Genomic DNA, 57,671 nt, shown 5'->3' with positions numbered 1-57,671 from the left:
GTTTCATAGTGCGCACCAATATTTTCGGCTAACACCGCAGCATCATCTTTGGAACCATCCGACGAATACATACTTGGCATAGAAATACCCCATACGTTTTCGCCACCGCAAGCATCTGCCGCCATAGCAGCCACTAAGGCGGAGTCAATACCGCCCGACAAACCGAGCACTACCCCACTAAAACCTGTTTTGCGCATATAGTCACGCAAACCCAACACACAAGCACGATACATTTTCTCGTCAGAGTCCATCTGTTCTGCCATGCTATCGCAACTGCTTGAACCATCAGCGCGCAGAGTCCACACAGCAAAATCCTCATCGAATTGCTGCAGACGCGCTAAAACTTCCCCAGACTCGTTGACAACAAAACTTCCACCATCAAAAACCAAGTCATCTTGCCCACCCACTTGATTGACGTACATAACCGGTGCATGCACCTCGCGAGCGCGCTGAACACACAAGTCATAGCGTGTGTGATCTTTATTTTCTTCGAATGGTGAGCCATTAATGGTGATGAGCACATCAAGGCGAGCATCCTTTAATTGCGATGCGGGACCGTTGTCTTGCCAAATATCCTCACAGATTGCGAAGCCCGCGCGGTATCCATCGATATCGATGACGAGATTATTGTGTCCTGGTGTGAAAATACGGAATTCGTCGAAAACTCCGTAATTTGGCAGGAACTGTTTATCGTAGGAGTAGGCAATGCGCCCCTTGTGAAGAACGAGCAGGCTGTTAGTTGGGTGTTCGCCTATTGGAGATGCGCCTGGCTCTGTTGGAGATGTGCTCGTTGGGTGTTTGTCTGTGTCTGCTGTCTCTGTGGCACCGCTCTGCGCGTTAGTTGGGCGTACATTGGTTGAAGATGTGCCTGTTGGGCGCGCGATTGTCGTAGGCTCACTTGTCCTAGGCTCGCCTGTCGGAGACGCGCTTGTGTCCACCAGCTTGTAAGCACCTCGCTCTTCCTTGTGAACGCTTCCCACCGTTCCTATAACCACGTATAGGTCGCCATAACCGCTTTCCTCTAAACGCTTAGCGAGCGCGTTTACTGCATTGTCTGATGCTCGGCGGAATGTGGCACGTAAAGCGAGATCTTCAATAGGGTAACCAGTAATCGTCATTTCTGGGAATACAACAACACGCGCTCCCTGTTCATATGCACGCTGAGCACCGTGCATAATTTTCTCGCAGTTTGACTGTATATCGCCTACGCTTGTATTGATTTGTGCCATAGCAATAGGTAATTGTGCTGTTTGTGTCATTGTTCTTCTTCCTGTCTGAGTTGGGTGGTTGTGTAGGTTTGATTTTATTGCGTCGGTTTACGATTTAAGATACCACTAAGAGAGCTCTAAAAGTCCGCTAAGAGCTGTAAGAGAGCTACTTGTTTGTTTCAGCTTGATTGTTTGTACTCTTGTTATTACTCTGATTGGTCTCCGATACGGTTTTTTCGTTCACTGTAGTTTCTTTGTCCTTGTGCTCGGTTCGCGCTGACTGACTCTGACGAGACTGTTTATCTACGCTCTTCACATCACTACTATTGCGCGCTTGAGTATTAGCGCTGTGTCCGTCACCATTATGCGCGTCGCTTCTCTTACTCGAAATATTGCTACTGTTCCCATCACCACTGTGCGCATGACTGCTCTTGTTTCCGTGCAATATAGCACGAATACGTTCCATACGGGAGCCTACTTCACGTTCATACCCGCGGTCTGTGGGATGGTAATATTCTCGTCCACGTAATTCTTCTGGTAAGTATTCTTGAGTGGCGACTGCTCCTGGCACATCATGCGCATAAATATAGCCTTTGTGATTGCCAAATTCTTCCATAAGCTTGGTTGGTGCGTTACGTAAATGTAGAGGCACTTCACCGATGCGTCCTGCTTTCACGTCAGCGAGTGCGGCGTTGATGGCATTGTAACTAGCATTCGATTTGGGAGCGGTTGCTACAGCGAGAACTGCTTCGCCCAAAATAATGCGTGCTTCAGGCATGCCGACAAGAGCTACTGCTTGAGCGGCTGCTACGGTTACTTGCAATATTTGAGGTGCGGCCATTCCCACTTCTTCTGCGGCAGCGATCATAATGCGTCGAGCAATGAAACGTGGGTCTTCTCCAGCGGTAAGCATGCGTGCCAGATAATGCAATGCTGCATCAGGATCGGATCCGCGCATGGATTTAATGAAAGCGCTGGCTACATCGTAGTGATTGTCTCCTGTTTTGTCGTAGCGCAATTGTGCTACATCGAGCACGGAGCTAATAACCTGCGGATCGACTACTGGGCGACGCTCTCCTTTTTCGCGTTGCCGCTCTATGGCTACTGAACCGGCTGCTGCTTCTAGGATAGTAAGAGATTTGCGCGCGTCTCCGCCTGCCAGACGTGCGATATCTGCAATAGCTTGTTCGGTTACTCGTATTTCGTTATTAAGACCATCAGGCGCTTCGATAGCACGCTGTATAACGTTTTTGATGTCGTTTTCTGTGAGCGCGTTGAGTTTGACGACTACTGACCGCGAGATGAGCGGAGAGATAATAGAAAAGCTTGGATTTTCTGTGGTTGCAGCGATGAAAGTGATGTCACGATTCTCGACGCTCGGTAAGAGAGCATCCTGCTGCGATTTAGAGAAGCGATGAACCTCGTCGATGAATAGAACGGTTTCTTGATGTGTGGTAACCAGGCGTTCATGCGCGCGCTTAAGCACTTCCCTAATATCTTTGACTCCGGAAGTGACTGCTGAGAGTTCTTCGAAAGCTCGACCTGATTGTTGCGCCACAATGTAGGCTAATGTGGTTTTGCCTACTCCGGGAGGTCCGAACAGAATAATGGAGGTGGGAGCTGTTCTCGATTGTGTGACTGGCGCTGCCACGCGGCGTAGTGGAGATCCGGCACCGAGAACATGATCTTGTCCAATAACGTCGTCGAGAATTGTGGGGCGCATGCGCACGGCGAGGGGGCGCACAAGAGCCTCATCAGCTGATGCTGCTGAAAATAAATCATCCATATTAGTCTCCCCACGCAGGTAAATCTTCAATCACATTCACATCGTAGCTTTCGAAGACCACGTCTCCTTGTTCACGTGTGGAATCAAGGTCAACAATACCGTCTATCGCCCAATCATAGTCGCCCTCGATGTCACACAGAATCTGACGCACATGCCATCGATGATGCGTTTTTTCCTGCTTATCATCAATCATAAAGAACTTTGATGAACGTGCATCAGCAGTAGTCAGCAAGCCATCATGCTCATCATAGAAATCATCTAAAGCATCTTCCCATTCATGCACAGACATTCCCCAAGCACTATCTAATTCCCCCAGAGCGGACGCATCATCGAGATCTATATACTGCACTCGCTTAAATAAAGCGTTACGCACAAGAGTAGTCAAGCCTTTCTTATGCGCGGCAATAACATCTATAACTGGTGGAGCCGTCTGCGTGTCTTCGTTCTTTTCTTGAGTTAATCCTGCAGCAGCTTCCCATTCATCCACCAAAGACGAATCAACACTGCGGACAACCACATCCAACCAGTCAATAATAGTATCTAACTGTTCGTCTCTTTTATCGCGCGGAACGGTACGGCTTAATGCTCGATAAGCGTCAGACAGATAGCGCAACAAAGTTCCTTCACTGCGCGCTAAGCCCATCGACGATGTGTACTCACTAAATGAACTAGCTGTCTCTAACATATTGCGTACAACCGATTTACACTGCAAAGAATAATCGGCTGCCCACGGAACATCTGTGCAATACCGCAAGAAAGCAGGAACAAGCAGATCTTTTAATGGTTGCGGATACGTAATCTCCTGCAAACGATCCATACGCTCGTCATACTCTAAGCCTTCATCTTTCATAACTCGCATAGCCTCGTCACGTGCTCTACGTTCTTGCACACGTAACACAGCAAACGGGTTCTCCAAAGTCGCCTCTACAGCAGAGACAACGTCAAGCGCATATGAATCAGACTCAGGGTCGAGTAACTCTAAAGCAGCAATAAGGAACGGAGATAACGGCTGATCCAATGCCAAATCTTCTGGCATATCAATCGTTAACGTATAATCCATAGACCCATCATCTAACTCCCATTTCTCCACAATATGAGAGTCAAAGAGAGTGCGGAAAATCTCGGCAGCACGTTCACGCAGTTTATTCTGCTCCTCAGCTCCCACCTGAGATTTTTTAATAAGATTCACCACTCGCGCCCACGCATCTCCTCCATGAGAAATAACATTAAGCACCATGGAATGAGTAATCTGCATATGCGGTACAAGAACTTCAGGCTGCGATTCAATAAGCTTCGTAAAGGTTGCTTCCGTCCAATTCACGAAACCCTCAGGAGCCTTTTTCTTCTTGACTTTTTTAAGCTTCTTAGGATCATTACCCGCTTTAGCTAGAGCCTTCGCATTTTCAATCTCATGTTCAGGAGCAAGAGCAATAACTAATCCTTCAGAATCAAAACCGCTTCGTCCAGCTCGACCAGCAATCTGATGGAATTCACGCGTCCGCAAACGACGCTGCTTAAAACCGTCATATTTGGTCAACATAGTAAATACAACGGTATGAATAGGCACATTAATACCTACGCCCAACGTATCAGTACCGCAAATAACAGGAAGTAAACCATCTTGAGCAAGGTTTTCTACTAAACGGCGGTAACGCGGTAACATGCCTGCATGATGAACACCAACACCAGTAAGCAGTAAACGCTTCAAAGTTTTACCAAAAACAGTAGTAAAGCGCGTATCTCGTAAAGCTTCTTTGATTTTATCGCGCTGTTCACGTGTCGAAACGCCCAGATTAGCTAACTGTTGAGCGGTTTCCACAGCAGCTTCTTGAGCAAAATGCACCACATAAACCGGACCATGACCTTGCTGAATCTGTGTGCTAATCACACTGTGCACATCGTCGAGAACATATCCATACTGTAAAGGAACGGGACGCTCAACACTTGAAATAATGCTAACTTCTCGACCGCTCGTCTCCTCCAAAGACTGCGCAATCTTGTCGGTATCGCCTAAAGTGGCGCTCATAAGCACAAATTGTGTGTGAGGCAAAGTAATGAGCGGAACTTGCCACGCCCAGCCGCGGTGAGGATCAGCATAAAAATGGAATTCATCCACTGCTACGCAACTCACATCTGCACGCTCGCCCTCACGTAAAGCTTGGTTGGCGAGGATTTCAGCAGTACAACACACAACCAGAGCTTGAGAATTTATTTGAGAATCCCCAGTAATCATGCCCACATTGTGTGCGCCAAAAACAGATACGAGCTCAAAGAATTTCTCCGATACGAGGGCTTTCAAAGGAGCCGTATAGTAGGAACGCTTCTGCTGCGCTAAAGCCACAAAATGCATTCCTAACGCAATTAAAGATTTACCTGAGCCTGTGGGCGTGTTGACGATGGCATGATGACCCGACAAGATCTCCAGTAAGGATTCTTCTTGATGAGGCCATAAATCAACCCCACGAGCGTTGCGCGCCCATACGACGAAAATATCGAAAAGAACAGTGACATCATAATCATGACCGTTGCTCGCATCCTCACGAATTACCTGTGCCGCGTAGCCTAAACTTGCAGGAGTATGTGTCCAGTCAGTATTACTAAGTAAGTCATCCACGGTCATGAGATTTCCTTCACCCTTTTGCGTTCTTCGAATATGTGAGGTATTCCATTTACTTCTGTTGTTCCCCCTGATTGTAGCGCACCTGTTCTAGAGCCAGCATACTTATGGGGTATGTTGTTGCTCATATCACATGAAAACAACATACCCCATATTAAAAATGTAGGTCTTACGTCATGAAGAAATTATTCATGAAAGCGTTAACTAAAGCAATCAATAAAACAATATTAATAACAAAAATTACTCGCGAAAGCATGATGTAATTTTTATGACGTAAAATCCACGATAACCATAATCCCCACACAGACGAACATAAAATACCTATATTGCTCACGATGCGCACAACAGTATTATTCACATCGAAAAACAGCATAGGCACAAAAAATAGTGTGAGAGTTATTATGCACCATAATGCTAGAGAATAGATTGGAAAGTCCATTTTATGAATATTCATCGTCTCTCCTTACTGAACATGCTGCTGTAAGTCATTCTCCCGCACATCAAAAATTGCCATAAAAGTAGGGTTAAAAGACACAGGTGCTCCCTTTACAACAGCACTCGCAGTACCTTTCATATTTATATGAAACTCTCTACCTACTTTTTCAGCCCAATTTCTATTATGAGACCAAGCAAATAAACATACACCACTGACATAAGATCCGCCAAGAAGTTTATAGCTTCTCACCTTATATTGAGAGACGGTAGCTTCAAAATCTTGATAGATATTGCACGCTCCCGACAATGGAACACCAGCAAAAACTTTTGCAGTGTATTGTCTAAAACTTCTTTCCGAGATCTCTAATGAATCACTACTAGTATTCCGTACGGGGAAAAATACATCTGCTATTTCCTGAGCAAGTGCTTCTGGACTAGTGGAAGTATTTTCTAGTATGCCAGTGCCTACAGTTAAATCAGAAATAGTGTTGACAGAATATCCACGTCCCTTAGCTTCATTTAAGAGAGCAATTTGGACATTATCAATAAAATTTCCATCATGAACAGGCTGCGCTTGGACAACTGTTGGAACCAATACCAATGATAGGACTATAAAAATTAGGGCAAAAAACTAAAACTTACCTTTTTCATTATTCCCTCTCCTTTGAGGATAAACAATAAATAATTGAATTTGTAGTGATAAAGGAATCGTACAAAACGTACAAATACAGCTCATGCTAGATACAGTGAAGTATCTTTCATGCAAGTTTACACGGATACCTCATTATATGATTATTTTCATCCCCACACGCTGAGCATTTCCTGGTGTTGCATAACAAGTTTATGGGTGCATACCGCTATGCAGTATGCACCCATAAACAAGAATCAGAACTTAAATTTTATTCTTCGTCCTCATCAGGATCGTAATCTACGCCTGTTTCAGCGCGCTGTTCCTCAGAGATAGGAGCTGGAGCACCAGTTAATGGATCGGTACCGCCACCTGCCTTAGGGAAAGCAATAACGTCGCGAATAGAATCTTCGCCAGCCAAAATAGATGCGCAACGATCCCAACCGAAAGCAATACCTGCGTGTGGTGGAGCACCATACTTGAATGCTTCGAGCAGGAAGCCAAACTTGTCGTTCGCTTCTTCTTCGCTAATACCCAAAACGTTAAGCACACGGTCTTGAATATCATCGCGATGAATACGAACAGAGCCGCCACCAATTTCATTACCGTTGCACACAATGTCGTAAGAATCAGACATAGCGTTACCTGGATCCTTATCGAAAGTATCCAACCAATCTGCACTTGGCATGGTAAATGGGTGATGTACCGATGTCCACTTGGAATGACCAACTGCCACATCGTCATCATCGGCATCTACTGGCTTGAACAATGGGAAGTCCACAACCCACGTAAAAGCGAACTCATCCTTCTTCAAAATACCTTCGCGTTTAGCAATCTCAACGCGAGCAGCACCGAGAAGAGTCTGAGATGCTTCACGAGCACCTGCGGCGAAGAATACAGCGTCACCGTCTTGTGCACCAGTAGCTGCCTTCAATCCTGCACGCTCTTCATCAGACAGGTTCTTTGCCACAGGACCCTTCAGTTCGCCGTCAACACCAAACTGAACATAAGCTAAGCCCTTAGCACCACGCTGACGAGCCCATTCTTGCCAGCCATCAAACTGTCGGCGAGGCAAATCAGCAGCACCGGAATATACTACTGCACCCACATAGTCTGCTTGGAATACGCGAAATGGAGTGTTCTTAAAGTAGTCAGTCAGTTCCACAATCTCATTGCCGAAACGTAAGTCTGGCTTATCGGAACCGTACTTATCCATCGCATCTTTGTAGCTAATACGGTTGAATGGAATCTGAATATCGTGACCTGCCGCAGCCCACACATCCTTTAACACACGCTCAGCCATAGCAATCACGTCTTCTTGACCAACGAAAGCCATTTCCATATCGAGCTGAGTGAATTCAGGCTGACGGTCTGCACGGAAGTCTTCATCGCGATAGCAACGAGCCAACTGGTAGTAACGCTCAATACCAGAGACCATAAGTAGCTGCTTAAGCAATTGTGGAGACTGCGGCAAAGCGTACCATGAGCCTGGATTCAAGCGCGAAGGCACGAGGAAGTCTCGAGCACCTTCTGGAGTGGACTTAATAAAGGTTGGAGTTTCCACCTCAGTAAAGCCCATCTCATCCAAAACAGCGCGAGCAGCCTTAGACATAGCAGAACGCATCAGAAGATTGTTATGCATCTGAGGACGACGTAAATCCAAATAGCGATACTTCAAACGCACTTCATCACTAGGAAGCTGCGTTTCAGACTCATTTTCCAAAGAAGTAGACACCTGGAAAGGAAGTGCTGCAGACTTAGCAAGAATATCGATAGTGTCAGCAACAATTTCTACCTTACCTGTGGATAAGTGATCGTTTTCGTTACCTTCTGGACGCAAACGCACAGCACCGGTAACAGAAACAACGAATTCGCTACGCAATGGGCGTGCCATATCTTCGTCATTGATCACAACCTGCACTAAACCAGAGGCATCGCGCAAATCAATAAAAGCTACACCGCCGTGATCACGACGACGATCAACCCAACCAGAAATGGTAACGGTGGAGCCAATAAGTTCTTCAGTTACATCATGAGCATGATGTGTTCTATACGCTGTCTGAGACACTTTTTTCCTCATTTATGCTAGTAATTTTCAGGGGTAAGAATATCAAAACCGCTCTACAAGAAGCCAAATCACACAGACCATCTACGAGCCATATATAGCTTCAAACCGAGCAAAACAGCAGAACGGCTATGGACTTGCAGAAGATTAAGTGCAGACACACCATATCTGTATGCCTGCACTCCCCTGTTTATATCAGTTTGTATCAGCTGTTTCGGTATGCGCTTTTAGTCAGCGTTCTTCACCTCAACATGACGCTTAGCAAACTCCTCTTGCGGCGCCCACACAGACGCATCAGCAGGAATCTGCTCACCAGTAATAATATTTTTAACTTCTTCAGCAGTATTCTCGCCATTATCGTCAAGCGTCGAAGGAATCCATACATACGGAATACCCAACTTATCGGCGTACTTAATCTGCTTACCAAGTTTTGCAGCGATTGGAGCTACATCGGTTGCAATACCGCGAGAACGCAAAGCGCGGGCAATAGCGTTTGACTGTGCACGATGTTCTTCATCCCATACGGCTACCAAGACGGCTGCTGGAGAAATACGAGATGCACTAGCCTGAGCAGACCCCAACATGTGTGAAACTAAACGTGACAAACCAATAGACAAACCCACACCTGGATAAGTCTTCTTACCCTGCGTAGCCAAATTATCGTAACGACCACCCGAGCAGACAGAACCTAAGGAAGACACGCCCTCTAAGAAGGTTTCATATACAGAGCCAGTGTAATAATCCAAACCGCGGGCAATCTTCAAATCAGCAATAACTGCACCAGGACGGATAGCGGCTGCTTCATCAACAATCATGCCCAAAGTATTCAGACCATCGAGAGCCAAAGCGTATGCCTCTCCATCTTTATCTACACCTTGAGCTTCGCACAAAGCATCAAACTTTTCACGCAACTCACTACCATTGGCAGCGCTCAGTTCAGCCAACTGCAAGCATGCGGAAGCTTGGTCTGCTGATGCTCCACACTCTTCTTGTAGCAGACGCGATACTTCATCGGCACCAATCTTGTCGAGCTTATCAATTTCGCGCAATACGCCTTCAATATCGGTTAAACCAACACCGCGGTAGAAGCCTTCAGACAGCTTACGATTATTCGCATGAACCGTTGCCTTTGGCAAACCATAAGCACGTAACTGTTCAAGAGCTTCCACCATAATCAGTGGAACATCCACCTCATAGTGGCTTGGCAAATCGCCATTACCCACCACGTCGATATCTGCCTGAACAAACTCACGGAAACGACCTTCTTGAGGACGTTCACCACGCCACACCTTCTGAATCTGCCAGCGTTTGAAAGGAAAAGCGATTGCTCCTGAATTTTCAACCACATATCGAGACAGAGGAACAGTTAAATCGAAATGCAAACCGAGACGTTCCTCAACAGGCTCGTCATTCTCGTTGCCGAGATCTTGCAAACGTGACAACAAGTAAATTTCCTTACTTGTTTCGCCTTTTTTCAACAAACTTGAGCCTTTTTCCACGGCACGAGTTTCAATCCCCAAGAAACCGTGAAGCTCAAATATCGAACGAAGAGTGTCCATAACCTGCTGTTCTACAACACGTTCTTGTGGAAGCCACTCTGGAAAACCTGATAATGATGCACCTTTAGCCATAATTCCTTATAATAGGTTAGGTCACGGAAAATATTAGATTTTCCCCTGCTTACTGAAGGAGTGCATATGTCTCAAGACGCATCCACCACATCCGAAAACGCATCCGCAACCCCTGCAACACCAGCAGCTTTCGCTGCTAAGGCTAAGCCTGCAGCTCCTGCAGCGTCCGCGACGACGCACAGCGCAACTGTGTATGGTGAAGCAGAATTAGAAAAAGCAAAGACTTTTGGTCGCGTCGCTGAGGACGGCACTGTTTTTGTTTCCGAGAACAATACTGAACGCGAAATTGGCCAGTACACCAATGCAAACAGCGATGAAGCACTCTCCTTCTATGCACGTCGCTACCTCGATCTTAAAGCGAAGATTGATCACGCTCGCGCTCGCTTTGAGTCTCACACTATTAAGACTCGTGAGATTGACGAAACTTTGAAATCTCTAGCTGAAGAGATTACTCAGCCTGCTGTTGTGGGCGATATTCCTGCTTTGTGCGCTGACGTCGAGGAATTGAAGTCTTTGGGCGAAGCAGCAAAGGAGAAGATTGCTCAAGCTCATGCTCAGGCTGTGAAAGTTTCAGTAGAAAAGCGTACCGCTATTGTTGAAGAAGCTGAAGCTCTTGCAGCTTCTCTCGGCGATTCGACCAATTGGCGCAATACAAGTGAGAAGTTCTCGGAATTATTCGCCAAGTGGCAGGATGTTCAGAAGCATTCAGCTCGAATTGAAAAGTCTGTAGCTGATGAATTGTGGGGACGTTTCTCCAAGGCACGTAGCACTTTTAACACTCAGCACCGCAAGTGGGTTGCCGCTCGTGACGCTGCTCGAAATTCTGCTCGTGAAGCCAAGCAGAACATTATTGCGCAGGCAGAAGAGCTGAAAAATTCTACTGAGTGGGGCGAAACTTCTCGCAAATTCAACCAGTTAATGAATGACTGGAAGAAGGCTGGACGTGTGGGTCGCACTGAAGACGACAACTTGTGGAAGCAGTTCCGTGCTGCTGCAGATGTTTTCTTTGATGCACGTCAGGCAGATCGCAACCGTTTGAACGATTCTGAGAAAGAAAATCTGGCTGCTAAGGAAGCTTTGCTTGCCAAGGCTGAAGCTCTTGTACCAGTTGCAGACGTAAAGGCTGCGAAGGCAGCTCGTGCAGCATTAGGTAAGATTCAAGACGAATGGGATGCGATTGGTCGCGTTCCTCGCGCTGATTTGGGTCGCATTGAAGCTCGTTTGGATGCTGTGGAAAAGCAGATTAAGACCGTCGAAGAGAGCGAATGGAACCGTACCGATCCTGAAGCTCATGCTCGTAAGTCATCTTTCACAGCTCAGTTGGAAGCTCAATTGGCAGATCTGGACGAGCGTATTGCTGCCGAAACTGATGATGCTAAGCGTTCTCAGTTGCAGGCTGAGCGCGATACTAAGGCTCAGTGGTTGAACGCAGTACAGTAAGCCTTAGGTCTGATTAATGAAGGTTCGGGTTTTGAATCCGAACCTTCATTTTTATTGGGTCTTCGGACTAAGCGGTGTTGTGCTTTGATTAGCTGGTTTCATCGGATTTTATAGTGGGATTTTTGAGGTTGCAGGTGCGTGGCTTGTAGCTGTTATGCGCAATCAGGCTTCAAAACACGGTAAATTCGAAGTGCTCTTACTCTCACACATTCTGCTTAACCGATTAACACACCTGTTATGCCAGTTTTGATGCACAAAAATGGCTTCAAAACTGGCATATCGGTTGCGCGTATCGACTTCACGCATGAAGTAAAACCACATTCACTCCGAAACGATGCCTTGACGCATGACTGCCAGAGAAATCAACTGATACCTACTAGACAACATCCGCCCCTAACCCCGCGAAGTCCCAAGAGTCGGTAAAAATCAATACAACATGAGTACGCATTCAACAACACGAAAAATTCGGATGCATCCTAACTGCAACAGACACCATACTCACAAAATCCGTGCACAAGTATGCACGCATCAATCTACTTATCAATATGACGTATGCGTAGCTTGGAGTCATCCTTAGTGCCAGTTAAACGATAAACATCGAAAACACCATCAATTTTACGGATTGATGCCAACAGCTGGTTCAAATGGCTCATATCAGCCATTTCAAAACTGTATTGGCTAATAGCTACACGATCATCACCGGTAGAAATAGTTCCTGCAACAATATTGACGCCCGCATCAGAAAGCACACGCGCAATATCCGAGAGCAGACGCCCTCGATCCAAAGCTTCTACTTGGATTTTTACTAGGAACACACCTTGAGCACTCGTCCAACTCACATCAACAAGGCGCTCTGGCTGATTTTTCTTCAAACTTGCTACGTTCACGCAATCTTCGCGGTGAACAGATACTCCTGCTCCACGGGTAACAAAACCCACAATCTGATCTCCTGGCACAGGAGTACAGCATTTTGCAAGCTTAACCCACACATCGTCCACGCCTTTAACGGATACGCCAACAGATTTCGTGCGACGAGGTCCGCTACCGGAGCGCCTACGCAAAGGAACAATATTTTGCTCAGGACTCTCGTCAGCATCATCGTCCACGAACTTAAGAATATGAGTAATAACGTTCTGCGTGGAGACTTGACCCTCACCAATAGCTGTATACAGGGAATCAACATCTGGATAACCCAAATCGTCTGCTACAGCTACGAAAACTTCAAGTCTGGTGTAATTTTGCGTAAACAGATTACGCTTACGCAAAGCACGTGTCAGTTCGTCACGACCTTCTTCCATGTTTTCAGTTCGACGTTCTTTCGTGAACCACTGACGAATTTTATTGCGCGCCTTTGGCGACTTAACAAAGTTCAACCAGTCATGAGAAGGACCAGCATTTTCTCCGCGCGAGGTAATAATTTCAACCGTATCACCGTTTTGCAGCTTCGTATCTAATGGCATCAGACGCCCATTAATACGCGCACCCATCGTATGGTGTCCAACTTCTGTATGAACAGCATACGCAAAGTCTACCGGTGTTCCCTCTTGCGGAACTGAAACAATCTTTCCTTTAGGAGTAAACACATAAACTTGGCTGGCTCCTAAATCATCTTTTAAGAAGCCGAGGAACTCATCTGAATCAGGAACCTCACTTTGCCAATCAGCAAGCTGTTTAATCCACTGAAGGTTATCGTGTTCAAAGAAATCGCTACTCTCAGCGTCTATCTTCTTACCGCGCTCAGCGTCCTGTTTATCGGGAGCAGATAAAGCGCGACCTGCTCGACCGTTTTCTTTATATTTCCAGTGCGCAGCAATGCCGTACTCAGCGCGACGATGCATATCCCAGGTACGGATTTGAATTTCTACTGGCTTACCGCCAGGACCTACCACTGTTGTGTGCAAAGATTGATACATGTTCATCTTTGGCGTGGCAATATAGTCCTTAAAACGGCCAGGAACTGGATTCCATCGAGCATGCACGGCACCGAGAGCAGCGTAACAGTCGCGAATAGAATCCACGATAATGCGCACACCCATCAAATCGTAAATATCGCCAAAATCATGACCACGCACAATCATTTTCTGATAAATGCTGTAATAGTCTTTTGGACGACCATTTATATTAGCATGCACATTCTGTTCGTCGAGGTCTTCGCGAATATCGGCAATAATCTGTTGCAAATACAGTTCGCGTTGACCGGCACGATGACGAACCAACTCCACTATTTCGTCATAAATCTTTGGTTGAAGAGTTTTGAAGCTCAGCTCTTCTAATTCAGTTTTAATGGCGTTCATACCCAGGCGATTCGCCAAAGGAGCATATACGTCAATAGTTTCTTGTGCCTTCTTATACGCACTTTTTGGTTTCACATAACGCCATGTACGCGCGTTGTGTACACGGTCAGATAGCTTAATAACGAGCACGCGCACATCACGACTCATTGCCACAATCATTTTGCGAATAGTTTCAGCTTGGGCAGAATCTCCCACATCCATCTTGGTTAACTTCGTTACACCATCAACCAAACCTGCAATAGTGTCGCCAAACTCCTCACGACACTGATCCAAGGTGAAATCAGTATCTTCTACCGTGTCATGTAATAATCCAGCAGCAATAACTTTAGGACTCATGCCCAAATCAGCTAAAATCTGAGCAACTGCAATTGGATGAATAATATACGGTTCACCTGAGCGTCTGCGCTGTGGAGCATGTTGTACAACAGCACGTTCATAGGCACGCTGCAGCAAATCCGTATCAGCATCTGGGTGATGGAAGGTGCACACTTGAATAATAGGAAGTAACGGATTGAGCGGATCCGAACTAATTTCTGCACCTAGAATGCGTGAAGTAGGCGCGTTTGCGTCATGCTGTGTAAAATTTGTGTCAGCCATGTGTACCTCCTACTTCTCCCAGCTCTCTATCGCTTTTATTATGCCTTATTGTGCCACACCGGTTGAGCCAAAGCCACGGTCAGAACGATCTGAATCAGGCAATGTTTCCGCTTCAACAAAGCGAGCTTCCACATAGCGCTGAATAACTAACTGAGCAATACGGTCTCCTGGCTCAAAATGAGCAGTGTTCTCAGGGTCGAGGTTAATCATAGGAACTTTAATCTCGCCGCGATAACCCGCATCAATAGTTCCTGGAGCATTAACAACGCTAATACCCCGCTTCACAGCTAAACCGGAACGAGGATGAACTAAACCAACGTAGCCTGCAGGCAGAGCAATAGCAATGCCTGTAGGTGCTAAAAATCGTTGGAAAGGCTTCAAATCAAAAGCGACCGTTGTGCGTAAATCTACGCCAGCATCACCCGCATGAGCATAATACAAGCCAGCCTTATTCACATCCTCGTTGAGGTAAGAAATAAGAACTTCAATATTTTCTGGCTCGTTATACATCTCATCATAGGCCATTACGCTGCACACTCCTTGCACACTGGCTGACCATCGTCATCTGTATAAGCCAACTGTGAGCGATGCTTTACCAAGAAGCACTCAGAGCATACAAACTCGTCGCCCTGCATAGGAACAACAGTTACGCTTGAGTCCTCATTACTCAAATCGCTACCAGGAAGTTCGTACCCCTCAGCCAATGCGTTCTCATCATCATCCAAATCATTATTCTGATTCTGACGGGAGCTGGTGCCCAGAGCTTCGATGGATTCCTCGTCTTCGTCCTTGGACCGTGGAGTATCGTAATCCTGTGCCATAGCCCACTCCTTTCACTGAGTCTTTATACTGAGTCGCGCAGACGATACATCCGTCACGCGATATAAAACGACACGTGTCCTATGCGAAAGAGGATACTACAATTTTTCTATGGCACAAACTACGGCACGTTGAATTGTGTGAAAAACAGAGTAAAATCACATAAATTTTACGTAACACAGACCGTACTTCTCTTGAAAAATACGCTTTCTGCAGAGCAATATTTGAAGGTTTTCTTCAATGTCATAGCGCGAGATACGTGTGCGGAACACACCTGTATGAAGAAATCTCACATGTGTCCTATCCATTTTACGTATATGTGACCACCTACCCATAATATGGAAGTATTCATAGACGCAAGGGGTTTAATATGGCTGAGAATTCAAGTATTCCGGTAACTTTCGTTCGCGTTGACGCTAACGGTGACCTTATAGTAAAAGACCCACTGACTGGAGATCTTTTTTCTTTAGAAATTACCTCGGAACTTGAACGTGCTATTGCTTCTGCTCGCAATAAAGCACAGACAGTTACTCAACAGGAAGAAAAACAGCCAGAAAAAATTCTTCCGCTGTCCACTATTCAGTCACTTATCCGTTCCGGACAGAGCCCACAGACCATCGCTCAAGAATACGGTGTATCCGTTTCTGCTGTAAACCGTTTTGCTATTCCAGTAGAAAAAGAAAAGGTTTTCATTACTTCTCAGTTCTTAGAAACTGTTGTTGGCACAGAAGGAAATACTTCGAAAGTTAAAGATATTATTGCTTTTTCGCTTGCTTCTATGGGCGGTGATTACGCTGATGTACAGTGGAGCGCATCACGTCAGGGGCATAATCCATGGCGCATTCAGGCGAATTACAGTTTAGGAGAACACAAAGAAAGCGCTGAATGGATGTTTAATTCACGCAACCATTCTGTGGTGAGCGTCAACACACCTGCAAAGCGTTTACTGCGCGAAATGTCTGCAGCAACCTCACCTGTAGATAAAGAGCTATTCAGCACAGATGCTATTCCAGCTGTAGGTGCTACGCACTCCTCTCCTCCATTTTCTAATCAAGCTGTGTCTACCAGCACAGGCACCTTCGAAACTGTTTCTATGAGTTCTATGCGAGATAATACGCATATGAGCACAGGCGCTTTTAATGCTATTGTTTCTGGTCAGTCGCCTCAATCAGCAGGTTCGCAACACGAAGAACAGTCACAAAGTAGCACACAGTTACCTGCTGTACGCCGTACTTTGGCTGATCCATCAGATTTCCAATCAGGAAAGAAGGCATCACGACTTCAGGCCGCAGATGTTCCACTCGATATGGATGATACTGAAGATTCAGCTCCGGTTATCAATCAAGAGGACTCTCATATCTCTGGCTCTGATCAGTCTTCCAATGCCGGCAGCAACAAAGAAGAAGACGAAAACGGAAGCGCCAATAGCAACCGAACTTCTCAGCCTCCTAAGCGTAAGCGTTCAGCTATCCCAGCTTGGGACGATATTCTTTTCGGTTCGCAGTCCTAGATGGCATTTGAGCTTATAGATATTGCCCTTTATGTAGACCAACTATGTAAAGGGCTATACAATTAACTCGGCGAAACTGTTAAATTTAGTCATTTCTTCAAATATTCACGTGGTTTACGCGCGTTTTTAATCAGATTAATTTCTCAATTACTCATCTGCTTTCTGCTCATATAATGAGCAGTCTATGGTACGCATAAATCGCGCTAAACTTTTGGAATTATCACGATTCTTATAAAGAATATTGAACATTTTTTGATTTTCTTCAAATTTTATGTAATCTTTTAACATTTTTAATAATAGTAAAGTAAGTTGAATTATATTCAAGGTGATTATGTTATGCCCTGATTCACAAAGATTGCTGCTGGACTACTTGCAACTGTTTTAGGAATAGGAACACTGAGTACATGTTCAGTAAACCTTAGTCTGCCGAGTAATACAACGAGCGATAACAACGCAAGTCAGCAGAAAAAAGTAGATACCTCCGAAGACTCAACAAAAGAAAAATCTCAAAATAGTCAAGAAGAATCTACAGAAAAACCTGCCGATTTAACCGACACATGGAAAACAGATGCCAACGAAGGCTCGGATTTAATAGCCAAGATTACAAACGACACTATTACTATTACGTGGGCACAGCCTCAAGCATCAGAAGAATCTAGTTTGTATTGGAAGGGAACTTTTACGCCTCCAACAACAGCTGGTGATTACACATGGACCTCGCAAGCAGACAGCGATGCCATGAGCAAAGCAGTTGGATTGACAGCACAAGAATCAACGAAGAAATTTACTTATAGTAATGGTCAGATTTCATTTGATGTAACTGCACCTGGAACAACGATTTCAAAAACTCATAAACTTATTAAGCAGTAAAAGCTGAGTAACAACGAGGACTACTGATCATCTTACTTATTAGTAAAAGTTGAGTTGCTATTTTCATAGCACAACTTTTACTGTGCGGTAACTGACAGTAGTCCTCTCGTTATTTTTCTGTTGAGATATGAGCCTTTATCAGGCGCTACAATAATCTCTTCGTACGAAGGTCTTACACAACGTCCAGAAGGAACGGAATATCAAGCTCAGCACGTGTTAAGGACCCGTGCACAGCCGGCAAATGCGTCGCTACATCGCTTTGAGTGCGAGAATCTACTATCGTCACATTTGAGGACGCCATAGCAATAACATCACCGATATACGGAAGAACGCGATCATGCACAGGACCATATAATCCGGCAGCAATAGCTTCATCTTTTGTATAGACACGTGCTTTATCTTCAAGAACACGACGCCACCGTTGCGCAACATCGTTCGGATTCATTCCCTCTTCAACATATAAGGACACTGCTCTCGGTTCACCGCCAACGAGGACAACGCCTTCCTGCAGTTCAGGACGCTCAGCAATATCAATGCGCGTCGAACTGTCAGACGCAATCATGCCATGATCGGCAGTAATAGCAATCAGCGTGCCTGGCGCCGCTTTTTTAGCCAAACTTTTCAGCTGAGCATCGACACGTTCAAAAGTTCCTATCCAACGCTCATTATCCCACCCATATTGATGCCCCATTTTATCTGCATCGCGAATATATACGTATGTTAAACCTGGCTCAAACGACGAGCGAGCGGCAGTAGTAATACGCTGAGATGGATTTGCTCCAGAAATATAGTTCGAACCTCGTAAAGCAGCGCGCGTTAAAGCAGAATTAGCAAATTTAGGGAATCCTGAAGTCGTAACGCGCACATCCTGAGCACTTAACTGCTCAAAAATAGTTGGCTCACGCTGAATAAGTTCAGGATTAGCGCCGTTAGAAAATTGAATCATTTGGGAAAGCTGACCGTTGTCTGGATTGATTTGAGAATAACCAGTCATTCCCGTTAAACCTGGGCACGTTCCCGTACCGAAAACGCTGAGCGCTGCAACAGTAGTGGTAGGAAAACTTGAAGAAATTGGCTGTTGATTATGACTTTGATTGACTAAAGAACGCAAGTAAGGAGCATGACCTTTACGTTCCATGAGATTCCAAAAACCCAGACCATCGATAAGCACAACAATAACAGAGGATGCATGAGGAACGCCTAAATCTACTCGTAAGCGCTCAGCATCATTATGAATTGCAGTAGAAACTGGCGTTCCCAATGCGGCGGATAAAGCAGGTAAAACAGCGCTTAAATGACGTGCACCACCGCGACCTTGAGAATTTATGGCATCATAGTTAACTACATCTTGTAACGACAAAAGTTCTGCACCACTGTACACATCGGACATAGTGTTATTTAATCATACGGCTTGCATATCTAGACTCCGTACTCCTAGCAGACCGCATCGTTTATTACTGCTAACCGACCGCATCCCTCATCCTAGCGCGCACTATTTATTCACACACTCATTATTTATTTACGCGCACACCCGCCATGCACGGCACCCCAAATAACCTGCATACTCCCCCATATGCTCAATTCTCATCAAAACAAAACAGATAAACAAAACAGATAAACAAAAACCGAGCGCGCATGGTCGCGAACGTAGAGCGGACGTATATAATAAGTGGGACTGTGTTATATAAGGAGATACATGGCACGCAAACGCACACACGCCGCTACTTACGATCCTCGCGAGATTAAGGAAAATATCGTAGACACGCCGCTTCAGGAGGAAATGAGCAAGTCCTTCTTGGAGTACGCGTATTCCGTTATTTATGCGCGCGCTTTGCCTGATGCGCGCGACGGCATGAAGCCTGTTCAGCGACGTATTATTTATCAGATGGGTCAGATGGGTTTGACTCCTGAGAAACCATATATGAAGTCAGCACGTGTTGTGGGTGAAGTGATGGGTAAACTTCATCCTCACGGCGATTCTGCTATTTATGAAGCCATGGTGCGTTTGGCTCAGCCTTTTGCTATGCGATTACCTTTGGTGGACGGTCACGGTAATTTTGGTTCGTTGGATGACGGTCCTGCTGCTTCACGTTATACTGAAGCCCGTTTAGCTCCTTCAGCTTTCGGTATGATTGATTCTATTGGCGAAGAAACCGTTGATTTCACACCAAATTACGATAATAAGCTAGAAGAGCCGACTGTGCTTCCAGCGGCATTCCCTAATTTGCTGGTTAATGGAGCTTCGGGTATTGCGGTGGGTATGGCCACAAATATGGTCACTCATAATTTGCGTGAGGTTGTGGCGGGAGCACAATATTTGATGAAGCATCCCGAGGCAACACTCGAGGATGTGATGCGCTATATTCCAGGACCAGATCTGCCCGGTGGTGGCATTATTATGGGGCGAGATGGCATTCGTGAGGCCTATGAGACGGGACGCGGAACATTTACCACGCGTTCACAAACGCATATTGAGAATGTGACGGCGCGTAAGAAAGCAATTATTGTTACTGAACTTCCTTTTATGGTTGGTCCAGAAAAGGTTTTGGAGCGCATATCTGAAAGCGTTAAAAATAAAAAACTTGACGGTATTTCCGGCGCGATTGATTTAACAGACCGTCATAACGGAACGCGCATAGTTATTGAAATTAAATCAGGTTTCGATCCTCAGGCCGTGCTTACTCAGTTATTTAAGTACACTCCTTTGGAAGATAACTTCACTATTAATAACGTGGCTCTGGTCGATGGACGTCCGCGTACTATGGGTTTGCTTGAGCTACTGAATGTATGGATTGCTCATCGTCGCGATGTTATTCGAAAACGCTCTATTTATCGTAAGCGTAAAGCTGAAGAACGTCTGCACTTGGTAGAAGGTTTATTGCTTGCCCTTATCGATATTGATGAGGTTATTGAAGTTATTCGTTCTTCGGATGACGCTGATTCCGCTAAACACCGTTTAATGGCTGTTTTTGATTTAGACGAGATTCAGGCGCAGTATATTTTAGATTTGCGTTTGCGTCGTTTAACAAAAATGAGCCGTATTGAGTTGGAAACAGAACGCGATGATTTGAAGCGTGCTATCGAAGAGCTCAATGAAATTCTCGGTTCTGCTCAGGTCTTAGATGGGGTTGTTATTGATTCCATGAATAAGGCTGTTGAGCAATGGGGAGATGATCGTCGCAGTATTTTGCTCGATGAAGGAGAAAACGGCTTTACTCCTGTACAGTCTGCTGTATCGTCTTCTAGCTCGTCTACCCCATCTGAGCAGACATCAACTGCGTTGGGTGTTGGTGGAGGTTCTTCACATGCTCAAGCCTTAGCTCAGGTTAATGCACAAATGCAGGCTAGTGCTGCTTTAGGCTCAGTACGTGGTGCAGCCCCATCGTCCGCGCTGGAAGTAGAAGATGTGCCGTGTGTTATTGCTCTGAGTGCTTCAGGGCGTATTGCACGATTATCTGCAACTGCTTGGGATGTGTATCACTCTCGTAATGCCGCTACCCCACGCTACGCTGATGATACTCTTCTCTCTCTTATTCAATCATCTACACGTTCAACGTATGCGCTCATTACGTCAGCAGGTCGTTTAGTGACAGCACATACCTCCGATTTACCTCAGCTACCTGTTTCGGAGTACTTGAGCTTAAGCGCTGGCGTTCCAGCCGATGAGTTACTCATGAGCACAGAAAGTACCGACCCTGTTGAGGGTGAACATACTGTTGCTGTTATTTCTATGAATGACGATGATTCTACGCCTTTGGCTTTGGGAACACGTAACGGCGTTGTTAAGAGATGGAATAGAGAATCACCAACAACCATGGATTCATGGAGTGTTATCGATTTGAAGGATAATGACGAAGTTCTCCATGCTGCTCAAGCGGATGATGATGATCGTCTCGTCTTTATTTCTTCTGATTCATCTCTTCTAACTTTTGCAGCTTCCGCGGTACGCGCCCAAGGTCGCACAGCTGGCGGTATGACTGGTATGAAACTATCTGAAGGTCAGCATATTGTCTGCTTTGCTGTTGTTCCTGCCGGTAAGGTGGCATGGACGTATGACGATAACGAAGAAGGAAATACTGCTCAGTCAGGCGCAGTAGTCGTAACCGTTGCTGGAGATGCTGATGCTCTGCCAGGCACAGATAACGGCGCTTGCAAGGTAACACCATTGGAGCAGTACCCTACGAAGGGTCGTGCAACAGGTGGCGTGCGCTCACAACGCTTCCTGCGCGGTCAAAACACGCTAATTGCTGCTACAGTCGCGGACGTACCAGTCTTTGCTGCAACGCAGAGTGGCCACCCGGTGGATCTTCCTGCAGTAGATATGCGTCGAGACGGTTCAGGTACGGAATTAAGTGCTCCAATAACCTATTTCTCCCGCGTATAAAATTAATGGTCAGCGCCTAAGCACTGACCATTAATTTATTTACTCATTTTGCGCACAATCAGTTCATGCATACCGCACAAAATAATAAACAAAATCAGCAAATAAACAGGTAAATACACTGCTGAAATATTACGCGCTATAATACCGAATAGTGGAGGCAATACAAGATTTCCTGTATAAGCGCTCGCCATTTCAACACCAATCATGGCTTGAGAATGTTGTTCGCCAAAAATAGCAGGAGTGGAATGAATAATACTTGGATAAATCGGAGCACAACCGACTCCAATAACAATTAAACCAATCATCGTCAACGGATTCCATGGCGTAGGAATCATAGTGACTACAATACCCGCTCCAAGCACTATGCACCCCAAACGAATCATCTGTGAATCAGTAAATCTCTCTGCAATAAAACCGCAGGCTAAACGACCGGCTGTAATACCAATAAAGAAGTAGCTTGCCCAAGTAGCTGCATCTTCAGCAGTAATACCGCGCGCTTGCATGGCAAAAGTACTTGCCCATAATCCTGCTGTTCCTTCAATACCACAGTAAGCTAAGAACATAAATAAAATCTCTTTAGCCATAGGCAAACGCAAAGTTGCTATAAGACCAAGAGGAGCAGAGTCCGCCTTGTCGCTCTGCTCAGTTTCCGAGCTATGTTCTGATTGTGCACCTCTTTTTGCCCACCATGGAAGAGAAGCAAAAACAATACAGGTAATACCAATCTGAATAAAGGAAATATAGCGATATCCCAACTGCCATTGATGCTGCTGAGCAATAGCATACGCCATAATATATGGGCTAATAACAGTGCCCACTCCCCACATGGCATGCAGCCAACTCATATGACGATTACTATAATGTAACGCCACGTAATTATTCAGAGCTGCATCAATAGCTCCGGCTCCTAAACCATACGGTATAGCCCATAAGCACACAATCCAAAAGCTTGGAGCAAGAGAAAATCCCAGAAGCGCTATAGCAGTTGCAGCCACTGAAAATGCTGTAACCTTGCCAGCACCTAACTTATAGGTTAAACGGTCACTGAGCAGAGCAGAAATAATAGTGCCCAAAGTAATAATAAAAGTAACAATACCTGCATATGATACGGGCACATGGAAAGCAGGATACATAGATGGCCATGCTGATCCCATTAAAGAATCAGGAAGACCGAGCGAAATAAAAGCTAAATAAATGACGCCCAAAAGTAAGTTCGCCATTGCACTCCTTTTCTATGTTTATGCCTCATTGCTGTGGCTGCCCTGCCACCAAGAGCATGTATGACAACGTTCACATCAAGGAAAATACTAGCGTAGGGGATTTACATTCCGAGCGAAAGAATTGTGGTTTTTCGCGTAAAACTTAAGAAAAAGCGAATGATTCACGTCAAGCGAATCATTCGCTTTCCACAGATACTAGGCGTCAATCTTCGAACGATCGAAATCATCTGCGTTATCAATAATAAACTGCTTACGAGGAGGAACTTCATCACCCATCAAGAGGCTGAAAATATCTGAGGCATGCGCAGCATCTTCTAAGCGAATACGACGAAGCATGCGCGTACGCGGATCCATAGTGGTATCGGCAAGCTGATCTGCATCCATCTCACCCAAACCCTTATAACGCTGAATATCTTCGTTATACGCAATACCTTGTTCACGCAGCTGAGCAAGCTTAATACCCAGCTCTTCCTCAGAATACGTGTAGATATATTCACCCTTACGTTTGCCTGTTAAAGCAATACGATGCAAAGGCGGCACAGCTGCATAGACATGTCCTTCAGCAATAAGCGGGCGCATATAACGATAGAATAAGGTGAGCAGCAGAGTGCGAATATGCGCTCCGTCGACGTCTGCATCGGTCATCATAACAACTTTGTTGTAGCGAGATTGGCTCACATCGAATGTCGAGCCTGAGCCTGCTCCAACAACTTGAATAATAGATGAACATTCTTTATTCGCTAAAATTTGCGCAGTAGAAGCCTTCTGCACATTCAAAATTTTTCCACGAATTGGTAGCAGAGCTTGGAACATTGAGTTACGAGCCGCCTTAGCAGTGCCTAAAGCGGAATCACCCTCAACAATGAACAGTTCAGCGATGTCATCATTTCCTGGCTGGCAATCCGACAGCTTTGAAGGCATTGAAGCTGACTCCAACGCATTTTTACGTCGCGTTACTTCCTTCGTTTTACGCGCCTGAATGCGTGCATGCATTTCTCCCACAATTTTTTCAAGCACACGCATCGACTGCTCTTTAAAACCGCGACGCGAACCAGATATCATCTCTCCGAACTGTTTATCGGACATTTTCGTCACAATAGGCTTCACTGGAGCTGTTCCCAGCACGTCCTTAGTTTGACCTTGGAATTGTGGTTCAGCAATGCGCACAGTTACTACAGCCACGAGGCCTGCAACAACGTCATCGCGTTCCACTTTCATACTGGAATCTTTAGTATTGTATTTGAGTTTGCGCGCATTAGCTTCCACATTTTTGCGCACCTGTTTGGTTATGGAGTTTAAGAAACCATCCACATGCATACCGCCGCCAGGAGTCTCCACTACGTTGACGAAGCTGCGCACAGTGGTTTCGTAATCATTAACCCAACGCAAAGCAATATCAACATCACATGAACGTTCAATCATCTCAGCATGCAAATCACCTTGAGCAGACACAATCTGAGTTTCTTCCTCGTATGTATCTTGTCCTGTAATATGCCAAATATCGCTAACTGCTTCGCCACTGGTTAAGAAGTCAACATAATCAACAATTCCGCCCTCGTGGTGGAAACTTTGCACGCGAGGGTGCGCCTGCTGTGGCTGGTGCAGCTGTTCAGCATCCTTGGCGCTATCGTTTGGTACATCGCTCGACTCGTCAACTACAACGGTCTCGACTGGCTCTTCAACAGATTCATCGACCACGGTAATCTTCAGTCCTGGCACTAAGAAGGACGTCTGGCGTACTCGATTTACCAATTGCTCATAGTTGAATTGAGCTGTGGCGTTAAATATTTCAGGATCAAGCCAATAACGAATACGTGTTCCTGTATGCTTGCCTTCATATGTGCCTACAACGCGCAATTCTGTTGCTTTACGCTTAGCCGTTGCTTTAAACGGTGATTGAGGAGATGGCTGATTAGGATTTGCATCCGTATACACTCCAGGATGGCCCTTATGGAATTCCATGCGATATGTTTGACCATCACGGTCAACTTCAACATCTAAACGCTCACTCAAAGCATTAACCACAGATGAGCCCACACCGTGCAAACCACCCACAGCATTATAGGAGGAACTACCAAATTTAGCACCTGCGTGTAGCTTCGTCAGCACGACTTCTACGCCCGATAACCCTGTCTTTGATTCTTTGTCAATTGGAATACCGCGACCATTATCTTCTACAGTAATAGATCCATCTGTATGAAGAGTAACAGTAATCTGTGTGCATACACCCGCTAAGGCTTCATCCACAGAATTATCAATAATTTCCCATAAGCAGTGCATAAGTCCTTGACTATCGGTAGTTCCGATATACATACCCGGACGTTTACGTACTGCATCGAGTCCCTCCAAAACGGACAGACTATCTGCATTATATTCTTCTTGTGCTGTTTTCTTAGCAGCCATGAAAAAATGCCTCTTTCACACACACGGTTACGAATGCATACAACCTTTTGGTCAGCTTAGTATCGCTCATACCCCGCTAAAATGTCTGGGCAGGTCTAGAGAAAACAGACCTGCCCGCACATAACCAGTTCGCACACTCTCTTACTTCTGGTAGCTACTTCTGGCAGCTTCCCGTTATTCCTGATTACTCCTTATTATTCCTGATCAAGGAAGTCTCGCAAAGTCTGAGAACGTGATGGATGACGTAACTTCGCCATTGTTTTCGACTCAATCTGTCGAATACGTTCACGTGTTACGCCATATACATGACCAATATCGTCCAAAGTTTTTGGCTGGCCATCTTCCAAACCGTAACGCATCTTAATAACGCCAGCTTCTCGTGGGCTCAGGGTTTCAAGAACCTGCTTGAACTGGTCCTGAAGCAGCGAGAATGCAACGGATTCAGATGGTGCAATAGCATCGGAATCTTCAATCAAATCACCGAACTCAGAATCGCCATCTTCACCCAATGGTGTGTGAAGAGAAATTGGTTCACGACCATATTTCTGGACTTCCTGAACCTTTTCTACAGGCATATCGAGCTCGCGAGCAAGCTCATCAAGAGTTGGTTCACGACCCAAATCCTGTAACATTTGACGCTGCACGCGCGAAAGCTTGTTAATAACTTCCACCATATGCACAGGAACACGAATAGTGCGTGCCTGATCAGCCATTGCACGAGTAATAGCCTGACGAATCCACCATGTTGCATATGTGGAGAACTTAAAGCCCTTCTTCCAGTCAAACTTTTCTACAGCACGAATCAGGCCTAAATTACCTTCCTGAATCAAATCCAAGAAGAGCATGCCTCGACCTGTATAACGCTTAGCTAAAGACACAACCAGACGTAAGTTCGCCTCAAGCAAGTGATCTTTAGCTTTCTTACCGTCACTAGCAGCCCACTTGAGCTCACGCTTTTGCTTGAAGGTCATCTCATCAATATTTTCGGTATCCAAAATATGCTGAGCGTACAAACCTGCCTCAATGCGTTCAGATAAGTCCACTTCCTGATCAGCAGTCAGCAAGTTTACTCGACCAATCTGCTTGAGGTAATCTTTCACAGGGTCGGCTGTTGCACCTGTTGCTACAACACGGCGCTTCGGGTTACCTGAAGGAATGAGAGTATCGTCATCCTCTTTAGACTCGTTGAGAATAAAGGCACCCTCACCTTGAGGTTCCTCCTGTGGCTCCTCTTCTTCCTCATCATCGTTTTCTGGTTCAGGATCGTCTGTACGTTCCTTACCTAAATCATCGTCATCATCATGAGTAATAGGGTCACCGTTCTCGTCTAATTCAATAGAATCGAGATCATCGGTATCGTCTGCATTATCATCAGACAAATCATCTACCAATTCATCGTCCTGTGTTTCAGACGTTACATCGTCACTAACTTCAGCCTCGGCTTTGGCTGTGCTCTTACGACGTGTTCTCTTTGCTGGTTGTGCAGAAGTGTCCTCTTTATCGTCAGCTTTTTTCTTCGTACTGCGTGAAGAACTACTCTGAGATGCTGCTGATTTCTTGGTTGAGCGAGTTTTCTTTGCTGGCTTATCCTCTGCAGCAGCCTCCATATCGATTACCGCGTCCTGAGCAACTTCTGCTACGTCCACAGCTTTTTTCTTAGCTGTAGTTTTCTTTCGCGATGTCGCCTTCGTAGCTTTCTCCTGCTCAGTATCCTGTGCTGTTGCAGTTTTTTTCGCTGTAGCCAACCTATCCTCCTTGGTACTTTTTACGCAGAAAGGCGCAAAAAGGACGCACTTATGGCAAGTGCAAGTATGTGTATACCACAAGATAACCAAAAAGCCAAGACTTTTATTCCATCATGTTTCAGTATTTTTCGCACATTGAGCGTGAACACACCATGCAGGATAGATTTTCTTATCGAGAGCTTTACCAGTAATCAGAGATAACGTATAGTTTCTATCTTGATTTAAGGCATGCTTATTAGCAGTAAGAGCTTTCGAGAATTCCCCGCTTGCCCACAGCAGATACGCCTGAATACCGTAAAACGGTGCATGATATTTCTCGGGAACAAGAATTTTGATTGCATCAAGAATATCCATGCATCTACTTAAACGCTCAGAATCTGGCTGCGCATTCACATCATTAATCAGGGACGCCAAAATTTCGTGCACCAACATGGTGCTGCGCCTGTGCGTAGGATACTTAAGAAAATCGAGAGTCGTCGCTTCCGGTAAATTTCTCATAGCAGTTAAAATAATGGCATCTCTAAAAGCTAGATACTTGGTTATGCCCACAATAAAACGATAATATTCATCCTCGCTCCATTGTGGTGCTTCAACCGATGTTTCTACCTTTTCTTGAACCTCGTTATATGGCGCATTCATCATATGCATCCATTCAAGGCAAACATCGCTGAGCCATCGATGAATAATCTCTGGTTCACTGTTTGGGTTAGTCATTCGTTCAGACATAAAATCTGCTTGACGTTGCGCAATTACCTGCGTTTTAAAATATCTTTGTGTACTCATATTTCTATTGTTCACCAGCAAGCTTCAATTCGAGATATTGAAATGAATATGTGAACCAATGTGGATAACACGCCTTTTTAGACATTCTCCTTTACACTAGAAGTGTGAAAGAACTGACTCAATACGACATTGATGAGCGTCTGGAAAGCTTAATAACACGTGCATGGCACGATAAAATGCAGCACTTCCCTGCTATTGATGCTCCCGATGTTATGCATTTGTTGAATCAGGTAGGCGGTCAGGCAGCTTCTTCAAGTCGTGGAGGCAAACGTTTACGCGCCTTATTGCTGCACAACACAGTAGCTACTTTCACTCCAGATAACTCACCTGCTAAACACTCAGATGAGATTATCGATTTAGGTTGCGCTATTGAAATTTTCCAAACAGCAGCTCTAATTCATGACGATATTATTGATGCAGCAGATACTCGTCGTGGGCAACCATCAGCGCATCGTGCTCTTTCGCAATTTACTCAGAACGCAGATCAAGGTTCCGGTTTAGCGCTTATGCTGGGAGATTTACTCGCAACGCTCAGCATCCGTACAGCGCATACGAGCAGTTCAGTTTTAGCGCATTCGTCGGATATCTTTCACGCTTTTCTTGACATGCACGATCAGGTAGAACTTGGTCAAATCATGGATATTTCTATGGAAAGTCTCGATTTAACGCACACCGATGAATTACATTCATCAATACGAGCTACTTATATTAATAAAACAGCTAGCTACACAACTATTGCGCCTCTTTTTATGGGAATGCTTGCTTCTGGTCATCCCCAAGCTGCTACTCTGGCCCGTAGTTTTGCTCATTCTGTAGGAGAAAAGCTCGGTATAGCTTTCCAAATTCATGATGATTTGCTCGATCTTATGTCTACTCCCCAAAAAACGGGCAAACCTGTGGGAGGAGATATTCGAGAAGCAAAGCGCACCTGGGTTCTTTCTCATGCTTTGCGTCTCGCTCAGCCTTCTGACAGAGCTTTTCTGATTGATGCCTATATGCGCGAAACTCGTTCCGAACAGGACGTAGAACAGATTCGTTCTCTTTTCATCTCATGCGGTGCTATTGAGGCGAGTATTACCGATGTAGAAAACTTATGGACTCACGCAGCTCAAGAGATACTCGCAGCATGTATGAGTATGAACGTATCTGCTCAGGATACGCAAAACTTCATATCTTTCTGCTCTCGTTTCGTAGGTTAAGGTTAGACTAGCAATTATGACAACAGCATCTGCACGATATATCAACCAACTTATTGACAACCGTTACTTGATTTCGCGCAAAATTGCTGAAGGCGGCATGGCTAGTGTGTATGAAGCTACCGATCAACGTCTCGATAAGCGTGTGGCAATTAAAATCATGCATACATCTCTCGCTTTATCCGAACAAGGCGACCAATATACCCAACGTTTCCACCGTGAGGCTCTATCTGCAGCAGCTTTAGATAATCCTCATATTGTTCATGTATTTGATGCTGGAAGTATTGATGGCGTGGGCTATATTGTTATGGAATACATTGAAGGAGCCAATTTACGTTCGCTTCTGCGCAGTAAACATACCTTGAGCGTGCGCGAAACTGTCAGTATTCTACGTCAGATTCTTTCGGGTCTATCCGCAGCTCATGAGCAAGATATTATTCATCGCGATATTAAACCAGAAAATATTATGATTAATGCACATGGTAATGTGCAAATTGCTGATTTTGGCTTGGCTAAACGTACATCGAATGCAACTTTAGCTCCTACCGGTATGGTTTTGGGCACAACAACGTATATTGCTCCAGAAACTGCTGAAAAAAATCTTTCTCTTCCTGCCTCTGATTTGTACGCTGTGGGTTTGATGGCATGGGAAATGCTCGTAGGCCGTCCACCTTTTGAATCAGATAATCCTGTTACTGTTGTATATAAACATGTGCACGAAGATGTTCCCAATTTACGTGTTATATCTTCTGCTCTTCCAACGTCTCTATGTTCTTTCGTGGCTTCTCTGGTCAGCCGTAATCTCGAAAATAGACCGAATAATGCCAGTATTGCTGCCGGTCAACTCGATAAAGTTATACAATCGCTCAGCAGCAAAGATTTTAATCTTCGTCTCTCAACTTCTTCAGCCAGCTCAACGCGCGTTATTTCCACGAAAAAACCGTCTCTTCCTGCTATTAACACGCGATTACCGCAAAAACAGACCTCATATCTTGGTCGCCTCATTGTATGGACAAAAAAGTATCGCATGACTTCAGCGGTTATTGGCTTAATAAGCGTTATTTTGCTTATTGCTGGACTTGTTATGTGGTGGGATAACTGGGGTCCTGGTAGTTATTACACTCTTCCTGCAGCCCATGACAGCACATGCACTGCTCAAACATCGTGCACTCTGTCAGGGGCAGATGCTGCCAGCTATCAAAAATTATTAAAAGACCAAGGTATTTCCTATACGGTCAGCAAGAAACATAGCGATACTATTAAATCAGGAAAAATAATTTCCTCCACCCCATCGACTGTTGGCAGCCATATTTCAAAGAAAAACGAAACAGTATCTCTTATCGTTTCTACAGGAATCGAACAAATAACTATTCCATCCGATATTACGAACCCGCAGTCAAGTAATGGTAAAAACCCTCTGAAAGCACTCAAAAAAGCTGGTTTTACCAATATTAAACACGACAGTCATACAGATGAGTATTCTCTATCAGTTCCAAAAGGCGCAGTTATATCCATCTCTCCACGAGCTGGAACTAAGGTAAACCATAATACTGCAATTACTGTTGTGCTATCTAAGGGATTGAAAACAGTAACTATGCCTAATCTTGTGGGAATGAGCCGTGGTGACGCTCTAGCAGCACTCGCCCAGCTCAAAATTACTGCAAACGTCAAAGAAGAGTATTCTGCTACTGCTGATGCCGGAGAAGTCATCAATCAATCCGTTCAAGCTGATTCTAAGCTGAAATGGAACGATACCGTAACGCTAACTGTATCTAAGGGAGCACATACTATAACCATGCCTAATGTTCGAGGTATGACCTTGCCGCGCGCGCAAACAGTTCTTGAAGATTTGGGTCTCAACGTGAAGATTTCCCGAAAGGGCGGAGATACGGTAGCCAAACAATCGATTTCCCCTGGCGAGATTGTTTCTGTAACCGATGACTCGGGTAAAGCGCGTAGTGTTACCCTCACCAGTACGAAGAACTAATACAAAAAGCCGCATACCGAAGTTAAAAGGTATGCGGCTTATGTTGATTTTATTCGTTACTCTCAGCTTTTTCTGCTATAAGCTTTTTAGCTTCTTGAGCATAGATATCTACATATTCTTGCCCGCTTAATTTTTGGATACGCCGCATAAGTTCATCAGTCAGGTTTCGAATATCGTCGTGCGTAATATCTGCTGTATCTTTTTTCTGGACCTGTATAGGCTCACCATATACGCAGGTTACTTGACCTTTTCCTGGTAAGTTTTGCCCTGGTTTTTGTACTTCGCGCGTACCAATTAAAGCTGTAGGAACTATAGGACATCCAGTTTCTAAAGCAAGGCGTGCAAAACCTGTATGACCTTTATATAGCTTTCCATCAGGACTGCGCGTGCCTTCTGGATGAATGCCGAAAAGTTTACCATCTTCTAAAATCTTTCGTGCCGTATCCATAGCACCAGCAGATTTACTTCCTCCTGAACGGTCTACAGGAAAAACACCCACAGAAGTGAACCACCACTTCTTAAACCATCCTTTGAAACCTTTACCAGTAAAATATTCAGCTTTGCCCATAAAATGAACCATACGCGGGCATGTAATAGGAATAACTCCATCATCAATAACAGACAGATGGTTCGCCGCAATAATAGCGCCACCTGTGCGTGGAATATTATCTACTCCCACCGCATCCACATGGAATCGCATTTGAGCAAGACGTCCTAAAGTCTTGACAAAAAACCAATACATTCTCGGCTCCCCATTTCGTAAAATAGTCCTAAAATAGTCCTATGACTAATGATAACCATAAGAGCTCTACAGATGACACGTGGGCAGACTTTGTCAACGCTCATAGTGAAGAGCTAGAATCCATAGAAAAATCTCGTACAGCCAAAAAATTTGAGAAAAAAGCCTCTCGTATTGACGAACAGAAGAGTACGAAACGACCAACTTTGCACATAAAAAGCATTAATGATGATGTTTTCGTGAATAACACGACTACACCGCGCGGTTACTCTACGTCATGGCTGGATGCAGATGATGATCACTTTCATGCACCGAATCCAAGCTGGTCATCTGTAACAACAAGTTCGGTTATTGCGGCCGTTCTTGTCATCATCGGTTTTGGATCTATTTTTGTAGCAGCGGCTTTCCCTGCAGTACGTAGCCTGTGTGCTCTTATTGCAGGTATCAGTTTAATTCTTGCCTTTGGTATTCTGGGGACGATGCACCGTTCACGCACAAATTCTGCCTCGAATAGGCACAATGATGGGGCTCGCATTTAATACATAAAGCCATGGCGATACCGTTGTCACCATGGCTTTATGTATGAGCGGATAAATCACTTCTTATATTCTTCTAAGTAGAAGCGCAATGCTAAGTTCGCGGCACCAATCAAACCAGCGTCCTGACCAGCTGTTGCAGCTAGAATTGGTGGATGTGGGCGATATGCGCTTGCCTGCAAGAAGCGAGAATAGTTGTAGCGCGCAGGATCGAGAAGAATATCGCCAACAGCAACTACGCCACCGCCGATAACATACACATCAGGATCCAATACGGCAGAAATAGCAGCCATAGTACGACCCAACCACTCACCAATCTTGTTGAACGCATATAAGCTGATGGCATCGCCTTCATCGGCAGCACGAGAAACCATCTTGCCACGCAATTCTGCAATATCTCCACCGCACATCTCCAGCAGACGATCTGCATCTTGTGGACGACGACGAATTGCGGAACGTGCAAAACGCTCTAATGCGTTTCCTGAGGTATAGCGTTCTGCACAACCTCGCAAACCGCAACCACAGGTATCGCCATCAGACACCATTGGCAAGTGGCCAAATTCTGCAGCCATACCGTAGGATCCACGGAAAAGCTTACCATCGATAACGATAGCTCCACCTAAACCAGTACCCACAGTGAGGGCAACCATGTTCTTGTGACCCTTACCTGCGCCATGAACGAATTCACCCCAACCAGCACAGTTTGCATCGTTTTCTACAACGACTGGAACTTTGTGATCAATAAGTGCTTCGATGCGATCTGCTAATGGGTAGTTCACCCAGCCGCTAATATTAGCTGCGAAGCTAATAGTGCGACGATCTTCCTTTACATTACCTGCTGCAGAAATTCCAATGGCAACAATGTCTTCGAAAGACTTAGATGCTTCCAGGTAAAGATTTGCAATATGCTCATCGATGAGCTCTGCTTCTTCTGGTGTTGGAGACGTCCACTGGCGTACGATGACATCGTTTTCATCACACAAGCCAACGGCAATCTTAGTACCACCAATATCAACTGCTAACGAGTGCATTATTCCTCCATTTATGTAGCTCCCGCCATACCCTGTCACTCTATCACGAACACTAGGCGAACATGCATGATGTGCGAGTGGGACATCTAAGTTGCATAAAATGCATATAAAAAAGTCGGAAGAAATCTTCTTCCGACTTTTCTGCCTATGAGCTTTTACTTCTCATTCTTACCGTGGCACATCTTATATTTGCGTCCTGAACCGCATGGGCATGGCGCATTCTTTGGAGTACCTTCAAATACGCGACCATCAGACCATGGGCTGTGCAGCTCTTCACTCTTTGGACGCTTGCTAGCAGGTACTTTTCCTTCAGCATGGCTGATAGGAGCAGCACCAGTTACATGGCCTTCATAAGAATGAGACACACGCTCAGAAGACTCAGTATCTTCGGAATCTTCGTCTTCTTCAATTTCTTCATCGCTTGCAGCGTCTTCAGTTGGAGCAGAGTAACTTAAGGATTCTTCAGGAACTTCCTGATTCTCAACAGCTTCATTCTCTTCGGCTTCGCGAGCAATCAACTCCAAATCAATATTGAAGAGTAACTGTACAACCTCTTCCTTAATAGAATCAACCATAGAGTTGTACATCTGGTAGCCTTCTCGCTGGTATTCCACCAGAGGGTCGCGCTGACCCATACCGCGCAAACCGATACCGTCCTTGAGATAATCCATCTCGTAGAGGTGTTCACGCCACTTACGATCCATAACTGCCAAAACAACGCGACGCTCAATAGTACGCATCGCTTCATCGCCTACAATCTTCTCGTTGGCTGCGTACTTTTCTGTCAGCTTATCGGCAACCAGATCTGTAAGCTTTGCACGTGCCTTATCACCCTTAAGCTTACCAAGTTCACTCTTGAGCTGTTCTTCATCAAACTCAAGAGCAACAATAGATTCAAGAGCCTTCCACAGTTCGCTAAGATCCCACTTAGCAGGAACATCTACGCCCTTTGTTGCACCCTGAACATAGGATGCAACAACATCGTGAATAAACTTCGTAATGTCGGAGGAGATATCAGCACCCTGCAGCACAGCCTGGCGTTCCGAATAGACAACAGTACGCTGCTTATTCATAACATCGTCGTACTTCAACACATTCTTACGTGTTTCGAAATTACGAGATTCAACAGACTTCTGAGCATTACGCACACCATTCGATACGCTCTTATGCTCAATAGGCTCGCCTTCTGGCATGCCCTTAGCCATAACACGAGCAACAAGCTGAGTGTTGAACAGACGCATCAAATTGTCTTCCAAAGACAGGTAGAAGCGAGATTCACCAGGATCACCCTGACGACCAGAACGACCACGCAACTGATTATCAATACGGCGAGATTCATGACGTTCAGTACCGAGCACATACAAACCGCCCAGTTCCTTCACTTCTTCATGCTCATCCTTTGCCTGCTGCTTCATCTCATCCAAAGCTGCAGGCCATAAGCGCTCATACTCTTCTGGAGTGTCTTCTGGAGAATATCCCTGAGCCTTCAACTTTGCATCAGCAAGGAACTCAACGTTACCGCCGAGCATAATATCTGTACCACGACCAGCCATATTGGTTGCCACAGTTACAGCACCTTTACGACCAGCAACAGCAACAACAGCAGCTTCTGCTTCGTTGTGCTTAGCATTGAGTACCTTGTGAGGAATATTCACCTGATCAAGCAAGGTAGACACCAACTCAGAGGATTCCACAGACGAGGTACCCAGCAAAATAGGCTGACCCTTTTCGTGACGTGCTGCTACATCCTTAACAATGGCAACAAGCTTTTCCTTCTGAGTGCGGAAAATCAAGTCATCCTGATCCATACGAATCATAGGTCGGTTAGTTGGGATTGGGATAACACCGAGCTTATAAGTATTCATAAATTCTGCAGCTTCAGTTTCTGCAGTACCCGTCATACCAGCTAACTTATCGTACATGCGGAAATAGTTCTGCAAAGTAATTGTAGCGAAAGTTTGGTTTTCTGCCTGAACCTCTACACCTTCTTTAGCTTCGATGGCCTGATGCAAACCTTCGTTGTAACGACGACCATGAAGCATACGTCCGGTGTGTTCGTCAACAATGAGAACTTCGCCCCCCTGAACAACATAATCCTTATCACGCACGAAGAGTTCCTTCGCACGGATAGCATTATTCAGATAGCCAATAAGCGCAGTATTTGCTGGCTCATACAGATTATCGATTCCTAAGAAATCTTCAATCTTCGCAATACCGGAGTCGAGAATACCAATAACTTTCTTCTTCTCGTCCACGTCATAGTCTTCGTCTCGGTTGAGCTTGAGCACGAGCCTAGCAAACTGGCGATACCAGCGGGTCACATCTCCCTCAGCTGGTCCAGAAATAATCAGAGGAGTTCGAGCCTCATCAATCAAAATGGAATCGACTTCATCGACAATAGCAAAGTGGTGTTCACGCTGAACAAGGTCAGACTTATTCCATGCCATGTTATCTCGCAGATAATCGAAGCCGAATTCATTATTCGTACCATAGGTAATGTCGGCATTGTACTGCTTGCGGCGCTCTGCTGGAGACTGATCCGTTAAGATGCAACCAACCTTCATATCCAGAGCACGGAATACACGTCCCATCAATTCGGACTGGTAGTTAGCCAAGTAATCGTTCACGGTTACCACGTGAACACCCTTACCACTTAATGCATTCAAATAGCTTGGCAAGGTTGCAACCAACGTCTTACCTTCACCAGTACGCATTTCTGCAATATTGCCCCAGTGCAATGCTGCACCACCCATAAGCTGCACATCGAAGTGACGCTGACCGAGAACTCGCTTAGCAGCTTCACGTACTGTAGCAAATGCTTCTGGCATCAAATCATCAAGACTCTCGCCCTGGGCTAAACGTGCCTTAAATTTTGAGGTTTGCTCCTTGAGTTCAGCGTCTGTTAATGCGCTAATCTCATCTTCAAGAGCATTGACCTGATCTGCCACAGACTTCAGCTTACGAAGCTGCGCGCCTTCACCCATACGCAAAGCTTTGTCAAGAATTCCCACGTGCATTCTCCTACTTTTTCCACACAAGTGGTTTTTACAAACTGCTCCCATACTACGACAATGCACAGATAACGCAAACACAGTGCACACATGGGTATGGGGCTACCTATCTAGAGATTTCTAGATAGGTAGCCCCATACCTACAGTGTTTTAAAGTTAGATGTTCTTAGCACTTTCGATTTCAAATACACCGTAGCTCCATCCATGACGACGGTACACTACCGACGGGCGATGAGTTTCGCTATTTACGAAGAGGAAGAAATCGTGTCCAACCAATTCCATTTCGTACAAAGCTTCATCAATTGACATTGGTTCTGCAATATGGAGCTTGCGACGAATGACTATTGGCGAATCACCAACGCGAACTTCTACCGATTCACCTGGTTCCAAATCCCCTGCAACAGCTTGAGATGGGGTAACAGGTTCATACTCTGCTACAGCTGGCTCTTCTTCTGGTTCTACAACACCGAGATCAACTGCTTGCACAGACTCATAACCACGACGGTGATCCTTACGACGGTCACGAGTTCTACGCAGACGTAATGTGAGCTTGTCGAGTGCTAAATCCAATGCACTCAAATCATCGCTGCTGGAAGCTTCAGCGCGAACAACTGTACGACCAGCGATCACGGTGAGTTCCACACGCATTGCAGTATCAGCAAGGCGAGGATTCCCCTCATGAGAGAGCATAACTTGAACACGTTGTGCATCCGGTGCAATATTAGTCACTCGATTCATCTTGCTTTCAACTACGTCACGGAACTTTTGCTTAATTTGCGTATGACGACCAGTTACCACGATTTCCATGGTGACCTCCTTGAAATGAATCGCAAGACGTTAACATCTTTGCTAACGTGACTTAATCTTAACTCATTTACAATAAAACTTCATGGCATTTTGCAATAGAATTCAACAAGAAAGCGTGGTAGCATATAAAGATTGTGAGACCTCTGGGTGACCGCGGTTATCCACATGGGGAGAAATCTCCAGAATAACTGAGGAACTTCCGGGCTCCATAGAGCACGATGGCGGATAACGTCCGCCCAGGGCAACCTGAGAGATAGCGCAACAGAGAATAGACCGCCTTATATGGCGTAGCTGTATAAGGTAAGGGTGAAACGGTGGTGTAAGAGACCACCGGACGACTGGTAACAGAAGTCGCATGGCAAGCCTCATCGGGAGCAAGGTCAAGTAGAATATCTAAGCTGCTCGCTTGTTTGGTATTCGGGTAGGCTGCTAGAGCTTAATAGCAATATTAAGTCGAGATGGATGGTCACCCCTTGTATGTCTTTTACATACGAGGACAGAACCCGGGGTATATGAGGTCTCACACTAATTTTTATTCAGCTTCTTCTTCGCTAGTTTCTGCATTGAAAACCTCATACTGCGCTTGGCGAATAAGCTCAGGAGAATGTCCTTTACGTCCTGCTGCAGACCATAATCGTCGTAAACGCACGTTTTTATCTAAACCACGTGTGCGCTTTGCAACGCGCTCCACTAGAGCATACGCAGATTCTATAAAAGCGCCCTCTTCCTGAGCTTCTTGAACGGCTTGCATTGCTAAGGATGCGTCAACACCTTTGCGTTTAAGCTCCATGAGGGTTCCGCTTTGCCCTAAACTTCGCGACACGCAATAGCGTACAGCACTGCGCGCGTATGCCTCGTCATCAACCAAACCTAAATTCATCAGTCTGTTTACAACTGTATCCACAGTTTCTACTGAGAATTCTTTGGCAATCAAACGTTCACGTAGAGCACCTGAAGGTCGTTGAGCTGCATCAAGTAAACGTAATGCCGCTTCTTGGCATTTATCTTCCGCATCACTGCGCTGAAAAATTCCCTTCACTTCGACATGCTGCACCGCATGATGCAGCATGTCTATTGAAGTATGTGTGTCGTCAACACCATCGGAAGTATCCGGATTATCAACAACTGAAGCAGGATTATTCTGCAGAAAATCCTCTGCTGAAATCACTGATTGTCACCACTTACTTTGTTTCTGTTGGAGCATCTTGAGAAGCTTCACCAGTTCCTTCTGCATTGTCTGCTTCAGGGCGTGGTATTAAACCGTATTCCATCTTCACTCGGTTTTCGATTTCCTCAGTTAATTCTGGATTATCAATCAAGAACTGACGAACTTTCTCACGACCCTGACCTAACTGGTCTCCATCGTAGGTGAACCAAGAACCCGACTTCTTCACAATGCCTATTTGAAGGCCCATATCGATAACCGAACCTTCACGCGACACTCCCTCACCATAGAGAATGTCGAATTCAGCAGACTTAAATGGTGGAGCCATCTTGTTTTTAACGACTTTCACACGGGTGCGGTTGCCCACAGCGTCCTCACCATTCTTCAATGTTTGAATACGGCGAATATCCATGCGCACAGAGGCATAGAACTTCAGAGCTTTACCACCAGTTGTTGTTTCTGGACTACCGAAGAACACACCAATCTTTTCACGCAACTGGTTAATAAAGATAGCTGTGGTATTAGCTTGGTTTAATGCACCAGTCATTTTACGTAATGCTTGGCTCATCAGTCGAGCTTGTAAGCCCACATGACTATCTCCCATTTCACCTTCAATTTCAGCCTTAGGAACAAGAGCTGCCACTGAGTCGACAACAATAATGTCTAAAGCACCAGAACGAATGAGCATATCGGCAATTTCCAATGCTTGTTCACCATTATCTGGCTGAGACACAATAAGAGAATCTGTATCTACACCTAAATGACGCGCATATTCCGGATCAAGAGCATGCTCAGCATCAATAAATGCTGCTACTCCCCCTCGACGTTGCGCGCTTGCAACAGCTTGGAGAGCAATTGTTGTTTTACCAGAGGATTCTGGTCCATAAATTTCTACAATGCGACCACGTGGCAATCCTCCAATACCCAAAGCCATATCTAAGGCCAAAGACCCTGTAGGAATAACCTCAATATTCTCTATCGGTTTATCTCCCAAGCGCATAGCAGAGCCTTTACCGAAGCTCTTTTCTACCTGCGCCAGTGCGGCGTCGAGAGCTTCTTGACGACGATCTTTAGTAGTGGCCGCATCCTTCTTTGCAGTTGCCATAACTTCTCCTTTTTGACGTGAAGATACCTTCACTGTAGTTAGCTCTGTCTATGCTTCTCAAGTTATTTTATACATGTGAACCAATGTGAATAACTATAGCAGATTAATCGAACATTTGTTCGAAAATTGAGTGCGTGTCCCGTTAGTCTGCAGGTAAAGGTGGTGCATTATGATCTCGACCCCACCGCCTGCTATCGGGAATATCCATCTGATTGCACAATATATTCCATACCGTGCGCGGTTCCACACCTGCTTCTAATGCTTGTTCTACTGTCATATTATCGAGAGCATCGAGCGCTTGATCATGTGCTAACGAACGACCATAGGCACGACCGAACACCTCTTCAAGTAATTCCCAAAATTCTCGTTCTCTCATAGACATAAAAATACCTCGCTCATCATAATCCGAAAACTATCATAAGCGAGGTTAGGTATGAAAGAAGTTTAACGCATACCTGCATTTTCATATTCACGCACACGTTCAGCCACCAAAACGAGCATATCCGATAATTTAACGTCTAAAGCATCAGTAATAGATGCTAAGAGTTCCGAGCTTGCTTCTTTCTGTCCACGCTCTACCTCAGACAGATAGCCCAAAGACACTCCAGCCTTCTGACTAACCTCTCGCAAAGTTTTACGATCACGAGTGCGTAAGGAACGCAACACGCTACCCTGCACTTTGCGTAAAGAGAAAGTATCTGCATCTACAACATCATGACGTGTGGCAGTTAATGGAGTTTCTACTGTACGCTCATCTAGTTCAGAGTTTGCCCACATGCGACTACGTGCTGCTTCTCGTTCATTCTTCGCCGCGCGAGCCTTCTGTGCTCGAAGTACCTGCTGCTGAGCCATGGCAACTGCACGAAGCTGAGCAGGAGTCAGATTGCGTACCATAGCTTCTTTACTAGCAGCACGCTTCATTTCTTCAACACTAGGGGTTGCCTGCTCGTATGTCTGTACTGGTGTAGAAATCATCATGCCTCTTTTCATTGGTATTACTTGAGCCAACCTCACTCAACTTCTTTTTATTCCCCAACTGGCGAAAATGTGACATGCTTCACAAGAAAATACACGAAATCTGAAGTATTGCACCCGTTATTGCACCATAAATTGGGCAGATCCAAGACGTAAAGCGGAAGAAACTGCACAGCGTCTCACTTCTTCACGAGCAGCATCAGCGCAATAATGTTTCTCACTCATCACACGCCCATCACTGAGAGCGCAGGCTACATAAAATGTTCCCGCAGATATATCGCCATCTGGTCCAGGACCTGCAACACCTGTTGTTGACAATGCAATACCATCACAACCAAATACGCGCAACGCACCCAGCGCCATCTGCTCCGCTGTATAAGCATTGACCGGACCGTTCGCCTCCAAAAAATTTGCGTCAACTCCCAAGATACGTGTTTTAGTACGCACAGCATAGGTATTGACCGAACCAAGAAAAACATCAGAGGCTCCAGGAACGCGCACAAAAGCATCCGCAAGCAATCCACCTGTTAAAGATTCAGCACAGCAGATGGATAGTTGGCCTTCACGGCAACTACTAAGCAGCGTCTTCGCCAGAGTATCTTGCTGATCTAATGATGCTAAGGTCATAACCGCGTAATGCTACTTTTCTTGATCTGTTTTATTTTCTTTGGTGCGAGGCCTACCAAAAGTATTAATAAGGTATTCTGCACCCGAATACAGGCAGAAGAACAAAGCTAAAAGCACAATAGCTATGCTTATCCATTTATAGTATGTCCACCATGTGCTCGTTTCGCCGAGAAAAACCCATAAAGGAAGCAAAACCATACCGAGACCAATGCATTGCGTGAGCGTCTTAAGTTTACCGGCACTGGAAGCAGCAATAACCGATCCGCCTGTGTCGATAACAAAGAAACGCATAACTGTAATGCCTATTTCTCGCACAAGGAAAAGAATGGTCACCCACCACCAGATTTCTCCCTGAATAGACAGAACAATAAACGCTCCACAAATCAGAAGTTTGTCGGCAATCGGATCAATCAACTTACCCAGCTCAGTAACCTGATTGTAGCGGCGTGCTAAATAACCGTCGAGCTTATCTGTAGAAGCAGCCACGATGAACAAAATAGCTGCAATCCAACGGCTACGTGTATCGGTATGTCCATACGGTCCGCCAACACCAGCGAAGTACAGAAAAGCGAACATCATAACGATGCGCACGTAAGTAATAATATTTGGAATACTATTCCATCCATCAAGGAGCGATTTCTTCTCAGACATTTTTATCCTTCGTTATCGTAAGTATCTGCACCATCATAATCAGATGGATATGACGAGTTTTCATTGTGATGTTCCTCTACCTGTGCTTGAGCTGCAGCATCGATCGAAGGAGCATCGCCGCGAATGAAGCCGAGAACTTCTTGCAATTGGCTTGGCTGAACAAGCACTTCGCGAGCCTTAGAACCTTCGGAAGGACCGACCACTCCACGCGATTCAAGCAAATCCATCAGGCGGCCTGCTTTAGCAAAACCGATACGTAACTTACGCTGAAGCATGGAGGTTGAACCAAACTGTGCTCCCACAACAAGCTCAGCTGCCTGAAGCAGATCGTCCATATCATTACCGATTTCTTCATCGATAGCTTGTTTGGTATCTTGCTGTGCAGCCATTTGTTCAATATCTTGACGATACTGAGGCTTACGCTGGGTTTTTACAAAATCAACCGCAGATCGTATTTCTGATTCAGATACCCATGCACCCTGCACACGAGTTGGTTTTGGCTTACCCATCGGTAGGAACAGAGCATCACCTTGGCCAATAAGTGCTTCAGCACCCACAGAATCTAAGATAACGCGAGAATCAGTTGCCGAAGAAGTTGCAAAAGCTAAACGCGATGGCACGTTTGACTTGATTAAACCGGTGACCACATCAACAGATGGGCGCTGCGTAGCTAAGACCAGATGAATACCTGCTGCACGAGCCAGCTGGGTAATACGCTGGATAGAACTTTCCACATCATTCTTTGCAACCATCATTAAATCTGCCATCTCATCTACTACAACGAGCAGATATGGATATGGCGCTACTTTTCGATTAGATCCGGCAGGTGCATGAACTTTTCCGGCAAGAACCGCTTCATTAAAATCTTTGACATGACGGAAACCGAAATACTGCAAATCGTCATAGCGAGCATCCATCTCTTTCACGACCCATTCGAGCGCTTGGGCTGCACGCTTCGGATCAGTAATGATTGGCGTAAGTAAATGAGGAATTCCAGCATATGCAGTTAATTCCACACGCTTAGGGTCAACCATAATAAGACGTACTTGCTCAGGAGTAGCTCGCATAACAATGGATGTGAGCATGGAATTAATAAAACTTGATTTACCAGAACCCGTAGCACCAGCAACAAGCAAGTGTGGCATAGCAGTCAGGTTTGCTGTTACGAAATTACCCTCCACATCTTTACCCAGACCAACAGTCATTGGGTTATTGTCGTTAAGAGCTTCTGGGGAACGCAAAACATCACCGAGATGAACTATTTCACGGTCAATGTTTGGAATTTCAATACCGATAGCACTTTTACCTGGGATTGGTGAAAGTATACGAACATCTGAACTTGCCACAGCATACGCAATATTGCGCTGCAAATTCGTGACTTTTTCTACCTTCACGCCAGGTCCAAGTTCAACTTCGTACTGGGTTACAGATGGGCCGCGCAAGAAGCCAACAACATCGGCATCTACACCAAATTCTTGGAATGTAGCACGTAAAGCATGAATAACACGCTCATTAGCTTCTGTACGTACAGCATGGGGTTTACCAGCTACTAATAAGTCTAGGCTTGGCTTTTGATATGTTTGACCGTTATCGGATGGAGCTGGAAGCTGTTCAAAACCACCACTTTGAGATTCATTATCTTCTTGAGAAGGCGATTGTTCTGGAGCAACGGCAGATGAATGTGTTGGCACAGCACGAGTTGACCCAACCTCGCCTGCAACAGCTCCAACAGCACCTGCTCCTGCTACAGCCATGGTTTCGGCAATATCCTGAGGACTCGATGTAGCTGGCACATGTCCGGCAATACGACCTGCAGCAGCCTGCGCCGCCCCGCTAAACTCAGGTGCATTCGCCCCAGCCTCGCGCCCAATCGCACGAGTCTCATCTTCACCAAAGTCAGGCTCAAATCGCCCCGACTGCGCGCTGCGCACGTTTTGACGATTCGTCTGAGAATCATCCTGCACGCGCATAGGATTCTGGAAGGCCGTATCACCTTCATATTCATCGAGATTCGTATCCGTCTCTTCGTGACGCATGCGATTAAAGAGTTTCTTCCACCATGGCTGGCGCACACTCTGCTCAGCCTCATCCGTTCCATCATGTGCCGGAACGCCCTGAGCAAAGGCAAGCGTCTCATCTCCAACGCGCACATCTTCTGGGAACTGATCATCATCGCTAGCGCTGTTATCTGCAGTCGTCATACCAAGCAACCGCGGTATTTCTGCAATATGCAGACCTGTAATCATAAGAAGTGCAAAAGCTGCAATAAAAACAAAAATAACCACAGCAAACGGTTTAGATAAGCCAAGAGCTAGCGGAGTTCCTAAAACATGCCCAAATAATCCGCCTGCCGAACGAAGTGCAGACCACGAAAAATGAGGTTCGCCCGCAACCATCAGCACGTCAAGAACGGAACTAATCGACCAAACAAGCAAGAACCATCCTGAAAGCACTCGCGTATTTTCTGCCTCAAGATTAGAGTTACGAATCAATCGGAACGCGATAAAGAGGAAAACTATCGGCAAAATAACGCTCATTATGCCGAAAGCACCAGCAGCCAAAATATGTAAATAACGTCCTAATACCCCATCTACTCGGAACCATTCCGACGCAATAAGTAAAACGCTAAAAATAATCAGAAGGAAACATGAAGCATCAAGCCGCGAATCACTGTTTTCGCTGCTTGATCCAAAAATATCGCGAATAAGCTGCGCAAAAACGCGAGGAATAAACAACAGGACTTTCATCCACCATGTTTCAGGTTCACGTTGCTGCTCTCTATTATCTGCAGAACGTGCCGCTCCCTTCTGGGTACGCAATGATGACGTACTCTGTGTAGTACGTGTTGATTTCTTGTCTCTCGGACTCTGTGAAGATGATGTTGGTCGTGCCATAACGCTTTATAGATTAGCGAAAATACGAGACCTCCGCTTGCCGATGAAGAAAGCTAACACTACTGCTCCACATACGCGCACCCCAGCTCTTCTATTCTTCTTCATGCGCATCTTCGCCCCGCGAGTCCTCGCCTCGCCCGTCCTCTCTGCTATATCTTCGCGCTACCCTTCCTCTCCCCGCGTAGCAATATTGCCTAGATGATGCTGCACATACTCATCTGCCTGAGCATCCTGTTCTTCAAAAGCACCAGCGTCTGCATCGCATACAATATCCACGGCACGTTCAAGCACATCATTACTCATAGCATCTAACCAATGCACGCGAGGATCGCGCCCAAACCATCCCATTTGCTTACGAGCTAGACGTTTTGTTTTCTGAGCAATATCAGCAAAAGCCTCATCCTCGTTCATGTTTCCATCGAGCACAGCCATCATCTGGGAATATCCTAAGGCTCGTTCTGCAGTTACAGACATTGAACCACGTAAAGCCTTCGCTTCCTCAACGAAACCTGCCGAACGCATAGCTTGCGTACGTGCGTCAATACGTTCATCAAGAACACAGCGATCGAGGTCTAAGCCAATTTGAACGCTAGGAATAACATAGGAATAACGAGGCAAACTAGCCGAAAATGGTCGTCCAGTTATTTCTATGACTTCCAAAGCACGAATAGTGCGGCGAATATTGCGACCATCCATACGTTCAGCTGCCACAGGATCTTTGAGCCTTAATTGTTCAAACAGAGCCTGCTCCCCTATCTGCTCAGCTCGCTGTTCAATCGCAGCACGAACTGACTCATCAGTACCAGGAAAAGTAATATCGTCTATCGCTGCACGCGCATATAAGCCCGAACCACCCACAAGAATAGGACGAAGACCACGCGATTGAATCTCAGCAATAGCGTTTCGAGCCAGCTCTTGAAAACGTGCTACAGACATGCTTTCGCTTGGCTCGATAATATCGATAAGATGATGGCGAACCTCAGCTTGCTCTTGTGCGCTTGCCTTCGCTGTGCCAATATCCATACCGCGATACATTTGGTAAGCGTCCGCATTTACGATTTCGCATGCTTGACCAGTTTTTTGCTCCAAAGCTTGAGCGAGAGCAATCGCGAGCGCGGTTTTGCCTGAGGCTGTGGGACCGATGATAGAGACGACTTTGCTCTGAGCTTTGCTGCTATTTTGATGATTCCTCTCGTCGGAAGCTCCCCGATCCTCGAAAGGCTTTCTGCTATCTTGGAACGCCTTCCGCTCGTTTGATAGCGTCTGACGCTCGCTGAACGCCTTCCTCTCATTTAACGTCTTACGCTCGTCTCGCGAAAACCGCTCGTTTGGCAAATACTGCTCGTCCTGAGAATTTTGATTATCTCGAGGACTGCGCTGATTAAAAGCCGTTCTATCGTCGCAGTTCATACGTATCTCCGCTTGCTGGGTTTGGGTCAGCAATCAGGTAGTGCGATGCACTTTCCGTAACAGTGCATGTTACGAAATCACCTACCTGTGGATGCTCATATCCGTCTGGAACGCGAACATGCACGAGGTTTCCGCCGCGATCTCGTCCAGAAACACGTTGCGTGCGAGCATCCTTTGCACCTTTGAGTTCTGTAATCATAATTTCCACGTTCTTACCAACGTGTTCTGCCATAATCTCGCGGGAGATTTCTTCTTGTAAGGCGTGCAAGCGTGTAAAGCGATCGTGCGCCACATCGGCAGGCACTTGTTCCATAGTGGCTGCTGGCGTTCCTGGTCGTGGTGAATATTCGAAAATATAAGCGGAGGTAAAGCGAGCGCGATGCACAGCATCCATTGTTGCTTGGAAGTCTTCTTCAGTTTCTCCGGGGAATCCCACAATAATATCGGTGGTAATCTGTGCGTGCGGAATTGCTGCGCGCACATTGTCGAGAATGGTCATAAATTTTTCAATGCGATAGCTTCGTCGCATAGCGCGCAAGATTTTATCGGAGCCTGATTGCAAAGGCATGTGTAGCTGTGGCATCACGTTCGGTGTGGCGGCCATGGCTTCAATAACATCGGGAGTGAACGCCGCTGGGTGTGGTGACGTGAAGCGTACACGTTCGAGTCCTTCAATATGTCCGCATGCTCGAAGGAGTTTGCTAAATGCGTAGCGGTCTCCTGTGGCATATCCATAGGAGTTGACGTTTTGTCCAAGCAAGGTAACTTCTTTTATGCCTCGTGCCACGCAGTTTTCTACTTCTGCCAGGATTTCTCCTGGTCGGCGGTCACGTTCTTTTCCTCGTACTGCGGGAACAATACAGAAAGTGCAGGTATTGTTGCATCCTACGGAAATAGATACCCATGCGCTGGCTTTGGATGCACGCACTGTAGGAAGTTCGCTCGGGAATTCTTGTAGCTCGGTGGCTACTTCTACTTGTGGCGCGTGTGTGCGGCGAGCTTCATGGAGTAAGGCGGTGAGGGAACCAATATTTTTCGTTCCGAATACTGCATCCACCCATGGAGCTTGCTCAGTAATGCGCTGGCGATCTTTTTGAGCCATACATCCGCCCACAGCGATTTGTAGGTTCGGGTTGGCTCTTTTCAGTTCTGCGTATTGTCCTAAAGTACCGTACATTCGTGAGGTAGCGTTTTCGCGTACCGCACATGTGTTCAAAACAATTAAATCTACGTCTGATGACTTAATCTGTTCTTCGCTTGCCTTGGCATATCCGTCTGCCTCCAGCACGCCGGCAATACGTTCCGAGTCGTGAGCGTTCATTTGGCATCCCAAGGTGTGTACGTAATATACAGGCTTGTCGCGGCGAGCTAAATTAGTCAGGGAATCCTTTGCAGAACCAGTCACAGAATCAGCCACAGAATTATCCACAGGCTCCGTTGCACTCTCAACGGTCAAACCATCTGCCCCGTTAACTGCCGCAATACCAAGACGCTCAGCGCGTGTCATCATATCTTCATTCATACTTATCGATATTAGCGAAGATTATGCGTCCTTTTGGTCGAGAGTGTTGAGCGAGAGTATTGAGCAAGTGCGTTGGACGAGATCGTTAGGCATGTGCGTGGTTTATACTTGAGTCGCTTAAGAATACAAGAGAGGTGGATTATGATTCTGGACAGACAGAACCCGTTAAGCGTAGCCGATATTATGAAGGCTTTGCAGACGGTGAATGAATCTCTTCCAGATTTAGAAACTCCGTACGATGCAGACGATTTAATTACTTTCGGCCGCGACTTCGAAAACCTGCTCCAGGTGTATCGCGGTGCTATGCATGAGATTAGTACGAAGTTGGAAATTCTCGACGACGAGTATCAAACCCGCTACAGCCACAACCCTATTCATCATATGGAACGCCGTATGAAGTCGATTCGCTCCATTGCAGGTAAGCTTTTGACGCACCGCAAATCTCTCACGATTGAGAATATCGAAAACAATGTGTTCGATATTGCCGGTATTCGCGTGATGTGCAATTACGTCGATGACGTCTATGCCATTGCCAGTATGCTTAGCCGTCAAAGCGATATTCGTATTTTGGAAGTGAAGGACTATATTAAGCATCCCAAAGCGTCTGGCTACCGTAGTTTGCATGTTATCTATAGCGTGCCCGTTTTCTTAACCACTGGCGCTCGCGATATTCCTGTGGAAGTACAGTTCCGCACGATTTCTATGGATTATTGGGCAAGTCTGGAACATCGTTTGCGCTATAAGAGCACGAATGACCCCGAACGAGTAGCTCGTCATGCGCAGACTCTTCAAAACGCAGCTCAAGAGTTGTTTACTATTGACTTAGCTTTGCAGAATGTTCATAGAGATTTGGTGTCTGCTCCGCGCGAAACTGACTTTGATGACGAATAACCGTTAGAATATAAACACGTTTTGTTTTAAGGAGATCTGATGACGGATTATATGGGAACACCTCGTTCCACCGATCAAAATGCTTATGAACAGCCATATGTTGATGTACAGTCTGTTGTTACTGATGAACGCGCTCAGCGCGTGTCTGTAGCTCGCACTTACGCTGAGATGGCTTTTGGTTTGGCTGTAACTGCTGTTGTAGCCTTTGCAAGTGCAGCCAGCGGCATATATGTTAATTTCATTCAAGCAACGGGACGTTTTGGTTTGATTGCTTTGGCTGTGGTTCAAATTGGCGTAGTTATTTTCTTGTCTGCTCGCGCTTTGCGCATGAACCCTGCAACTGCACGTATCGCTTTTTACGCTTATGCAGCTTTGATGGGCTTTACATTAAGCTATATCTTCTTCGTGTATAACATCGGCAATATTGTATTTGCTTTAGGATTAACTGCGGCTTTCTTCTTTACACTGACTATGTTTGCGTTGACAACAAAGATGAATTTGCTGAAGCTCGGACCAATTTTAATGGTTGCTTTAATCGTTTTGATTGTTGCGGAAATTATTATGATGTTCATGAACGTAGGCGTGAACACCATGTTTTTGAGTGCTATTACTCTGTTGATTTTTGCAGGTTTTACCGCTTATGATGCGCAGGTTGCTCGAGCACTATTTGCACAATATGCAGGTGATGAAGTTATGATTAAGCGCGTTTCTATTTTATGCGCTTTAAACTTGTATTTAGATTTCATTAACTTCTTTATTTCCATGCTGAACCTGCTCACTAGCAGAGACTAAAAGTAACTACATCAATTGTGGGTATGCTCGTAATGAGCATACCCACAATTTTTTCTACTGCAACCCAAATGTACTGAATATTACTCCCCTCGAGCACGCCACAAGAGATCAGTCACATAACACACAACAAACCACAATCCTATTGCACACACAACCACAAGAGCGGTTACGGGAATAAGCTGTCCAGTAGGCAGATGTAGCTCGAAGAATTGAGCGACGAACGGAATACATGCTCCTACTACTCCTGCTACAGCGAAGAAGGCAACTAACCATCCTCGCCAGGATGTCAATGGCTGAGCAATAGAGGCAAGCATCAAAATACCCAAAACAAATAGTACGCATACGTTAATAGTGCGCAATTGGGTCATATGTTCTGCAACATTGTTCCATCCCATAATTTTCGGCACAAAAAATGTGGATGCAAGAACACTAACACCTGTTACTAGTCCCGCTGGGACTGCTGTATAAATTACACGTTGCAAGAATCCAGGAATATAGCGTCGTGTATTAGGAGCAAGAGCAAGCAAGAAGGCTGGAGTTCCAATAGTAAACCATCCAATATATGTCATATGACGTGGCAAATATGGGAAGTTCAAGGCTAAGAGCACAACTCCCACAGAGATAATCGCAGAATACGTAGTTTTTACCAAGAACAAGCTGGCAACACGTTCCATATTCGCCATAACTTGACGACCACGTGCAACCACACTCGGCAAATGAGAAAACAGTGAATCCACTAAAATCACCTGAGCCACAGCTTTTGTAGCAGGAGCAGCATTGCCCATAGCAATGCCTAAATCAGCCTCTTTCAAAGCTAAAGCATCATTTACCCCATCTCCTGTCATAGCCACTGTATGACCTTGGGAATGCAAAGCCTGAACAATCAACTTCTTTTGTTCTGGCAACACACGACCCACAACATCCACGTCTTCCAAAACTTGAGCAACTTCCTCGGCTGTTTGCGGCAAGTCTCGCGCATCAATAAAACGAGGTTCTGCATCTCCTGTCAGCTTCACTTTCTGAGCAATAGCAGCAACAGTACGCGGATTATCGCCTGAAATAACGCGAGCGCGCACACCCTGCTCCCTAAACCATGCGAGAGTTTCAGCAGCATCTGATCGAACAGATTCTGAGCACACCACAAGAGCTTGAATAACAGCATTCGCATTAATAGTTTCGCTCTCTACTGCCCCATCTGCTGCAGCCAGAACAAGCACTCGTGCCCCTGAATTGGCAAAACTGTTTACATGTTCGCGGATTCCGTCTGCCACGCTGGAGAGAGCAGACATAATAATCTCTGGTGCTCCTACAAACCATTGCTGACCATTATCGAGAACTGCGCTACTCCATTTTCGAGCAGAGGAAAACGGTACACGGGCTTTCACTTGCTGATTTTCAGCATGATTGTTCCGTAAACCTTCCAGAATTGCTGTAGCTGTAGCATTAGGATGTTCCTCATTGCTCACATGCCATAAAGCTTCACGAATCTGTTTTTCACTATAGCTTGCGTGCTCAAGAATATGAATTTCATCTAAGGCAATACCACCATCGGTTATTGTTCCAGTTTTATCGAGGTTAAGCGCATCAACACGAGCAAGCGTTTCAACAGCATCAAGCTCTTGAACAAGAGTATTTTGTCGCGCTAAACGCAAAGCAGCAAGCGCGAAATTCAGAGAAGTCAATAAGACAAGACCTTCGGGAATTAATCCCACAATACCCGCTACCGCTTGTACCACAGCTTCACGCCATGAGCCGTTAGCGATAGCCGTATTCCACCCGCCCATTACACGCATTTGTGACCATATAAGGAGAGCGCATAAAGGCACAACGATAATAATCATAAAACGTAAAATTTTATTAATACCATCGTTTATATCGGAATGAGTGCGCTTATATACTTTCGCTTCTTGAGTCAGTTTAGCAGCATAAGATTTCTCCCCAACTGCTGTAACGCGCATCAGTGCTGAACCTGATACAACTGTTGCTCCGGAATAAACGGTATCTCCCTGCTTTTTCTTCACTGTGCGTGATTCACCGGTAAGCATGGATTCGTCAAGCTCTACCCCATAATCTTCAATAACTTCACCGTCAGCGGGAACTTGATCTCCTGATTGAATCATCACAATGTCATCGAGCACAATTTCGTCATGATTAATCTGCACATCCTGACCATCTCTGCGTACCGTATGCTGTGCAGCAACCAGAATAGAAAGTTTATCGAGAGTAATTTTAGATTTAACTTCAGTAAAAACACCGATAGCAGTATTAATAATAATAACTACGCCAAAAACAGCGTCTTTCCAACTGCCTGTAAGTAAGACGAGTACCATGGCAGAAAGAATAATACCGTTAAAAAGAGTAAAAATATTTGCGCGTATAATATCGGCGATAGAGCGCGATGTCGTTGTTTTCATGCGGTTTACTTCGCCGCGTTCTATCCGTTTGTTCACTTCAGATTGCGTCAGCCCTGCACGGTAATCCATACTATTCCTCCTGAGCGCTTATATGAGTGAGCAGAGTACTGTTATGAGGTCTATCTTCTACCACACACATGACTGCTTCAAAGATACTGGTATTTGCCTCAGACTGCGATGCACGAACATCCCAATACGCTGCCCAATACTGAGAAGGAATATTGAGGTCTATGAGCTGCATGTTTGCGCTCGCATTAATGATTACAGGCACACCTTTAGAGCGGACATAAGATAGCTCGCTCTCCCATAAGGTATTACTGTGTTGAGTAAAAGCATCTTGAGGTATGACTATAAGACGCGCATATGAGTTGACTGCATTGCGCACTTGCTCTCTTTGCTGCTGTGCGTTTTTAGCTGCTCGATACGTGGCGCGAATACCTGATTTTTCGATACTTCGGGCGATACGCTGTGCTTGACTGCCTTCATCACGTGTGGATGCAATAACATCTACACGTATATCTTTAACATCTCCATCATCGTCTCGCGGTACATACTGTGAGGCTGAGGCTAAAGTATAGCTATGCCCTACTGCTGTTTTTCGCGGAACTGAGCATGCAAAAACAGCAGCTGAAAGCAGTGCTATAACAAGCAGGAGAACTGCTATGTGCACAATTCGATAAACGGCATGCTTTTTCATCATGCGCCTATTCTAACAAGCTCACTTTACTCTAATAAGAGAAGCGACGAGTATCCCCGTCGCTTCTCTTCTAATGGTAAGCACGTTCATATGATGCGTTATATACAGCAAAGTCTTTTTCATGCAAAACTCGTGCTGCATCGGCTACCCATTGTGGGTTACGCAATAATCCACGACCTATTTCAACAAGATCTGCTTGCCCTGATGAAACAATATGTTCAGCTAACTGCGCAGAATCTATTAAACCCACAGCTGTCACAGGAATATTCACTGCTTGTTTCATCAAAATAGTAAACGGCACCTGGTAACCAGGGCGCATAGGAATATTAGGACGAGCAGGAGTGACTGCGCCTGTGGATACATCAATGCAATCCACACCATCGGCTTCTAACCATCGACCAATCTGCTGCCAGTCCTCACGACTATTTTGGCGTTCCGTATCATCATAAGCACTCAAAGACAGCCGCACCCACAACGAGTCATCAAAAATTGCGCGTATTGCACATACAATTTCATGAAGTAAACGATAACGATTTTCTAAACTACCTCCATAATTATCGCTACGCTGATTAGTTAATGGTTCTAAGAACTCACTTAACAAATACCCGTGAGCCGCATGTATCTCAATGGCATCGAATTTGGCATCGCGAGCGCGGATTGCTGCATCAACAAAAGCTTGTTTTACACGCTCAATATCCTCACTGCTCATCTCGTGAGGAACAGCAGAATCCTCATTAAAAGCAAGCGGACTTGGAGCATAAGCAATACGCGCATCAACAGCTTTACGTCCCGCATGATTGAGCTGAATAGCAACTTGAGAGCCAAGTTCATGCACACTCGTTGTGAGTTTATGTAAGACTTCTTTTTGCTCTTCGTTCCACAGGCCCAAATCTTTGTTCGTAATTCGACCATCAGGTTCTACAGCAGTTGCTTCAACAATAATGAGTCCAACGCCTCCGATAGCACGTGCACCATAGTGAGCGAAATGGAAGTTCGTAGCAATGCCATCTTCCCGTTCTACAGCATACATGCACATTGGAGGCATAACCACTCGATTTTTGAGTGTAAGATTACCGAGTGTTACGCCAGAGAGTAGTTGCGACACGGTTTTCTCCTTAGCGTGCAAAACCTACGAAACGTTTTACATCTTGAGCACCACGATGATCTAGGAACAGACTGTGATGAGTATCCAAAGTTTCAAGAGAAGTCATATTCGCATCGGTTAGTTCAAAGTCAAAGACGCGGAAATTCTCTTCCATACGTTCTTTATGAGTGGACTTAGGAATAACCACTACTCCACGTTGAAGCAGATAACGTAATGCCACCTGAGCCACAGTTTTACCGTGTTCTTCAGCAATAGCCTTCAACGTAGGATTATCAAAGAAATTATTCGCGCCTTCAGCAAAAGGTGCCCAAGATTCATGAATAACATTAAGTTCATCCATAAACGGTCGTGCTTCTTGCTGTTGGAAGAAAACGTGCGTTTCTACTTGATTAACCATTGGCACAATGCGTGCAAAATGAGCTAAATCAATTAATCTATCAGGATAGAAATTAGAGACGCCAATTGCACGTAATTTACCAGCATCATAGGCTTCTTCTAAAGCACGATACGTGGAATAGTAATCTCCAAAAGGCTGATGTACCAGCATTAAATCAATATAATCCGAACCAATCTTACGCAATGATTCATCAATGGACGCTTTTGCAGCCTGATACCCATCTTTATAGAACCATACCTTTGAGGTAAGGAAAATATCTGAACGATTGAGACCACTTGCTGCTATAGCTGCTCCCACGCCTTCTTCATTGTTATAGGCTTGAGCAGTATCGATATGACGGTATCCCACTTCGAGTGCTTCACGCACACAACGTTCAGTTTCATCTGGCGGAGTTTGATACACGCCAAAACCAAGTTGAGGCATACGTACACCATTGTGAAGAGTAACAAAATCCATTCTAAGCCTCCTTGATAGGAAAAGGGATTGTAGACATCATTAAGTCTACAACCCCTGAGCATGTTGAGCTGAGAATGAACACCGTCGCTTAACGGTAATCTTCTACATCAAAACGTTGATTTTTAAAGAAGTAATCGCGATCTTCTTCAGTAATCTGACGAATAACGCGAGCAGGATTACCAGCCACAACGCTCCACGCTGGAACATCTTTCACTACAACAGCTCCGCCAGCAATAACAGCGTTGTCTCCAATAGTTACGCCAGGTAAAATTGTTGCACTTCCGCCTATCCATACATTATTTCCAACCGTAATAGGAATACCATATTCGTATCCTGAATTACGGCTATCCGGATGCAGAGGATGACCAGCTGTGTAAATAGATACATTAGGAGCAATCATCACGTTATCGCCAATAACTACTTCACCAGGATCAAGTATGGTCAGATTGTAATTGGCGAAGAAGTTCTTACCCACACGGATATTTGACCCGTAATCGCAACGGAATGGAGCTTCAATATACACGGTATCTCCGCCCGCTCCCAAAATATCGGATAACAACTCATTCATACGACCTAAATCATCAGGATGCAAATTATTAAACTCATACAGTTTTTTCCTGCATTCCAAACGCTCGCTATCTAAACCATCCATATCCGCTATATATGGCAAAGCTTTGAGCATACGTTCTTTCTGATTCATGTCATGCCGATTCATATCATCTCCTCCGCATTGAGTATTCAACAGTACTATTTTGTGTGCGCAACACGAGCAAAATAATAGATATAGCCAATGATTATGCCTATCACGGCTGGCACAATCCAGCTCATACCTATCCCCGATAATGGCAGAGCAGAATCAATAGTAGCAGCTGCATGATGTACAGGAGCTAACCACGGCACTGAACCAACGAGAATCTTAGTCAAAGTACTCACAAATGTAATAGCAGCAGAGATAGTCGTTAAAGTCATCGCACTAACAAACACGCTCTTATGAAAAGCAAAACTCGATCCGAGCACACACAAAATCATGAGCATAATCGTCAGCGGATACAGGAACATAAGCACCGGAACAGATAAGGTAATAATAGCGTTCAAACCAGCATTCGCAATCACAAATGAAATAAGAGTAAAGATAATCGCAAAAAGGTTGTAATTCGCCAAACGAGGGAAAATCTCCGTAAACGTGGTACTGATTGAAGTAATCAAGCCGATTGCCGTCTTCAAGCAAGCTAAGGTAATCACCGTTCCCAAGAGCACACCACCTGCAGTACCGAAATAATGCTGAGCAATTGCAAACAGAGCAGAACCGCCATCCTCACTCACGCCAAGCACAGCACCAGACTGCGCACCAATAATAGTAAGCAGACCATAAATAAGAACCATAAAGAAACCAGCCATCACACCTGACTTAACAGAAGCAACTGCCGCGTCTCTCGATTCCTTCACTCCTAAGCCGCGAATAACATCCACAAGAATAACACCGAAAGCTACAGATGCCAGCGCATCCATCGTGTTATAGCCTTCTAAAAAGCCAGTAAAGAAGGCTTGATGAACGTAATCCTCATGAGCAGCAACAGCTCCAATATTACCCATCGGATGAATCAGAGCTGTAATAACCAGAACAGATAAAACAACAAGAAAGAGCGGGTTGAGAATTTTACCTACCCAGTCCAAAATACGCGAAGGTTTTAAGCTGAAAAAGAGAACAACAACAAAGAATAAAACAGAGAAGATGAAAAGAGCTATACTACGTAATTCTGGCTTAAGCAATGGAGCTACGCCCACTTGGAACGACACTGTAGCTGTACGAGGAATTGCAAAGAATGGGCCAATGGTCAGATACAAAGCAAGAGTGAAGAAATATGCAAAACCTTTCCCCACCAAACTGGTCATATCGAACAGACTTTTTCGCTGCGACACAGATAGCGCCACAATACCCAGCAGAGGCAAACCTACACCAGTAATACAAAAACCAATAATTGCGGGCCATACATGCGAACCGGCCTTCTGCCCCATACTTACGGGGAAAATAAGATTTCCAGCACCAAAGAACAACCCAAACAGCATGGATGCCACAATAATGGATTCTTTGCCTGTTAATTTCTTTTTCATGGATCTCTCCTCCATTCTCTACTGTTAGAGAGATTAGCGTGATATTGCTCTTATGTATAGACGGATGAGAGGGAATGTCATAAAGTCATTCACAATATAAGACGGTAGATGCTATGGCTGTATTGTTTTCGTTTATATTCGCGCTAAGCACCAGAGTAAGGATAGGCTTATTGACCAAAATGTGTTGCTGGGGTTAGTAGTAGTTTTTCTTGATTTGGATGCACGTGTATTTATTGGTTCAAAGGTCAAGAAACTTGGCGAGTCATCGGAGCGTGTCAGATTTTTTGTGTAAGCGGTTTTTGTTTGTGGTTATTTGTTGAATCTGTTTGGGTAACACAGGGCTAGCTCGTTGAGTGATGTGGGTTGGTTTTTGTTTCTGGTGGATTCTCTTTTTTTAGGGGGGATGATAGGGGTTGTGGATCAGGGTAAAGGGTATTCACAAGAATTTTAGAACTCGTGCTGTAGAACTCTCTTGAAGAAAACAAGAACTAATATAGAACCGGGTAATAAGGCAGTTATTCGAGTTTGTTTCTTTGCTTGGAGTATCACATGAAACATTGCGTGGATGGAGTCGCGCGACTGATGCTCAAGTATTTCCTTCTTTATCGGCGTGGCAGGCTTTAAGAAGAACTCAAACGGTTACATAGAGGAAGCAGGGAACTTACACGTGTCAATGAGATTTTACAGACACGTATCAGCTTTTTTCGTTTCCAGGT

The 57,671-nt window shown here is 45.3% G+C and carries 42 protein-coding genes, 1 other RNA gene and 1 pseudogene (1 of these 44 running past the window's edge); 10 read left to right on the top strand and 34 right to left on the bottom strand.

The window, feature by feature from the left end; translation table 11 throughout:
• From G464_RS08435 to hisS, 7 genes and pseudogenes are all read right to left on the bottom strand, one after another.
• Positions 1 to 1,229, bottom strand: partial view of an NAD+ synthase gene (locus G464_RS08435; protein ID WP_420834439.1) — the 5' portion only. It extends 595 nt beyond the left edge of the window; 1,229 of the gene's 1,824 nt are visible here — the first part of the coding sequence; its start codon is at positions 1,227 to 1,229; its stop codon lies beyond the left edge, outside the window.
• Between the two features lie 415 nt (positions 1,230 to 1,644).
• A pseudogene (locus G464_RS08430) lies at positions 1,645 to 2,994 on the bottom strand (replication-associated recombination protein A); the annotation flags it as partial.
• Between the two features lies 1 nt (position 2,995).
• A complete protein-coding gene (locus G464_RS0101285; protein WP_022856439.1) occupies positions 2,996 to 5,614 on the bottom strand; it encodes a DEAD/DEAH box helicase in 2,619 nt (872 codons plus the stop codon).
• A gap of 166 nt (positions 5,615 to 5,780) precedes the next feature.
• Complete coding sequence (locus tag G464_RS0101280; protein ID WP_155237039.1) at positions 5,781 to 5,990, bottom strand: hypothetical protein; 210 nt, start codon at positions 5,988 to 5,990, stop codon at positions 5,781 to 5,783.
• Between the two features lie 84 nt (positions 5,991 to 6,074).
• The gene (locus G464_RS09595) at positions 6,075 to 6,647 is read right to left on the bottom strand and encodes a hypothetical protein (RefSeq protein ID WP_022856437.1); all 573 of its coding nucleotides are present in this window, start codon (positions 6,645 to 6,647) and stop codon (positions 6,075 to 6,077) included.
• 298 nt (positions 6,648 to 6,945) lie between these two features.
• Entirely contained in the window at positions 6,946 to 8,742 is a 1,797-nt protein-coding gene (aspS, locus tag G464_RS0101270; RefSeq protein ID WP_022856436.1) for an aspartate--tRNA ligase, read from the bottom strand.
• Between the two features lie 224 nt (positions 8,743 to 8,966).
• Positions 8,967 to 10,370, bottom strand: coding sequence for a histidine--tRNA ligase (gene hisS, locus G464_RS0101265; protein ID WP_021618447.1), 1,404 nt, complete (start codon positions 10,368 to 10,370; stop codon positions 8,967 to 8,969).
• Positions 10,371 to 10,436: 66 nt separating this feature from the next.
• On the opposite strand from hisS, the gene G464_RS0101260 reads away from it, so the two are divergent.
• Positions 10,437 to 11,810, top strand: a complete 1,374-nt coding sequence (locus G464_RS0101260; RefSeq protein WP_022856435.1) for a DUF349 domain-containing protein — start codon at positions 10,437 to 10,439, stop codon at positions 11,808 to 11,810.
• A gap of 533 nt (positions 11,811 to 12,343) precedes the next feature.
• On the opposite strand, the gene G464_RS0101255 is transcribed toward G464_RS0101260, so the two are convergent.
• The 3 genes from G464_RS0101255 to G464_RS0101245 are packed head-to-tail and all read right to left on the bottom strand — an operon-like array spanning position 12,344 to position 15,522.
• Complete coding sequence (locus G464_RS0101255) at positions 12,344 to 14,701, bottom strand: RelA/SpoT family protein (protein ID WP_021618449.1); 2,358 nt, start codon at positions 14,699 to 14,701, stop codon at positions 12,344 to 12,346.
• Between the two features lie 45 nt (positions 14,702 to 14,746).
• Positions 14,747 to 15,226, bottom strand: coding sequence for a dUTP diphosphatase (gene dut, locus G464_RS0101250; protein WP_022856434.1), 480 nt, complete (start codon positions 15,224 to 15,226; stop codon positions 14,747 to 14,749).
• Positions 15,226 to 15,522, bottom strand: a complete 297-nt coding sequence (locus G464_RS0101245; protein WP_022856433.1) for a DUF4193 domain-containing protein — start codon at positions 15,520 to 15,522, stop codon at positions 15,226 to 15,228. The genes dut and G464_RS0101245 overlap by 1 nt, the downstream gene beginning before the upstream one ends.
• A 368-nt stretch (positions 15,523 to 15,890) precedes the next feature.
• On the opposite strand from G464_RS0101245, the gene sepH reads away from it, so the two are divergent.
• On the top strand, positions 15,891 to 17,030 hold the full coding sequence (gene sepH / locus G464_RS0101240; protein WP_022856432.1) for a septation protein SepH: 1,140 nt from the start codon (positions 15,891 to 15,893) through the stop codon (positions 17,028 to 17,030).
• A gap of 660 nt (positions 17,031 to 17,690) precedes the next feature.
• Positions 17,691 to 17,900: a hypothetical protein gene (locus G464_RS09590; protein ID WP_022856431.1), complete on the top strand. Its 210-nt coding sequence runs from the start codon at positions 17,691 to 17,693 to the stop codon at positions 17,898 to 17,900.
• A gap of 172 nt (positions 17,901 to 18,072) precedes the next feature.
• Here the strand turns inward: G464_RS09590 and G464_RS0101230 are convergent, their stop codons facing one another.
• Complete coding sequence (locus tag G464_RS0101230) at positions 18,073 to 19,290, bottom strand: alkaline phosphatase family protein (protein WP_022856430.1); 1,218 nt, start codon at positions 19,288 to 19,290, stop codon at positions 18,073 to 18,075.
• A gap of 306 nt (positions 19,291 to 19,596) precedes the next feature.
• On the opposite strand from G464_RS0101230, the gene G464_RS0101225 reads away from it, so the two are divergent.
• Positions 19,597 to 22,284 (top strand): DNA gyrase/topoisomerase IV subunit A, encoded by a 2,688-nt coding sequence (locus G464_RS0101225; protein ID WP_022856429.1) that lies wholly within the window; start codon positions 19,597 to 19,599, stop codon positions 22,282 to 22,284.
• 35 nt (positions 22,285 to 22,319) lie between these two features.
• Here the strand turns inward: G464_RS0101225 and G464_RS0101220 are convergent, their stop codons facing one another.
• From G464_RS0101220 to G464_RS0101205, 4 genes are all read right to left on the bottom strand, one after another.
• Positions 22,320 to 23,504 carry an MFS transporter gene (locus G464_RS0101220; protein ID WP_021618459.1) on the bottom strand — a complete coding sequence of 395 codons (1,185 nt, stop codon included), beginning with the start codon at positions 23,502 to 23,504 and terminating at the stop codon, positions 22,320 to 22,322.
• Positions 23,505 to 23,699: 195 nt separating this feature from the next.
• Entirely contained in the window at positions 23,700 to 25,907 is a 2,208-nt protein-coding gene (locus G464_RS0101215; protein WP_022856428.1) for a DNA gyrase/topoisomerase IV subunit B, read from the bottom strand.
• 194 nt (positions 25,908 to 26,101) lie between these two features.
• Positions 26,102 to 27,652: an RNA polymerase sigma factor gene (locus G464_RS0101210; protein ID WP_022856427.1), complete on the bottom strand. Its 1,551-nt coding sequence runs from the start codon at positions 27,650 to 27,652 to the stop codon at positions 26,102 to 26,104.
• A 111-nt stretch (positions 27,653 to 27,763) separates the two neighbouring features.
• Entirely contained in the window at positions 27,764 to 28,435 is a 672-nt protein-coding gene (locus G464_RS0101205) for a hypothetical protein (protein ID WP_155237038.1), read from the bottom strand.
• A gap of 104 nt (positions 28,436 to 28,539) precedes the next feature.
• On the opposite strand from G464_RS0101205, the gene G464_RS0101200 reads away from it, so the two are divergent.
• Positions 28,540 to 29,634 carry a polyprenyl synthetase family protein gene (locus G464_RS0101200; protein ID WP_022856425.1) on the top strand — a complete coding sequence of 365 codons (1,095 nt, stop codon included), beginning with the start codon at positions 28,540 to 28,542 and terminating at the stop codon, positions 29,632 to 29,634.
• 16 nt (positions 29,635 to 29,650) lie between these two features.
• Positions 29,651 to 31,618: a Stk1 family PASTA domain-containing Ser/Thr kinase gene (locus tag G464_RS0101195; protein ID WP_022856424.1), complete on the top strand. Its 1,968-nt coding sequence runs from the start codon at positions 29,651 to 29,653 to the stop codon at positions 31,616 to 31,618.
• A gap of 49 nt (positions 31,619 to 31,667) precedes the next feature.
• On the opposite strand, the gene G464_RS0101190 is transcribed toward G464_RS0101195, so the two are convergent.
• Positions 31,668 to 32,360 (bottom strand): lysophospholipid acyltransferase family protein, encoded by a 693-nt coding sequence (locus G464_RS0101190; protein ID WP_022856423.1) that lies wholly within the window; start codon positions 32,358 to 32,360, stop codon positions 31,668 to 31,670.
• Between the two features lie 41 nt (positions 32,361 to 32,401).
• On the opposite strand from G464_RS0101190, the gene G464_RS0101185 reads away from it, so the two are divergent.
• Complete coding sequence (locus G464_RS0101185) at positions 32,402 to 32,896, top strand: hypothetical protein (protein ID WP_022856422.1); 495 nt, start codon at positions 32,402 to 32,404, stop codon at positions 32,894 to 32,896.
• Positions 32,897 to 32,952: 56 nt separating this feature from the next.
• Here the strand turns inward: G464_RS0101185 and G464_RS0101180 are convergent, their stop codons facing one another.
• From G464_RS0101180 to hpf, 3 genes are all read right to left on the bottom strand, one after another.
• A complete protein-coding gene (locus tag G464_RS0101180) occupies positions 32,953 to 33,924 on the bottom strand; it encodes an ROK family glucokinase (protein WP_021618467.1) in 972 nt (323 codons plus the stop codon).
• 155 nt (positions 33,925 to 34,079) lie between these two features.
• Positions 34,080 to 36,941, bottom strand: a complete 2,862-nt coding sequence (gene secA / locus G464_RS0101175; RefSeq protein ID WP_022856421.1) for a preprotein translocase subunit SecA — start codon at positions 36,939 to 36,941, stop codon at positions 34,080 to 34,082.
• A gap of 150 nt (positions 36,942 to 37,091) precedes the next feature.
• Entirely contained in the window at positions 37,092 to 37,742 is a 651-nt protein-coding gene (hpf, locus tag G464_RS0101170) for a ribosome hibernation-promoting factor, HPF/YfiA family (protein WP_022856420.1), read from the bottom strand.
• A 135-nt stretch (positions 37,743 to 37,877) separates the two neighbouring features.
• Between hpf and rnpB the strand changes: the two genes are divergently transcribed.
• An RNA gene (gene rnpB / locus G464_RS09605) (RNase P RNA component class A) lies at positions 37,878 to 38,269 on the top strand.
• A gap of 5 nt (positions 38,270 to 38,274) precedes the next feature.
• Here rnpB and G464_RS0101165 read toward each other — a convergent pair.
• The 9 genes from G464_RS0101165 to miaB form a co-directional block, all read right to left on the bottom strand.
• Positions 38,275 to 38,910 (bottom strand): regulatory protein RecX, encoded by a 636-nt coding sequence (locus G464_RS0101165; protein WP_022856419.1) that lies wholly within the window; start codon positions 38,908 to 38,910, stop codon positions 38,275 to 38,277.
• A gap of 13 nt (positions 38,911 to 38,923) precedes the next feature.
• Complete coding sequence (recA, locus tag G464_RS0101160) at positions 38,924 to 40,012, bottom strand: recombinase RecA (RefSeq protein WP_022856418.1); 1,089 nt, start codon at positions 40,010 to 40,012, stop codon at positions 38,924 to 38,926.
• Between the two features lie 142 nt (positions 40,013 to 40,154).
• Positions 40,155 to 40,388 carry a DUF3046 domain-containing protein gene (locus G464_RS0101155; protein ID WP_021618472.1) on the bottom strand — a complete coding sequence of 78 codons (234 nt, stop codon included), beginning with the start codon at positions 40,386 to 40,388 and terminating at the stop codon, positions 40,155 to 40,157.
• Between the two features lie 68 nt (positions 40,389 to 40,456).
• Positions 40,457 to 40,990, bottom strand: coding sequence for a helix-turn-helix domain-containing protein (locus G464_RS0101150; RefSeq protein WP_420834438.1), 534 nt, complete (start codon positions 40,988 to 40,990; stop codon positions 40,457 to 40,459).
• Positions 40,991 to 41,107: 117 nt separating this feature from the next.
• Entirely contained in the window at positions 41,108 to 41,614 is a 507-nt protein-coding gene (locus G464_RS0101145; protein ID WP_021618474.1) for a CinA family protein, read from the bottom strand.
• A gap of 12 nt (positions 41,615 to 41,626) precedes the next feature.
• Complete coding sequence (gene pgsA, locus G464_RS0101140) at positions 41,627 to 42,265, bottom strand: CDP-diacylglycerol--glycerol-3-phosphate 3-phosphatidyltransferase (RefSeq protein ID WP_021618475.1); 639 nt, start codon at positions 42,263 to 42,265, stop codon at positions 41,627 to 41,629.
• 2 nt (positions 42,266 to 42,267) lie between these two features.
• Positions 42,268 to 45,159 (bottom strand): FtsK/SpoIIIE family DNA translocase, encoded by a 2,892-nt coding sequence (locus G464_RS08415; RefSeq protein ID WP_022856415.1) that lies wholly within the window; start codon positions 45,157 to 45,159, stop codon positions 42,268 to 42,270.
• A gap of 162 nt (positions 45,160 to 45,321) precedes the next feature.
• Entirely contained in the window at positions 45,322 to 46,569 is a 1,248-nt protein-coding gene (miaA, locus tag G464_RS0101130; RefSeq protein WP_022856414.1) for a tRNA (adenosine(37)-N6)-dimethylallyltransferase MiaA, read from the bottom strand.
• Positions 46,553 to 48,091: a tRNA (N6-isopentenyl adenosine(37)-C2)-methylthiotransferase MiaB gene (gene miaB, locus G464_RS0101125; RefSeq protein WP_022856413.1), complete on the bottom strand. Its 1,539-nt coding sequence runs from the start codon at positions 48,089 to 48,091 to the stop codon at positions 46,553 to 46,555. The genes miaA and miaB overlap by 17 nt, the downstream gene beginning before the upstream one ends.
• A 141-nt stretch (positions 48,092 to 48,232) precedes the next feature.
• Here miaB and G464_RS0101120 point away from each other — a divergent pair, with 141 nt between their 5' ends.
• Complete coding sequence (locus tag G464_RS0101120; protein WP_021618479.1) at positions 48,233 to 48,982, top strand: GTP pyrophosphokinase; 750 nt, start codon at positions 48,233 to 48,235, stop codon at positions 48,980 to 48,982.
• A 39-nt stretch (positions 48,983 to 49,021) separates the two neighbouring features.
• Positions 49,022 to 49,774, top strand: a complete 753-nt coding sequence (locus G464_RS08410; protein ID WP_022856412.1) for a Bax inhibitor-1/YccA family protein — start codon at positions 49,022 to 49,024, stop codon at positions 49,772 to 49,774.
• Between the two features lie 80 nt (positions 49,775 to 49,854).
• Here the strand turns inward: G464_RS08410 and G464_RS0101110 are convergent, their stop codons facing one another.
• The 6 genes from G464_RS0101110 to brnQ form a co-directional block, all read right to left on the bottom strand.
• Positions 49,855 to 52,257, bottom strand: a complete 2,403-nt coding sequence (locus tag G464_RS0101110) for an HAD-IC family P-type ATPase (RefSeq protein WP_022856411.1) — start codon at positions 52,255 to 52,257, stop codon at positions 49,855 to 49,857.
• A 1-nt stretch (position 52,258) separates the two neighbouring features.
• Complete coding sequence (locus G464_RS0101105; RefSeq protein WP_022856410.1) at positions 52,259 to 52,888, bottom strand: hypothetical protein; 630 nt, start codon at positions 52,886 to 52,888, stop codon at positions 52,259 to 52,261.
• 67 nt (positions 52,889 to 52,955) lie between these two features.
• Positions 52,956 to 53,990: an NADH:flavin oxidoreductase/NADH oxidase gene (locus G464_RS0101100; RefSeq protein WP_022856409.1), complete on the bottom strand. Its 1,035-nt coding sequence runs from the start codon at positions 53,988 to 53,990 to the stop codon at positions 52,956 to 52,958.
• A 10-nt stretch (positions 53,991 to 54,000) separates the two neighbouring features.
• Positions 54,001 to 54,843 (bottom strand): aldo/keto reductase, encoded by an 843-nt coding sequence (locus G464_RS0101095; RefSeq protein WP_022856408.1) that lies wholly within the window; start codon positions 54,841 to 54,843, stop codon positions 54,001 to 54,003.
• 88 nt (positions 54,844 to 54,931) lie between these two features.
• Positions 54,932 to 55,558 carry a sugar O-acetyltransferase gene (locus G464_RS0101090; protein ID WP_022856407.1) on the bottom strand — a complete coding sequence of 209 codons (627 nt, stop codon included), beginning with the start codon at positions 55,556 to 55,558 and terminating at the stop codon, positions 54,932 to 54,934.
• A 32-nt stretch (positions 55,559 to 55,590) separates the two neighbouring features.
• Complete coding sequence (brnQ, locus tag G464_RS0101085; protein ID WP_022856406.1) at positions 55,591 to 56,955, bottom strand: branched-chain amino acid transport system II carrier protein; 1,365 nt, start codon at positions 56,953 to 56,955, stop codon at positions 55,591 to 55,593.
• Positions 56,956 to 57,671: the final 716 nt, after the last annotated feature.

The organism is Alloscardovia omnicolens DSM 21503, assembly GCF_000420505.1.
Lineage (GTDB): Bacteria > Actinomycetota > Actinomycetes > Actinomycetales > Bifidobacteriaceae > Alloscardovia > Alloscardovia omnicolens.
Note: the sequence above shows the minus strand (reverse complement) of the source record. Positions and strands in the feature narration are given on the sequence as shown.

Excerpts from the sequence above, each read along its gene's own strand:
- G464_RS0101285 (WP_022856439.1), bottom strand. The coding sequence starts at position 5,614 with ATGACCGTGGATGACTTACTTAGTAATACTGACTGGACACATACTCCT.
- hisS (WP_021618447.1), bottom strand. The coding sequence starts at position 10,370 with ATGGCTAAAGGTGCATCATTATCAGGTTTTCCAGAGTGGCTTCCACAA.
- G464_RS0101260 (WP_022856435.1), top strand. The coding sequence starts at position 10,437 with ATGTCTCAAGACGCATCCACCACATCCGAAAACGCATCCGCAACCCCT.
- G464_RS0101255 (WP_021618449.1), bottom strand. The coding sequence starts at position 14,701 with ATGGCTGACACAAATTTTACACAGCATGACGCAAACGCGCCTACTTCA.
- dut (WP_022856434.1), bottom strand. The coding sequence starts at position 15,226 with ATGGCCTATGATGAGATGTATAACGAGCCAGAAAATATTGAAGTTCTT.
- G464_RS0101245 (WP_022856433.1), bottom strand. The coding sequence starts at position 15,522 with ATGGCACAGGATTACGATACTCCACGGTCCAAGGACGAAGACGAGGAA.
- sepH (WP_022856432.1), top strand. The coding sequence starts at position 15,891 with ATGGCTGAGAATTCAAGTATTCCGGTAACTTTCGTTCGCGTTGACGCT.
- G464_RS0101230 (WP_022856430.1), bottom strand. The coding sequence starts at position 19,290 with ATGTCCGATGTGTACAGTGGTGCAGAACTTTTGTCGTTACAAGATGTA.
- G464_RS0101225 (WP_022856429.1), top strand. The coding sequence starts at position 19,597 with ATGGCACGCAAACGCACACACGCCGCTACTTACGATCCTCGCGAGATT.
- G464_RS0101220 (WP_021618459.1), bottom strand. The coding sequence starts at position 23,504 with ATGGCGAACTTACTTTTGGGCGTCATTTATTTAGCTTTTATTTCGCTC.
- G464_RS0101215 (WP_022856428.1), bottom strand. The coding sequence starts at position 25,907 with ATGGCTGCTAAGAAAACAGCACAAGAAGAATATAATGCAGATAGTCTG.
- G464_RS0101205 (WP_155237038.1), bottom strand. The coding sequence starts at position 28,435 with ATGAGTACACAAAGATATTTTAAAACGCAGGTAATTGCGCAACGTCAA.
- G464_RS0101195 (WP_022856424.1), top strand. The coding sequence starts at position 29,651 with ATGACAACAGCATCTGCACGATATATCAACCAACTTATTGACAACCGT.
- G464_RS0101190 (WP_022856423.1), bottom strand. The coding sequence starts at position 32,360 with ATGTATTGGTTTTTTGTCAAGACTTTAGGACGTCTTGCTCAAATGCGA.
- G464_RS0101185 (WP_022856422.1), top strand. The coding sequence starts at position 32,402 with ATGACTAATGATAACCATAAGAGCTCTACAGATGACACGTGGGCAGAC.
- G464_RS0101180 (WP_021618467.1), bottom strand. The coding sequence starts at position 33,924 with ATGCACTCGTTAGCAGTTGATATTGGTGGTACTAAGATTGCCGTTGGC.
- secA (WP_022856421.1), bottom strand. The coding sequence starts at position 36,941 with ATGCACGTGGGAATTCTTGACAAAGCTTTGCGTATGGGTGAAGGCGCG.
- hpf (WP_022856420.1), bottom strand. The coding sequence starts at position 37,742 with ATGGAAATCGTGGTAACTGGTCGTCATACGCAAATTAAGCAAAAGTTC.
- recA (WP_022856418.1), bottom strand. The coding sequence starts at position 40,012 with ATGGCAACTGCAAAGAAGGATGCGGCCACTACTAAAGATCGTCGTCAA.
- G464_RS0101155 (WP_021618472.1), bottom strand. The coding sequence starts at position 40,388 with ATGAGAGAACGAGAATTTTGGGAATTACTTGAAGAGGTGTTCGGTCGT.
- G464_RS0101150 (WP_420834438.1), bottom strand. The coding sequence starts at position 40,990 with ATGATGATTTCTACACCAGTACAGACATACGAGCAGGCAACCCCTAGT.
- G464_RS0101145 (WP_021618474.1), bottom strand. The coding sequence starts at position 41,614 with ATGACCTTAGCATCATTAGATCAGCAAGATACTCTGGCGAAGACGCTG.
- pgsA (WP_021618475.1), bottom strand. The coding sequence starts at position 42,265 with ATGTCTGAGAAGAAATCGCTCCTTGATGGATGGAATAGTATTCCAAAT.
- G464_RS08415 (WP_022856415.1), bottom strand. The coding sequence starts at position 45,159 with ATGGCACGACCAACATCATCTTCACAGAGTCCGAGAGACAAGAAATCA.
- miaA (WP_022856414.1), bottom strand. The coding sequence starts at position 46,569 with ATGAACTGCGACGATAGAACGGCTTTTAATCAGCGCAGTCCTCGAGAT.
- miaB (WP_022856413.1), bottom strand. The coding sequence starts at position 48,091 with ATGAATGAAGATATGATGACACGCGCTGAGCGTCTTGGTATTGCGGCA.
- G464_RS0101120 (WP_021618479.1), top strand. The coding sequence starts at position 48,233 with ATGATTCTGGACAGACAGAACCCGTTAAGCGTAGCCGATATTATGAAG.
- G464_RS08410 (WP_022856412.1), top strand. The coding sequence starts at position 49,022 with ATGACGGATTATATGGGAACACCTCGTTCCACCGATCAAAATGCTTAT.
- G464_RS0101110 (WP_022856411.1), bottom strand. The coding sequence starts at position 52,257 with ATGGATTACCGTGCAGGGCTGACGCAATCTGAAGTGAACAAACGGATA.
- G464_RS0101105 (WP_022856410.1), bottom strand. The coding sequence starts at position 52,888 with ATGATGAAAAAGCATGCCGTTTATCGAATTGTGCACATAGCAGTTCTC.
- G464_RS0101095 (WP_022856408.1), bottom strand. The coding sequence starts at position 54,843 with ATGGATTTTGTTACTCTTCACAATGGTGTACGTATGCCTCAACTTGGT.
- G464_RS0101090 (WP_022856407.1), bottom strand. The coding sequence starts at position 55,558 with ATGAATCGGCATGACATGAATCAGAAAGAACGTATGCTCAAAGCTTTG.
- brnQ (WP_022856406.1), bottom strand. The coding sequence starts at position 56,955 with ATGAAAAAGAAATTAACAGGCAAAGAATCCATTATTGTGGCATCCATG.